Origin of the sequence: [Clostridium] aerotolerans DSM 5434 (assembly GCF_000687555.1) — a bacterium.
GTDB lineage: Bacteria > Bacillota > Clostridia > Lachnospirales > Lachnospiraceae > Lacrimispora > Lacrimispora aerotolerans.
Genome location: NZ_JHWJ01000006.1, coordinates 1 through 57,671, shown reverse-complemented (window position 1 = coordinate 57,671; position 57,671 = coordinate 1). Strand labels below are relative to the sequence as shown.

The 57,671-nt window shown below is 38.1% G+C and carries 56 protein-coding genes and 1 pseudogene (1 of these 57 running past the window's edge); 13 read left to right on the top strand and 44 right to left on the bottom strand.

The genetic code is table 11. The features are described 5' to 3' along the window. On the bottom strand, positions 1-531 hold the 5' portion of the coding sequence (locus T546_RS23270; protein ID WP_051629726.1) for an N-acetyltransferase. The gene continues 429 nt to the left of window position 1, outside the view; the window shows 531 of its 960 coding nt (coding positions 1-531); it begins with the start codon at positions 529-531; the stop codon falls past the left edge of the window. Between the two features lie 227 nt (positions 532-758). On the opposite strand from T546_RS23270, the gene T546_RS0110145 reads away from it, so the two are divergent. After that, positions 759-1,592, top strand: a complete 834-nt coding sequence (locus tag T546_RS0110145) for a Cof-type HAD-IIB family hydrolase (RefSeq protein ID WP_026891513.1) — start codon at positions 759-761, stop codon at positions 1,590-1,592. Between the two features lie 190 nt (positions 1,593-1,782). Here the strand turns inward: T546_RS0110145 and T546_RS0110140 are convergent, their stop codons facing one another. Together T546_RS0110140 and T546_RS0110135 are read right to left on the bottom strand one after the other, a co-directional pair. After that, positions 1,783-2,814 (bottom strand): epoxyqueuosine reductase, encoded by a 1,032-nt coding sequence (locus T546_RS0110140; RefSeq protein WP_026891512.1) that lies wholly within the window; start codon positions 2,812-2,814, stop codon positions 1,783-1,785. Between the two features lie 74 nt (positions 2,815-2,888). Then, positions 2,889-3,470, bottom strand: coding sequence for a LysE family transporter (locus T546_RS0110135; RefSeq protein ID WP_026891511.1), 582 nt, complete (start codon positions 3,468-3,470; stop codon positions 2,889-2,891). Between the two features lie 185 nt (positions 3,471-3,655). Here T546_RS0110135 and T546_RS0110130 point away from each other — a divergent pair, with 185 nt between their 5' ends. Next, on the top strand, positions 3,656-4,537 hold the full coding sequence (locus tag T546_RS0110130) for a LysR family transcriptional regulator (RefSeq protein WP_026891510.1): 882 nt from the start codon (positions 3,656-3,658) through the stop codon (positions 4,535-4,537). Between the two features lie 157 nt (positions 4,538-4,694). On the opposite strand, the gene T546_RS0110125 is transcribed toward T546_RS0110130, so the two are convergent. From T546_RS0110125 to T546_RS0110075, 11 genes are all read right to left on the bottom strand, one after another. Continuing rightward, on the bottom strand, positions 4,695-6,476 hold the full coding sequence (locus T546_RS0110125; protein WP_026891509.1) for an ABC transporter ATP-binding protein: 1,782 nt from the start codon (positions 6,474-6,476) through the stop codon (positions 4,695-4,697). Positions 6,477-6,568: 92 nt separating this feature from the next. Next, positions 6,569-6,766, bottom strand: coding sequence for an Apre_1838 family putative sactipeptide bacteriocin (locus T546_RS26340; RefSeq protein WP_084326305.1), 198 nt, complete (start codon positions 6,764-6,766; stop codon positions 6,569-6,571). A gap of 62 nt (positions 6,767-6,828) precedes the next feature. Further along, on the bottom strand, positions 6,829-8,382 hold the full coding sequence (locus T546_RS0110115; RefSeq protein ID WP_207641314.1) for a radical SAM protein: 1,554 nt from the start codon (positions 8,380-8,382) through the stop codon (positions 6,829-6,831). Between the two features lie 261 nt (positions 8,383-8,643). Next, positions 8,644-9,495 carry a sensor histidine kinase gene (locus tag T546_RS0110110; protein WP_242842219.1) on the bottom strand — a complete coding sequence of 284 codons (852 nt, stop codon included), beginning with the start codon at positions 9,493-9,495 and terminating at the stop codon, positions 8,644-8,646. Between the two features lie 208 nt (positions 9,496-9,703). Further along, positions 9,704-10,396 carry a response regulator transcription factor gene (locus tag T546_RS0110105; RefSeq protein ID WP_026891506.1) on the bottom strand — a complete coding sequence of 231 codons (693 nt, stop codon included), beginning with the start codon at positions 10,394-10,396 and terminating at the stop codon, positions 9,704-9,706. Positions 10,397-10,604: 208 nt separating this feature from the next. After that, positions 10,605-11,849, bottom strand: coding sequence for an ABC transporter permease subunit (locus T546_RS0110100; RefSeq protein WP_026891505.1), 1,245 nt, complete (start codon positions 11,847-11,849; stop codon positions 10,605-10,607). A gap of 3 nt (positions 11,850-11,852) precedes the next feature. Beyond that, entirely contained in the window at positions 11,853-12,740 is an 888-nt protein-coding gene (locus T546_RS0110095) for an ABC transporter ATP-binding protein (RefSeq protein ID WP_026891504.1), read from the bottom strand. A gap of 118 nt (positions 12,741-12,858) precedes the next feature. Beyond that, on the bottom strand, positions 12,859-13,935 hold the full coding sequence (locus T546_RS0110090) for a sensor histidine kinase (protein WP_026891503.1): 1,077 nt from the start codon (positions 13,933-13,935) through the stop codon (positions 12,859-12,861). 24 nt (positions 13,936-13,959) lie between these two features. Then, positions 13,960-14,475 carry a VanZ family protein gene (locus tag T546_RS0110085; protein ID WP_026891502.1) on the bottom strand — a complete coding sequence of 172 codons (516 nt, stop codon included), beginning with the start codon at positions 14,473-14,475 and terminating at the stop codon, positions 13,960-13,962. A 34-nt stretch (positions 14,476-14,509) separates the two neighbouring features. Further along, a complete protein-coding gene (vanR, locus tag T546_RS0110080; RefSeq protein WP_026891501.1) occupies positions 14,510-15,205 on the bottom strand; it encodes a VanR-ABDEGLN family response regulator transcription factor in 696 nt (231 codons plus the stop codon). 318 nt (positions 15,206-15,523) lie between these two features. Then, on the bottom strand, positions 15,524-16,564 hold the full coding sequence (locus T546_RS0110075) for a methyltransferase (protein WP_034598859.1): 1,041 nt from the start codon (positions 16,562-16,564) through the stop codon (positions 15,524-15,526). A gap of 631 nt (positions 16,565-17,195) precedes the next feature. On the opposite strand from T546_RS0110075, the gene T546_RS24595 reads away from it, so the two are divergent. Further along, on the top strand, positions 17,196-17,921 hold the full coding sequence (locus T546_RS24595; protein ID WP_051629725.1) for a hypothetical protein: 726 nt from the start codon (positions 17,196-17,198) through the stop codon (positions 17,919-17,921). 141 nt (positions 17,922-18,062) lie between these two features. On the opposite strand, the gene T546_RS0110065 is transcribed toward T546_RS24595, so the two are convergent. The 3 genes from T546_RS0110065 to T546_RS0110050 form a co-directional block, all read right to left on the bottom strand. Then, a complete protein-coding gene (locus tag T546_RS0110065) occupies positions 18,063-18,410 on the bottom strand; it encodes a cupin domain-containing protein (RefSeq protein WP_026891499.1) in 348 nt (115 codons plus the stop codon). A 379-nt stretch (positions 18,411-18,789) separates the two neighbouring features. Next, the gene (locus T546_RS25700; protein WP_207641313.1) at positions 18,790-19,488 is read right to left on the bottom strand and encodes a nuclear transport factor 2 family protein; all 699 of its coding nucleotides are present in this window, start codon (positions 19,486-19,488) and stop codon (positions 18,790-18,792) included. A 15-nt stretch (positions 19,489-19,503) separates the two neighbouring features. Then, positions 19,504-20,307 (bottom strand): SDR family oxidoreductase, encoded by an 804-nt coding sequence (locus T546_RS0110050; RefSeq protein WP_026891498.1) that lies wholly within the window; start codon positions 20,305-20,307, stop codon positions 19,504-19,506. 457 nt (positions 20,308-20,764) lie between these two features. Between T546_RS0110050 and T546_RS24590 the strand changes: the two genes are divergently transcribed. Continuing rightward, positions 20,765-21,925: a DJ-1/PfpI family protein gene (locus T546_RS24590; protein WP_051629723.1), complete on the top strand. Its 1,161-nt coding sequence runs from the start codon at positions 20,765-20,767 to the stop codon at positions 21,923-21,925. A gap of 68 nt (positions 21,926-21,993) precedes the next feature. After that, positions 21,994-22,905 (top strand): AraC family transcriptional regulator, encoded by a 912-nt coding sequence (locus T546_RS0110040; RefSeq protein ID WP_026891497.1) that lies wholly within the window; start codon positions 21,994-21,996, stop codon positions 22,903-22,905. A 261-nt stretch (positions 22,906-23,166) separates the two neighbouring features. On the opposite strand, the gene T546_RS0110035 is transcribed toward T546_RS0110040, so the two are convergent. The 10 genes from T546_RS0110035 to T546_RS25010 form a co-directional block, all read right to left on the bottom strand. Further along, positions 23,167-24,075, bottom strand: a complete 909-nt coding sequence (locus T546_RS0110035; protein WP_026891496.1) for a helix-turn-helix transcriptional regulator — start codon at positions 24,073-24,075, stop codon at positions 23,167-23,169. An 86-nt stretch (positions 24,076-24,161) separates the two neighbouring features. Next, positions 24,162-26,402, bottom strand: coding sequence for a right-handed parallel beta-helix repeat-containing protein (locus tag T546_RS0110030; protein WP_026891495.1), 2,241 nt, complete (start codon positions 26,400-26,402; stop codon positions 24,162-24,164). A 227-nt stretch (positions 26,403-26,629) separates the two neighbouring features. Next, positions 26,630-27,043 carry a metal-dependent transcriptional regulator gene (locus T546_RS0110025; RefSeq protein ID WP_026891494.1) on the bottom strand — a complete coding sequence of 138 codons (414 nt, stop codon included), beginning with the start codon at positions 27,041-27,043 and terminating at the stop codon, positions 26,630-26,632. 362 nt (positions 27,044-27,405) lie between these two features. Continuing rightward, a complete protein-coding gene (locus tag T546_RS0110020; protein ID WP_026891493.1) occupies positions 27,406-27,879 on the bottom strand; it encodes a MarR family winged helix-turn-helix transcriptional regulator in 474 nt (157 codons plus the stop codon). A gap of 118 nt (positions 27,880-27,997) precedes the next feature. Further along, positions 27,998-28,978 carry a VanZ family protein gene (locus T546_RS0110015; protein ID WP_034598858.1) on the bottom strand — a complete coding sequence of 327 codons (981 nt, stop codon included), beginning with the start codon at positions 28,976-28,978 and terminating at the stop codon, positions 27,998-28,000. A 131-nt stretch (positions 28,979-29,109) separates the two neighbouring features. Further along, positions 29,110-29,850, bottom strand: coding sequence for a peroxide stress protein YaaA (gene yaaA, locus T546_RS0110010; protein WP_026891491.1), 741 nt, complete (start codon positions 29,848-29,850; stop codon positions 29,110-29,112). A gap of 3 nt (positions 29,851-29,853) precedes the next feature. Further along, positions 29,854-30,306 (bottom strand): thioredoxin-dependent thiol peroxidase, encoded by a 453-nt coding sequence (gene bcp, locus T546_RS0110005; RefSeq protein WP_026891490.1) that lies wholly within the window; start codon positions 30,304-30,306, stop codon positions 29,854-29,856. 40 nt (positions 30,307-30,346) lie between these two features. Beyond that, a complete protein-coding gene (locus tag T546_RS0110000; protein WP_026891489.1) occupies positions 30,347-30,757 on the bottom strand; it encodes a peptide deformylase in 411 nt (136 codons plus the stop codon). A gap of 581 nt (positions 30,758-31,338) precedes the next feature. Continuing rightward, positions 31,339-32,265, bottom strand: coding sequence for an acetylxylan esterase (locus T546_RS0109995; protein WP_026891488.1), 927 nt, complete (start codon positions 32,263-32,265; stop codon positions 31,339-31,341). A 63-nt stretch (positions 32,266-32,328) separates the two neighbouring features. Then, entirely contained in the window at positions 32,329-33,012 is a 684-nt protein-coding gene (locus tag T546_RS25010) for a helix-turn-helix domain-containing protein (protein WP_084326298.1), read from the bottom strand. A 226-nt stretch (positions 33,013-33,238) separates the two neighbouring features. Between T546_RS25010 and T546_RS0109985 the strand changes: the two genes are divergently transcribed. Next, positions 33,239-34,117, top strand: a complete 879-nt coding sequence (locus T546_RS0109985) for a DMT family transporter (RefSeq protein WP_026891487.1) — start codon at positions 33,239-33,241, stop codon at positions 34,115-34,117. A 188-nt stretch (positions 34,118-34,305) separates the two neighbouring features. Here T546_RS0109985 and T546_RS23245 read toward each other — a convergent pair whose 3' ends face one another. Then, positions 34,306-36,264, bottom strand: coding sequence for a glycoside hydrolase family 9 protein (locus T546_RS23245; protein WP_084326295.1), 1,959 nt, complete (start codon positions 36,262-36,264; stop codon positions 34,306-34,308). A gap of 497 nt (positions 36,265-36,761) precedes the next feature. Then, entirely contained in the window at positions 36,762-37,322 is a 561-nt protein-coding gene (locus T546_RS0109975) for a TetR/AcrR family transcriptional regulator (RefSeq protein WP_242842218.1), read from the bottom strand. A gap of 160 nt (positions 37,323-37,482) precedes the next feature. On the opposite strand from T546_RS0109975, the gene T546_RS23240 reads away from it, so the two are divergent. Together T546_RS23240 and T546_RS25915 are read left to right on the top strand one after the other, a co-directional pair. Beyond that, complete coding sequence (locus T546_RS23240) at positions 37,483-38,178, top strand: carotenoid biosynthesis protein (RefSeq protein WP_242842217.1); 696 nt, start codon at positions 37,483-37,485, stop codon at positions 38,176-38,178. Positions 38,179-38,181: 3 nt separating this feature from the next. Then, positions 38,182-38,475: a hypothetical protein gene (locus T546_RS25915; protein ID WP_242842216.1), complete on the top strand. Its 294-nt coding sequence runs from the start codon at positions 38,182-38,184 to the stop codon at positions 38,473-38,475. 192 nt (positions 38,476-38,667) lie between these two features. Here the strand turns inward: T546_RS25915 and T546_RS0109965 are convergent, their stop codons facing one another. The 3 genes from T546_RS0109965 to T546_RS0109955 all read right to left on the bottom strand — a co-directional run bounded on the left by T546_RS0109965 (position 38,668) and on the right by T546_RS0109955 (position 40,575). Further along, the gene (locus T546_RS0109965) at positions 38,668-39,219 is read right to left on the bottom strand and encodes a cysteine hydrolase family protein (protein ID WP_026891485.1); all 552 of its coding nucleotides are present in this window, start codon (positions 39,217-39,219) and stop codon (positions 38,668-38,670) included. 76 nt (positions 39,220-39,295) lie between these two features. Then, positions 39,296-39,679: a winged helix-turn-helix transcriptional regulator gene (locus T546_RS0109960; RefSeq protein WP_026891484.1), complete on the bottom strand. Its 384-nt coding sequence runs from the start codon at positions 39,677-39,679 to the stop codon at positions 39,296-39,298. After that, complete coding sequence (locus T546_RS0109955) at positions 39,676-40,575, bottom strand: LysR family transcriptional regulator (protein WP_278246302.1); 900 nt, start codon at positions 40,573-40,575, stop codon at positions 39,676-39,678. Before T546_RS0109955 ends, T546_RS0109960 begins: the two co-directional genes overlap by 4 nt. Positions 40,576-40,730: 155 nt before the next feature. Between T546_RS0109955 and T546_RS0109950 the strand changes: the two genes are divergently transcribed. Beyond that, positions 40,731-41,561: a 4Fe-4S binding protein gene (locus T546_RS0109950; RefSeq protein ID WP_026891482.1), complete on the top strand. Its 831-nt coding sequence runs from the start codon at positions 40,731-40,733 to the stop codon at positions 41,559-41,561. Positions 41,562-41,789: 228 nt separating this feature from the next. On the opposite strand, the gene T546_RS0109945 is transcribed toward T546_RS0109950, so the two are convergent. The 8 genes from T546_RS0109945 to T546_RS0109905 form a co-directional block, all read right to left on the bottom strand. Next, positions 41,790-42,971: an efflux RND transporter periplasmic adaptor subunit gene (locus T546_RS0109945; protein ID WP_026891481.1), complete on the bottom strand. Its 1,182-nt coding sequence runs from the start codon at positions 42,969-42,971 to the stop codon at positions 41,790-41,792. A 22-nt stretch (positions 42,972-42,993) separates the two neighbouring features. Continuing rightward, positions 42,994-43,674: an efflux RND transporter periplasmic adaptor subunit gene (locus tag T546_RS0109940; protein ID WP_051629720.1), complete on the bottom strand. Its 681-nt coding sequence runs from the start codon at positions 43,672-43,674 to the stop codon at positions 42,994-42,996. 14 nt (positions 43,675-43,688) lie between these two features. Next, positions 43,689-45,530 carry an ABC transporter ATP-binding protein gene (locus T546_RS0109935; RefSeq protein WP_026891479.1) on the bottom strand — a complete coding sequence of 614 codons (1,842 nt, stop codon included), beginning with the start codon at positions 45,528-45,530 and terminating at the stop codon, positions 43,689-43,691. Further along, positions 45,527-47,257 (bottom strand): ABC transporter ATP-binding protein, encoded by a 1,731-nt coding sequence (locus T546_RS0109930; protein WP_034598857.1) that lies wholly within the window; start codon positions 47,255-47,257, stop codon positions 45,527-45,529. Before T546_RS0109930 ends, T546_RS0109935 begins: the two co-directional genes overlap by 4 nt. A gap of 24 nt (positions 47,258-47,281) precedes the next feature. Continuing rightward, on the bottom strand, positions 47,282-47,776 hold the full coding sequence (locus tag T546_RS0109925) for a MarR family winged helix-turn-helix transcriptional regulator (RefSeq protein ID WP_026891477.1): 495 nt from the start codon (positions 47,774-47,776) through the stop codon (positions 47,282-47,284). A 1,247-nt stretch (positions 47,777-49,023) separates the two neighbouring features. After that, positions 49,024-49,794, bottom strand: a complete 771-nt coding sequence (locus tag T546_RS0109915) for an EFR1 family ferrodoxin (RefSeq protein WP_026891476.1) — start codon at positions 49,792-49,794, stop codon at positions 49,024-49,026. Beyond that, a complete protein-coding gene (locus T546_RS0109910; RefSeq protein ID WP_026891475.1) occupies positions 49,791-50,981 on the bottom strand; it encodes an aldo/keto reductase in 1,191 nt (396 codons plus the stop codon). Before T546_RS0109910 ends, T546_RS0109915 begins: the two co-directional genes overlap by 4 nt. 1 nt (position 50,982) lies before the next feature. Beyond that, the gene (locus T546_RS0109905; RefSeq protein WP_051629767.1) at positions 50,983-51,318 is read right to left on the bottom strand and encodes an ArsR/SmtB family transcription factor; all 336 of its coding nucleotides are present in this window, start codon (positions 51,316-51,318) and stop codon (positions 50,983-50,985) included. Between the two features lie 276 nt (positions 51,319-51,594). Between T546_RS0109905 and T546_RS0109900 the strand changes: the two genes are divergently transcribed. Both T546_RS0109900 and T546_RS26520 read left to right on the top strand, forming a co-directional pair. Continuing rightward, complete coding sequence (locus T546_RS0109900) at positions 51,595-51,867, top strand: IS110 family transposase (protein WP_026891473.1); 273 nt, start codon at positions 51,595-51,597, stop codon at positions 51,865-51,867. Positions 51,868-52,351: 484 nt separating this feature from the next. After that, positions 52,352-52,495 (top strand): annotated as a pseudogene (locus T546_RS26520) (IS91 family transposase); the annotation flags it as partial. A gap of 29 nt (positions 52,496-52,524) precedes the next feature. On the opposite strand, the gene T546_RS0109895 reads toward T546_RS26520, so the two are convergent. After that, complete coding sequence (locus T546_RS0109895) at positions 52,525-53,388, bottom strand: M15 family metallopeptidase (RefSeq protein ID WP_051629719.1); 864 nt, start codon at positions 53,386-53,388, stop codon at positions 52,525-52,527. A gap of 21 nt (positions 53,389-53,409) precedes the next feature. Beyond that, positions 53,410-53,976, bottom strand: coding sequence for a TetR/AcrR family transcriptional regulator (locus T546_RS0109890; protein ID WP_026891471.1), 567 nt, complete (start codon positions 53,974-53,976; stop codon positions 53,410-53,412). A 158-nt stretch (positions 53,977-54,134) separates the two neighbouring features. On the opposite strand from T546_RS0109890, the gene T546_RS0109885 reads away from it, so the two are divergent. Then, the gene (locus T546_RS0109885; RefSeq protein WP_026891470.1) at positions 54,135-55,067 is read left to right on the top strand and encodes a ketopantoate reductase family protein; all 933 of its coding nucleotides are present in this window, start codon (positions 54,135-54,137) and stop codon (positions 55,065-55,067) included. Positions 55,068-55,319: 252 nt separating this feature from the next. On the opposite strand, the gene T546_RS23235 is transcribed toward T546_RS0109885, so the two are convergent. Together T546_RS23235 and T546_RS0109875 are read right to left on the bottom strand one after the other, a co-directional pair. Continuing rightward, positions 55,320-55,856 (bottom strand): MerR family transcriptional regulator, encoded by a 537-nt coding sequence (locus tag T546_RS23235; RefSeq protein WP_034598855.1) that lies wholly within the window; start codon positions 55,854-55,856, stop codon positions 55,320-55,322. Positions 55,857-55,928: 72 nt separating this feature from the next. Beyond that, entirely contained in the window at positions 55,929-57,149 is a 1,221-nt protein-coding gene (locus T546_RS0109875) for an MFS transporter (protein WP_026891469.1), read from the bottom strand. Positions 57,150-57,405: 256 nt separating this feature from the next. On the opposite strand from T546_RS0109875, the gene T546_RS0109870 reads away from it, so the two are divergent. Beyond that, positions 57,406-57,671 (top strand): transposase (locus T546_RS0109870; RefSeq protein WP_026891657.1); only part of this gene is annotated, 266 nt, incomplete at its 3' end.

Sequence of the window (57,671 nt, the reverse complement as noted above, 5' to 3'; positions counted from 1 at the left end):
TGCAGGAGTTTCGTTTCCATCCGCGAATCGATACCCCTCTGTCAGCTTAACAGGATACGGATCCGTATCAAATGTACGAATGCGGATCCGTTCTCCCCACTCTTCTTTTTTAAAGCCTTCTTCTAAAATAAGATCTGACAGAGTAGAATTCCACTCCGGAATCAAGACACGAACAAAACGCTTAATTTTATTCTTATCTTCCACACATGACATGGTTGTTTTCGCAAAATGAATCATGTCTTTTAGAAGTTCTTTATCCTGGGCAAACGTTTTCTCTCTGAATAGAAAAAAGACGGTTCCATCATCATTGCCCTCATTCATTGCACAGGCAACGATGGTCTTATCAAGAAAATACACACCAACGGTTCGCTCCCACACATTTGAATAACGCAAAAAAGATGGATGCAATCCATTGGTAAATTCCAGTCGGCTTAAACCAAAAGTGGGATTCTCCCATTGATATGAATTTAAAATTAACTCCTCGATATCATCAAAATATTCTTTCTTATAAAAGGCAAACCTGTATTTCATTATCATATCCCCCTTTAAACAAATTCCAATACAAAATGTTACTTATTCCCTTCACACATTGTATCATATATCACTGCCTTTCTTATAAAATAATTTGTGATATTAAATCAAGTACGATCAAAATTATATAGGATACCACTTGCCATTTCTCATGAAATCGGTTATTTTAAACCCATGTGGAGTATTTTCAGGAGATGCTATACTAATTAAGATAAAGGAGATTAATAATGGGAAAAATAATATTCATAGATGTAGACGGAACATTGGTTGATTACGAAAACAATCTACCTCAATCAGCTGTAGAAGCAATCCGAAGAGCCAGAGAAAATGGTCATAAAGTTTATATAAGCACGGGCCGCAGCAAGGCAGAAGTATATCAGAACATCTGGGATATTGGCCTGGATGGAATGATCGGCGGAAATGGAAGCTATGTGGAAGATCATGGTCATGTCATAATGCATCAGATGATTACCAAGGAACAATGCAAGAATATTGTGGACTGGTTACATCTTCGGGGACTTGAATTTTATTTAGAGAGTAATAATGGACTTTTTGCAAGTGAAGCATTTGAAACCAGAGCAGAGGTGACGATTCAGGAATATTCCAAAAGAAAAGGCAAGGAAGGCGCAAATTGTTTGACCGTTCGCGATGTCTTTCCTGATATGATTTTCGGCGGAGAACTTTATCGCAGTGATGTTAATAAAATCAGCTATGTTCTGAACTCCTATCAAGACTTTCTGGATACGAAAAAACATTTTCCTGACTTGGAATCTGGCATATGGGGCGGGAAAGGGGAAGAAGCACTTTTCGGAGATCTATGCACAAAAGGGATCAATAAAGCCAATGCAATTAAACATTTACTAACTTATTTACAGGCTGATCTTTCAAATACCATAGCTTTTGGTGATGCAAAAATTGATATACCAATGCTACAATGCTGTGCTTATGGCGTTGCAATGGGCAACGGAGGAAATGAAATTAAAGAAATGGCTGATTATATTACGGATGATGTAGATCAGGATGGACTGTATAAAGCATTTATCAAGTTGAAATTGATTTAAGACACCAAAGAATCACTCCGGACTGTCAGGAGAAAATACAAATTACCATTACGTAGTTCTTTGAATCTATTCCGCAGAAAAGCATGCTCTATATAAAGGACCCGCTGCAACAAAAAGCACCTCAAATGTGGACTGAAACTACAGCAGACATTTGAGGTGCTAATTTGAGACGGATTGTAATAAATCTTTTTTACGAAATTTCTCTTTTCAGACATATAGCAGTTGCCATTTCCCTCACCTTTGGATATTTACTATTGCGTGCCTCTGAAATAGCTGAACTATATGTTTGATCAAAATGATTATTCATGTAATTTAGTGTGTTTACTTGCCATTTCCATAACTCATCAGGAGCAAGGTAAAAGAATTTAGGTTGAATTTTCTCCTTATAGATCTCCTCATCCATGTTTAATATGTTTTCTACCGTTACTACGTCTGATAGTTCTTCTAACTCAGGGAACTTTTCGGTGCCTCCCCATTTCCCATGATTCATGGGACAAACATCCTGGCAAATATCACAGCCGTAAATCCAATCCCCAAACTCAGCAGCCAGAGGCTCATTAGAAAGATCTCTGCCCCCAAATGTTGTTAGAAAAGAAACACATTTTAATGGATTCATGGCATAGGCTTCGCATAGCGATTTGGTCGGACAGGCCTTAATGCAGCGGTCACAGTTTGGAGGGCAAGGTTTCAGCCTCGTCTCTTCGATCAGCTCCATTTCACCGTCCACCAGAAATGCTTCTAAACCAATCCATGAGCCTGATTCTGTATAGAAAAAATTATTACGGCGAATGACGCCTATCCCTGCCTGCATAGCGGCCCAGCGCATCCCAATGATTCCAAATTTTCGGTTGATAGCTGTACGCATACCCAAATCCTGCATATATTGCTCCAGCAGAATGCTGTTTTGAAATTCCGTTGTACCTTCATTTACACGGGTATCCATTAAATAATGTTTTGCAATGTGTCCGTTTAATGATTCTGGTACCTCGTATTTTGAATATGACTTCGCAAGGATCACGACTGACTTTGCCCACGGATACTCCTCTTTAAATTTTAAAAGGCGCTCCTGCCCTTGATAAAAGGGTTGGGACCCTGGTATCTTTTGTGTCCGTTCATGAAACTTTTCTTCGTATCCGGACATCATTTCAACTGGGATGATACCGCATTTTTCATAACCAAGCTCAAGAGCCTTTTCATGTATTAACAGTGCTGTTTTATCCATCTTAGATTCCTATCCTCCCAAATTTTATTTCACCCATATCAAACTTCATTTGCAACCTTCAAAATTTTCAGCTTCTATAAAAATAATGACAAGGCACAATACACCAGTAATAAGGCCATAATGATATTAATACCCTTACGGTATTTGTTAAATATTTTTTCAAACACTGCGCCGAATACAGCCCAGCAAAGGCAACCTGAGGTGCCAATCAAGGCAAGCAGTAAAGCAAACATCTCAATGGTAACCACATCATGATAGTGTGGCAGAACATACGAAGACATTGCAGTGATTCCGTACAATATGATTTTAACATTAACAAATTGGAGGAGTATTCCAGATAAAAAAGTATTTGCCTGCGTGATTCCATTGTTTTTTTTATTCGGCTTATCTCTCCATACGGTCCATGCCAAATAAAGAATATAAGCCGCTCCTATAAAAATCATAGCTGGCTTAATGGAAGGGATATACTCATACAACAACGTAGAAAAAGCAGCACACGCTGACATCACAATAACAAATCCAGTAAAGATACCAGTAAAAAACGAAATAGAACGCCTGAAACCATCCCGTCCAGCATTTGTCATAGACATAATGTTATTTGGCCCAGGCGTATACGCAGTTAAAAATGTGTAAGAAAAAAAGGCTGATAAATTCATAGTATGTACCCTCCAGAGATGTAATTTAACTGTATGCATACAGCATGGGAATCCCATTAATTCATAAATGCCTGATTGCATTTGTCTCTTCATAGTGTTATGATATCATTAAATTATCATTCATTCAAATCGATATATTCATATTTATAGTTCAATATTTTTGAACTATTAGTGAGGTGACTACTTTGGACTTTAAATATCTTTATACCTTTAAAACAATTGTTGAAGAAGGCAGTTTCATTAAAGCCGCAGCAAAACTAAATTATACCCAATCTACTATTACATTTCAGATGGGACAGATGGAGCAGGAATTATCAACAAAATTGTTTGAAAAAATTGGCAGGCGCATGATGTTGACAAAAGCCGGAAAACAGCTCGTACCATATGTAAATGATGTTCTCACATCCGTCAATAAAATGCGTTACTTTGAAAATGATCTTGCAGAATGCCAGGGAGATTTGCAGATAGGTATTGCAGAAACCCAGTTATGCTATAAAATGCCGCCAATTCTCAAGGAATTTCATCAGCAGGCTCCCAATGCCCGTTTATTTCTTCGATCCATGAATTGCTACGATATTCGTGATGAGCTTATCAATGGAACTCTGGATATTGGGGTATTTTATGAAAATGTGAGTGGATATGGATCCAATTTAATTACTATCCCAATGGGAACCTTTCCGATCATATTAGTGGCTTCCCCTGAAACAAAGAAGCGCTTTCCGGATTTTATAACACCCGATCAGCAAATTCCAATTTCATTTATAATTAATGAGCCTAATAGCATTTTCAGGCAACTTTTTGAACGGTATATACGTGAAAAATCCATTCTTTTAGATCACACAATTGAATTATGGAGTATCCCTACGATTAAAAATCTGGTTAAGAGCTCTGTCGGCATCTCGTTTCTGCCCAAATTTTCCGTACAGGAGGAACTTGACCGCGGGGAACTGGTGGAGATACCCACAGATTTATCTAATGTACAGGTTACTGCTGTCTGCGGTTATCATAAAAACAAATGGATCAGTCCACTGATGCAGGCTTTTATAGATCTTTGTACGGCAAAATAGGAATGCAGATTATTTATCTGCATTCCTGTTCTCGCTGTTACTCTGGTCGATTCGGTCAACAAATGATACTTCAAAAATCAATTGATAATTATCAGTGTTATGGTCATCTTAAAAATTTGTGAGGCGAATATTAATATAAAATAATTCTTTCACAAATTTATTCATTAATATCTTTTAGCTCTTCACAATACATATCTCTATAAACGGCGCATTCTTGCATTAATCTTTCATGATTACCAATTCCAACGATTTCACCACCTTCTATTACAACTATCTTAGTGGCGTTTTTTGCTATTTTTACTCTATGTGTGATATATATACCAATTTTATCTTTGCTAATTTCAAAAAAGCTTTTAAATATTTTCATTTCAGCCATTGCATCCAGAGCTGAGCTCGGTTCATCTAGTAAAATGACATCTGCTTTCCTGTAATAAGCTCTAGCTAAAGCTATCTTTTGCCATTGCCCTCCCGAAAGCTGACTTCCATTATCAAACCAATTTCCTAATGTTTTAGCCAGATCATAGTAACCATTGCTTTTTAAGAAATTAACATTTGCTTTATCCAATGCTATATGTATTTCTTCCCTATTAGCCTGATGATTGATATCTCCAATCACGATATTCTCTTCTAATGACCCCTCAAATTTTAAGAAATCTTGAAATAATACTGAGGTTCTTTTTCTATACGATTCAACATTACATTCATTTATATCCTGGCCATTGACAAAAAATTTCCCTCTTGAGGTTTTATAAAGCCCACATATGATTTTAAAAAGTGTACTCTTGCCTGATCCATTTTTACCAACAATGGCGATTTGCTCTCCAATATCGAGTCTTAACGTAACATTCCTTAAGACGTCTCTAAATTCCGGATAATCATATCCGACTCCAGATAGCTCCAGTGAAGAAATTCTTTCTACGTTTAATTTCGTATCGCTGTCTAACTCTTCCTCTCCGTCAGAATCATCCAAGAACTCTTCCAGTAATCTGATATACAGATTTGAATTATATATAGTATAAATTCCTGAGGCTACAGCATTTGTAGATCCCTGGACCATGTTAATTGCATTTAAAAATGACATAGCTGTACCAATCATGATAGAGCCAATGTAAGCGGCATGAATTGCCATAATCATCGTTACCAGACTGAACACGTCTTGAATCAGTGCAATTGATATATTTAGGATCGTTTTAAATTTCTCAATTTGATTTGATTGGGAGATAAAGATATTACTCAGCTCTATATACTTATTTATAAAGTGATTTTTTAACCCATAAGATTTTATCTCTTTAAAGGCGGTGTCATGAGTTAGAAGATAGGAGTAGTACCAGGATTCTCTTTCCTTATCACTTCTTTTATATTTCATAATAAATTCTTTATTACCTATAAAAATCTCACCCATAAACATTGATATGGAGATAATCAGCAAGATAATTTCCACCCACACATTCCAGCTGATTATTATGACAGAAGCTAATACAGCAGATACCCCATTAGAAAATATACTCATGATAGCTTGTAACGTTTGATAAGGCTTCGTCGCGATATCTTGCTCCAGACGTGCTATCGTGTCATACGTTTCTGTTCTTTCAAGCGTTTCTAAGGATAATTTTGAACACTTCTCAATAATAATTTTATTGATGCCATATTGTAATATGTTATTAAGCTTACTTAATACATATCCATTTATATTTTGCAATATAGTTCCAATACCAGATATTGCAAAATATATGATTATTAATTGCAACAAAATACTGAATGGTCTTTTCAGTAATTGTATCTCATTAATAATTCTTTGACTTAATAAAAGTGTAGCAATAGGAAACACTCCATTTATGATAGAAAGCAGGACTGAAAAAGCAAAAATTTTTTTATTTATCTTACATAGCAACCGGATCGTGTATATAAATAATTTTATATTGCTTTTAAATTTATTCATTATAATCCTCAGATAATGTATATTGATTTAGTTAGAAAGAGGTAGCATCTGAGAGATATTCTCAGATGCTACTTTCTTTAACGGCAAGTTAATTATGATGAGGAACGCACGGTAGTAACAGATTTTACTCTATTTCCTGTACGATATTCGCCACTGCCACTACAGCCACAACCACAGTGAACGCAGCCATCATCATTGCCTCTGTATCCAGCGTAACCGCTAGAGCATGTACATGCCTGAGGCTGAATACCACTTCCTGGGTTTCTCCCAATTGGATTGATGAATTTCATAGTTAAATCTCCTTTCCATCTTTTTCTAAATACATTTATGTAAAACAAACGTATTTGACTAACTAACGAAACCCCTTCTCGTTATACTCCATGAGTTCTTCAGGATTTTCCTCCAGCGCTATATGATAACGAACAAGATTGTTTTCCAAATACAACCTTTCGTTTCTACAGGAATTGTGCCTATATGAGAAATGCGGGCCTTTTTGATCATAGCAATTCACATAACACATGGTGCAAAGATTAACCGCCCAACAGTCTTTGCAGTATTCTTTCGCATTATCTATAAAATCATCAACATACAATTTCTGAATACCCTCTAAATCAAACCCAGTATCAACATTTCCAATGTCCGGAATATTTCCCACCTTTTCACAGAGAAGAAATTTACCGTCTACCGTTACATATATTCTTCTTTGTCCTGGAACACAACAACCGTTCATTCCATAAGCCTTAACTGGATACTCTGATAATAGACGTTTATGTATAATGAGCATTCCTTTATCCATAACACCATCTGAGAAAAGCCCCTTTTTTTCGTTGCTATCTTTCATTTCTCTCCGGTAATTCAAGTCCCATTCATTTAAGGGATCGTATGATCCATCTGTAAATTCACGCTCCTGAATGCTTTGTGGAATAAAATACTCACTATCTTTAGGACCATGATCCACAGACGCTGTTAAGACCATAATACCTTTAGGAATCCAATCTTCATGCTCTAAAAACTGTTGTATTTTATTATAGTTTTCATCATAATCCGGGCCAGAGACCACCATATTAAATGATATCTTTGATTGCTTTCCCAACCTGTTTTGTGTATTTAATAAAATCTTAGCACCTGCAACTGTTTTACGAAAGCTTCCCGTTCCCTCTACAGTGATTCGATTCGCATCATGAAGATCTTCAGGACCATCTAAGCTGACAATAATATCAAAGTCATTTTGTAATAGATACTCCGCAATTTCATCAGTTACCAAAGCTGCATTGGTAGTCATTGCAAACGTAATCTCTTTAAAATTTCTTCTTGCATATTCAACGGCTTGTTTAATCAATCCGAAATTTAATAAAGGTTCTCCACCATAAAAACCAATATGGACCTGCTCTGCATCTTTCGAATGATTAATTAATAAGTCTATTGCTTTTTTAGCAGTATCCCAAGACATATTTCGATGCCCAAATTCCCGATACTCTTTATGTGAAGGATTATAAATACAGTACTTACATCGCAAATTACATTTTTCAGTCACCTCTAGTGTGACATTTTCCACTCCACTTTCTAATGTTTCCTTTAAGTGAGTTACTGCTGAACCGGTTAATGTCTTTAGAACTGGTGCGGATAATATATGCTCTGCCTTCACTGCTTCTTTAATTTCATGAATCGCGCTTTCTATTTCGTCCTCATTCAGGTCAAGCTCTTTTAAATCTTCGTAGCTATCGCTTTGCATGAAACATTTTAAAACTTTATATACATTTTCTTTCAAGCATGCAACCTTACCTGTTCCGGTATCCAGAAAATAATAATTTCTCTCCGTCTTAAAAACTTTTCCCAGTCTTCCCGGTCTACCACTGGAACAAAGTTCATCATAAAGATCTTTCATACTATTGTTAACAGCGACCATATCAATTCTCCTTCCATTGTTAATCTCTTCTTAGATGAAAGTTACTCAAAGAAAAAATCTTTCTTGTCTGGTATTATGATATCAAACAAAAAAGATTTCTATTTTAAGATTCTATATTAAAAGTCATGAGAATTGATTAAGAAATTAATGGATTATGTTACAAAACTCATGGATCAATGAAGTATTTATTGTATAATAATTACAATCTTTTTATACAAACACAGACGATTTGCTAATTTATTTATAATATATAATCATTCACTAAATTGGTATTGTAATTATAAATGTAATTGTTTCATCTTCACTCTGTGCAACAATATCACCACAATGCAACTGTATAATTTCTTTTGCTATTGACAAACCCAGACCAGCTCCGTTAGAGACAGATGTTCTTGATTTGTCCAGCCTGTTAAACTTTTCGAAAATACGGGATAGTTCCACTTCTGATAAAGTTTCACCCTCATTTTTAAATACGATAACAAGCGTATCGTTTTTGATTTCTGCCGATATAAATATCTCAGTCCATGAATAACTATAACTTATTGCATTTTTCAATAAATTGCTAAATGCTCTAGACATTTTCTCGGGATCTATACTGCAATACAAATTTTCGTTTATCTCTAATTTTAGAGTATTACCATTTTCCACGAGCATTGGATAGAACTCATCTGTCAGTTGTATAAACAAATAATATAAATCTACTTCTTGTTTATTAATTTCAATTTTTTGAGTATTATATTGAGTGATCTCGAAAAACTCATTTACCATTTGCTCTAGATGCATAGCCTTATCAAGTAATATTTCTACGTATTCTTGTCTTTTACTTACTGATAAATCCGGCATATCTCTGATCAGACTTAAATACCCAATAATAGAGGTTAATGGTGTTCGGATATCATGAGCAATATATGCAACTAATTCACTTTTTTTGCTCTCGGCAACCTTCATTGACTGATCTGCCATTAAAACCGACATCTTAATCTGATTCATTTGTATTTCTATTTCCTTTAATGGTTGAGATAATTTAATTACACAATCATCTTTTTTAAATAAAATCTCTGCAGCATTAATTATTTCATTTAGATATCTCCAAGGCTTATACCAATAATACATAAATATACTGATAAAACCTATAAATATATACAGGAACTGAATTAATTCAACTCGAAGAGCTAACCATTGAACTATCGATGTTTGGACTTTGCTTGCATAATAATCGAAAATAACTCTTAAAATCCAACCAACTACAAAATAAAGAAATAGACTAACAAAAAGATGGCACACCAGCTTTTTACTGCATTTAATACGCTTTTGATTTTCCCTACACAATTTTATAGCCGACCCCCCATACCGTTTTAATGTATTTGGGGTTCCCCGCCTTGTCCCCTAACTTTTCACGCAGATGACGCACGTGAACAGAAATGGTGTTATTTTTTGTATAATAATCATCATGCCAAATCAGTCTAAAAAGCTCATCGGAGCTAACTACTTCCCCTTTATGTTCCAACAGCAATCGTAATATATCATATTCACTTGGCGTCAGGCTAAGCTGTTTTCCCTTTAAACTGCACTCTCTTGTTTTTATGTTGAGCTCTAGTCCTAGGTATGATAAAACGCCAGAATAATCTTCTGCATCTGTCTGATTATATTTTTTATATCTTCTAAGCTGTGCTTTCACTCTTGCAATCATTTCCAATGGCAGAAAAGGTTTTGTAATATAGTCGTCTGCACCTAATGTTAACCCATTAATTTTACTGACTTCATCATTTTTGGCAGTCAGCATTATAATTGGATATCGATATACTTCTCTGATTTTTTTGCATAAAAAGAAGCCATCCTTTCCTGGCAGCATAATATCCAAAAGCACAAGATCAAATTCCACTGTATCAATAATTTTTAAAGCAGCTTCAGCCGTAAAGCATTTGTAAACCTCAAAATCCTCATTCTCCAAGTATAATTCAATGAATTCAACTATGCTTTTTTCATCTTCGACAACTAAAATCTTATTAGACATAATTAATTCCCCCCTATTACAAACCACAACATTTTATCTAACATTATAGCATGTAACTTTAATAAAGTAACTTAAACTTTTTCATACAAGAAAGTTATATTTTTCTAAATTTTATATCTATCTGCAAAAAAATACCCTTATAATAAATCACAGTTACCTACTCTGTGACTTATTATAAGGGCATGAAAGTTTAAAATAAATTAATTCATCAATCAACCTGATGGTTGCAATATGTGCGTACAGCAAGAAAAAGAAATAATGGTATTTCGATTAATGCCGCCGCCATTATAACATAAGGGGACCAAATGCTTATGGAACCAATATGCAGATAATTAAAGTTAGTCAGCTGATAAAGCAAGCTATTTTGCATACCGACTCCTCCTGACGGCAATATAAAACCAAGCCAACCGGATCCAGCTGAATACATAAACATCGGGAGCAGACATATTACAATTGCACTCAAAATAACGGAAATAGAATCCTTGAATCTTGCTGATAGAAATAATGTAAAACTAATGGTTGCCAACAAGGAAACAAGACCTCCAATTGCCAAAACAGCTTGAAGCTGGCCTAAATTAAGTGCAGGAAGGCTAATGACAGAAAACAACATCTGCATAGATGTTTTCATACTTTCTGGTCCGAATGCCATGTTAGAGATTAATAAGTGCAGTAAAATACATAGGATAAATGCGATTGAAAAAACTGTCACTGCAGCAAATACCTTCACCACTCCCAATCTGCTGCGCCCGTGCTTGGTACAGCGTAAAATGCTGTCGGATCCGGTTTGATATTCATTGGAGAACGTAGGTGTGACCGCTGCTGTACATAGAATAACAAGAAGGAAAATATAAAGCATAATATAATCAAAAGCATCTCTTGAATACCCAGCATAAAACTGAAATGGTTTTGTTACCTGGGCAAATTTTTTCAGGGCCTGCTCCTGTGCAATTGGATTATCCTTATGCTCCATCTTCATGATATCCTTTAAGTGCTGTTCTACTTGTTCATAATAATTGTCTGTTTTGTCCGGGTCTATGTCCATTAGACTTGCTGCCTGACCAGTCTTTGGATTTGAGAACGCTTCCGGCAGTCTTCCTAAAAGCGATTCCACGGGAAAAACCTTTTTCATATAAAGGTCCTTTGGAAACTCACCGCTGTATAGGCTGTTCTCTCCATACTGTGAAACTGTATTTTGATAGATTATTAAAGCCTCCTTAATTTTTTCCGGGGTGACTTCTCCGTTATTGGTTTGACGCAACGATTTTTTATAGGTAATTGCAGACAGACCATTTAATTCGGCTACTTTGTTGCCGCTATCGTCATATTGATTGATATCCTCAAAGATTACAGGAAGCCAGGCCATTACCATAGACATTAGTAGTGCAATGGCTAATAAAATAATTACACGGCGTGACTTAAGCACACGTTTTATTTCCAGGCAATAAATGCGCATAGATTATATCCCCCTCTCACTGATTTCCTCTTGCGGAAATAACCATAAATATAAATCTTCCAAACGCGGAGACGCCAGTACGGAGTTACTGGTCTTGCCCTCATCTGATAGATAACGGATTGACACCTGGTTGTTACCTTCACTTCGCTGGTTAATAATCCGTAGCTGCATTTCATACAAGGTTATCTTTTCGGCAGGTACAACACAAGTCCAGACCTTTCCTTTCACCTGCTTTACCAATTCATCCGTTGTACCTACATCAACAATTTTACCTGCCTTCATAATTGCATTTTTCGTAGAGATATACTCAATATCGGATACGATATGGGTTGAAATTAAAACGATTCTTCCGTGGGAAAATTCCGAAACAAGATTTCGAAAACGAACCCGCTCACCGGGATCAAGTCCTGCTGTCGGTTCATCCATAATCAGTATTTTAGGATCATTCAGCATCGCCTGTGCAATTCCCACCCGCCGTTTCATTCCACCGGATAACTTTATGATTTTCTTGTCTCTTACATCAGTCAAGGTCAGTGTATGCAGCAGATTGTCAATCTTATTTCTTGTTTCCCTTACAGGTACGCCCTTTAACGCAGCTACATACTCCAAATAATCCTTTACTGTAAAATCTTGAAAAAATCCAAAATCCTGGGGTAAAAAGCCAAATAAATTTCTGTATTCTTCTCCCATTGCATGAATATCCTTGCCATCAAAAAGAATTTTCCCGCTGGTTGGCTTCAAAATATCTGCAATCATCCGCATTAGTGTAGTCTTCCCGGCTCCGTTGGCTCCAAGCAGTCCCCAAACTCCTGGTGTAAGACTTAAGCTAACATCATCAACTGCCGTTTTATCCTTAAACTGTTTACTAAGGTTTGTAATTGTCAGTTCCATGTCTTTTCTCCTCAATTTTTATTTCGATTAAAACGCCAAACGTCCTTGTTCTGTTTTATTTTACAGAACAAGGACGTCTGATACTTTAAGATGAAGAGGATAATTTCCTAAGAAAATCCTAACAACCCATTGATTTTTCACTAAAATGAGCAGGTAATGATACGGTAAAGGTAACCATATTATCTTCACTATCCGCGGTAATTTTCCCACCATGTAAACGAACAATTTCCTCTGCAATGGATAAACCAAGTCCCGCACCGCCAGTATCTGATTTACGGGCATCATCCAAACGGTTAAATTTTTCAAAGATTGCAGACAGCTGATCATGGGGAATTGTATTCCCATGGTTAGTAAAAGTGATAATAACCTTATCCTGCTGCTGTTCTGCCGTAATGAGAATTTCTGAATCCGGGCTGCTGTATGCAGCGGCATTTTTGAGGATATTATTAAACACACGGGCCAATTTTTCAGAGTCACCGTAAACCGTCAGCGTTTCTTCTGCGTGGAGAATGGCGAAATTTCCTTTAGCCGATAAGACAGGATAAAACTCGTCAATCAATTGAACAAGCATATAATATAAATCCACATTTGCTTTCTCCAGCTTGATCTGCTGTGTATTATACCGTGCTATTTCAAAGAATTCGTTAATTAGCTTTTCAAGCCTGGTGGCTTTCTTCAATGTAATCCCAACATATTTCGCTTTTTGTTCTACCGGCATGTCAGGTGCTTCATAAAGCAAGCTCAAATAACCGATTATAGAGGTAAGCGGCGTACGAATATCATGGGCCAGGTACATCACCAATTCATTCTTTTTATTTTCTGCCTCTTTCACAGCCTGCTGGCTGAGAAGAACAGCCATTTTAATTTGATTCATCTGCTTTTCCACATCTTTAAGGGGTTCAGACAATTCAATTGTGCTGTCATCTAGTTGATAAACGGTTTTAGTGGCATTGACAACCTCCTCAAAATATAACCATGGTTTTTTCCAGTAATGATAGAATAGACAGCAAAATCCAACGATCAGATACAGAAAATAGACAACTTCAATCCTTAGCTGCAACCACTGAAAAAAAGAATTGGAAAATTTTCCGAATCCATAATCTAATAATACCGTCAGTATATAGCCAGTCAACGTATAAAGGATTAAGGTAACGAAAAGCTTGCCCCGCATTTTCTTTTCTATATTATTTTTCATTGCTATACCTCTATTTATATATTGTTAATTGGCAAGCATCAGGAAAGCCATTAAGACAAAGAAAAGAACCGTAACGATTACTGCAATCACTAAAATTATGATATCTGCTCTCTTCTTATCTTTTAACATCTTAAGCAAAAGTGAGTACAAGATAATACCGACAACTCCACCGGAAGCATTGGTTATGATATCCGTAATATCCGTCCCGCCAATTGCAAGAACATACTGCATTACTTCCAAAGCAAAGCTTGTACCCAAAAGGATAAGAATCTTACTTCGAAGCTTCATCTCAAAGGCCAGCATAGACAAGAAAATTCCGAATGGGATAAAAATCAATACATTATCCCTGACTTCTTTTATATGAAATCGTTCGCCCACAGCAGTAGAATAATAAAATGGTATCAAATTAATACTTCTTCTATGATCCATATCACTCAATGAAAATTGCAGCTTAAACAGTATGATCCAAACCAATAGTACCAAGTATAGTATAAATAATACTGAAGCAATGGTTCTTAATCCTATTCCCTTTTTCTCCATAGCAAAGTATTCCTTTCCTCATAACATGTAGAATCTAAATTTTATACCCTACTCCCCATATTGTCTTGATGTATTTGGGTTCCTCTGCAGTATCCCCTATCTTTTCCCGTAAATGCCGGATATGAACGGTAATGGTATTATTGCTTTTACTGTAATACTCATCTTGCCATATCTCATGGAACAGCTTTTCCGCGCTTACAACCGTTCCCTTGTTCTGGAGTAGGATACAGAGTATGGAGAATTCCGTTGGTGTAAGCGAAATAGGTTTTTCATTAATGAGGCATTCATGTGTTTTCGTGTTAATTTCCAGACCTGAATAACATAAAATTGGACTTGCATCCAATTCTTCTTTCCCGGGATTGTATTTTTTGTAACGGCGTAGCTGCGCTTTCACTCTGGCAATTAATTCGAGAGGGCGAAATGGTTTCGTTACATAATCATCGGCCCCTAAAGTTAGTCCTGTTATTTTATCTGTTTCCTCATCTTTCGCAGTCAGCATAATAACCGGAAAAGTATGATGTTCGCGAATTTTGCGGCAAAGCTCAAATCCGTTTATATCCGGCATCATAATATCCAAAATAGCAAGATCAAGCTCCGTACCTTCTATGCAGGCAAGTGCTTCCTTCGATGAATAATACTTAAATACGGTATAGTTTTCGTTCTGTAAATAGACTTCTATTAAATCTGCAATATCCTGTTCGTCATCTACTACAAGAATGATATCATTCATAACTGGTGTCCTCCTTTCAGGCATATTAAGGTACTTTATTATTGTATCAAAGGATGCCTTTCTATTTATAAATTCTTGCATGAGGAATTACTAAGATTTTCATAAGATTCTAACCTTAATATCTTATTTTCATTCTATCGTCCACATATTTCACGTTCCAATGCGTTGCACTTTTAATCCATTCTGGAAAGAACCTGTTAAGTGTTTACCTGAAACAAGCTTTATAGTCGTTTAAAAATCCAGGCAGCCCGGTCACAATGTCATGTGACCGGGCTGCCTTAATAAGCCGGAACTTATACTGCTCATTCCTTATGTAATTTATGGCTTACGTCCAATGAGAACCCCATTACTTGCCGGGGAAGAAAGCTCCACTCTTCTTATGTCTGCAAATCCAACTTCTGTTAACCACTCCGTATATTCGAGCCATGTATAATTTTGCCCTTCCTTTGTTTCAATCAGCATATTTAAGGACATAAGTGCAGCAAATACAGGACCTGTCTTATCATCATTAACCATTAATTCACTTATAATGACCTCTCCACCGGAAGGCAGAGCGTCATAGCATTTCTTTAGAATATCCAGGTTCTCAGCGGGTGACCAATCATGTAGAATCATAGAAAGCAAGATAACATCCGACCCTTTAGGCAACTCATCCGTGAAGAAACTTCCAGGGTAGGTCTTGATCCGCGCAGATAAGTCTGCTTCCATAATTTTCTCGGCCGTAATACTAAGGGTAGAAGGCAGATCAAACACAGCTGCATTCATCGTTGGATACCTTTTCGCCACCTCTATGCAATATGCTCCCGAACCTCCTCCCACGTCCATCAATTGCTTATATTTGGAAAAGTCAACTTTTTCGGCCAGTTCTTTCCCACTTTGAACACTCCAGCTATGCATAGCTTCCGTAAAAACTCTCTGTTCCTGAGAATACCCCTCTATATCTTCAAACAGCCCTACAGATCCTCCTTTTCCTGCTTGTCTCTCATTCTTTTTCACCGCCTCTGTCAGTCTGCTCCAGGGCATATATTCTCGTAGATCCATCATTGTAACGACCCCACCAAAATAATACGGCTTACCTTTTACTAAATACTCTTCCGATAAAGCTGAATTATAATAAAGGGAATCTTTCTTAACCAGTAATCCCAGGGAAGCGCATCCTATGAGCAGCATCTCGGCAGGACGATACGCTATTCTCAGCTTTTTTGATAGTCCATTAATATCTATTCCTTCTTCTGAAATCAGGTTGAAAATTTCCAGTTCCACAGCGGTTGCCAAGGTTTTAGATGCCCAGAAACCCGAGGCAATTTCCATTAGGTACAGTGTTGCCTTTTCTTTTTCCTCACTCACAAATTTACTCATTTTATTACCCCCATTAATATTATTACTTTATATAATTTCAAAGCCAAAATTTTATGGCTTCAGGTTCTTTTTCCTTTTCATTTGCATGGAAATGCCAGATGCGCTCATTGCTTATTTATCGTATTATAAGCCAAATATAAGCGTTAGACCTTCTGCACTTCAGCGGTATCTTAATTCCAGGTGCTGCATATAATCTTGCTAATCTTACTAAAAAAGAAGACATTTTATTCTTATATAAACCGTTTTTAATTATAGTGAGCATAGCTAAAATTTAACATTTTCAGTCTATATACTAACAGCTTAAAAATAGTTAATTGACAAAAATATAACATATTTATATTACAATATTAACACTTTATGCTATTAATGTAAATATTTTTTTTATAAACATACTATTTTCGCTTATATCAGTCATATTTCTGTTCTTAACTGCATTTAATAATTGTCATATTTCATCACTCTTCTCAATGATTAATCATGTGATTTTAATCGGCTGAAATACACAATTTAAATAATTTAGTATTCAACTTCCCGAGCTGTTCTTTATTGATAATTGTATTCTTTTTATATCTACCAAATCTTTTAAAAATGTGTTATAATATTACTAAATATTTACTAAAGGAGAAAATGCATGAAAAAGTTTTTGGTTGTATTAATGACAACTACCTTTGCTCTAAGCAGCACAATCATTTCACTCGCAGGGGAATGGAAACAAACAGGACACGGTTGGTGGTATGATAACGGTAACGGAAGTTATACTATCAATAATTGGCAAAAAGTAGATAACAAATGGTTTCATTTTAATCAAGACGGTTATATGAGTACTGGTTGGGTTTCTATAAGTGGAAAATGGTATTATTGTAATGCAAATGGGGAAATGGCTCATGACACATGGGTCGATGGAAAATACTATGTAGGTTCAGATGGAGCAATGTATGTAAATACCACAACTCCTGACGGAAAAAAGGTTGATCAAACCGGATTAATTATGAATAATAATAGCACTACATCCGAATACAGTGAATTCATTGGTACATTTAGTGATGGTTCATATGATGAAACAGGAAAATTTGAATGGTTTGAAGAACTTACAATTACAAAAATTGAAAACGGTAAGATATATGGAATCTATAATCCTCTTTCCAATTTTTATACTTTAAATGGTGACTTTAGTAATGGCGTAGCTATCACAAATAATATATTTACAATAACTGTCGATTTAATAGACCACACTAATAATGATAGTAAAAGTACCTATACTGCTACCTTTGAATTAGGGAAAAGAGATGGAAAGCCTGTTTTACTTCCTGATGACAACAACAGCGGTAGTTTGGTAATCTATAATAAGGTAAGATAATTTAATACAACAAATAACTAAGGCCAGATGAAAAGGATACTCTTTTCATCTGGCCTTTCATAAAGTAAAGTTATACATGAAGCCGATAAAGAGTCGGCTTTTTTTACGTATAGGTCATTCTAATTATTGCAGGGGGTATCACTAAACATTAGCATCTGTCGCAAAAGCTTCTGAGCCCATTGGAGAAATAGTGACATAAAGGCGCAGCACGTCGTCACCCATATTTATGACCTGCAAGCTTTCCTGCCCATCAACCTGCATTAATTCCCCCACCTGTAAAGAGGTCTCTTTGCCGTCCGTAACAACCTTGGCATTGCCCTCCATGACCTGTAGGAAAAGAGTTGATTCCATATGGGTGTGTCCTGGTAATATTTCTCCTTTTGCAATGTTTAAAACAAAAGCTATAACATCATTGCTTTTGAAAAGCATTCGTTTTGCAATTTTTCCTTCTGGCTCATGAAAATAATCTTTAAAAATATACTTATTCATAAATAAGTCCTCCTTTGCCTTCCATTAAAAACATTATTAGACTGACTTTTGTCATTGATATTGATACAAATCCTAGTGTTATCACTTTTCACTTTAATAATGCCTGTGTATTATAAAATAATGAAAATAAATGTTTTACGTTTGCATTTTGTATGTTCATTATATCATAATTCCTTATACAATCAAATTATTTCATTTCTAAATTACCAGTTTTAGATTTTCTTATAGACTTGTATCAGTAATAAATCCATTTAAGTTTCTTGTTTAGCCATTCTCTAAAAGAATTTATATCATCTATTTTGACAAAGGGAGTGAATTTTCAAAGCTTTAAGGAAATATGATATTATAGTACGAAGATGGTAGAATTTCTACAGCTACCTTATTCTCCTGCCACTATAATATTTAAATTTTTAATTTTGTCCTCATTTAGAGTGAAATGGAAATCCAATGGAACAGGACTGCCATCAAAATCACCAGAAATAATGGCAGTCACAACTGTTTCACCATTTTTCTCTATAGAATTAGTGATTTCAGTCATAACCTTTGCAGACCTGTTTGCTTCAAGAATATGTCCACTGACCGATTTGGGTCCATGGTATGCTTTCCCCTCATCGATCATCATGACCTCCTCCTCAAAACAGCCTGAAAGAAGACTCTCATCAAGAATATCTGAAGCATAATAAAAGGCTGCTACCGGCTGCGGCAATGGAATTGCTCTGCTGTTAGAGGAGATAACATTGCAAAGCCGTGTAATTTTATCCCCGTCCATGGAAAAATGAAAATCAAGAAACAATGGATCTGGCAGACCAGCCTTATTATAATCACCATCACATTTTGCAGTTACAACAATTTCTCCAGTAACGGAAACTGCATTGATAACCTCAAGCCTTAGATGTACACCAAAATATTCCCGTTCACACCACTCTTTAATGGCTGGCTTCCCATGATATACCTTTCCCGCATCCATTACGACAGCATGCTCCGCAAATATGGAAAGAAAGGCCTCAGGGTCGTCCGAGTTAGTTGCCTGAAAATGCATTTCAACAGCTTTAGGTAATTGATTTTTATAGTTTGTCATATTTATTCTTCTCCTTTATATGGTACGGACAATTCCGCCATCAATAGTATGCTCCGCGCCCACTATGTAGGAAGCGCGGTCTGAAACAAGAAATGCAACCAGTTCTGCTATTTCCTCCGGACGTGCGGTGCGCCCGATTGGGATACCTCCCAATGAATCCATTAGAATCTTCCTCGCATCCTTATAATCGCATCCACGTTCCTGTGCCATTCGTTCTATGAGTCGTTCAGCTGCCTTCGTTTCCGTGAATCCGGGGGCAACGCTGTTAACTCGAATTCCTTTTGGCGCAAGTTCTGTCGCAAGCGCCTTGCTGTAATTTCCAAGAGCCGCCTTAGCCGCTGAGTACGCCATAGTATTTTCACCTGGAAACCGACGCTGTATGGACGTGATATGCAGAATGACGCCATTGCCTTGTTTTAACATCGGCGGAAGTAATCCACGATCCAAGCGAACCGCAGCAAATAAATTGGTATCAAAGGTACGCTGCCAATCCTCATCTGATTGCAGCAAAACACCGCCGGTGGGTGTTGAAGAACCACCTACATTATTTACCAGAATATCCACACCGCCAAATTGTTCCAGTACATATTCCACTATTTTCGCAGTGCCCTCAGGTGTGCTGATATCGGCTTGTATAAATAATTTTGACTCTTTTAATTCATCCGGAGTGGTTCGCGCTGTCGTTATCACTGTAGCCCCAGCTTTTGCAAGGCGCTTTACAATTGCCTCTCCCATTCCCCCCTTCGTACCGCCTGTTACAAGAACACGCTTTCCCTTAAGCTCCTTGGAATCCATCGTTGTATGGTCTGACTGTTCCATCAATAGACCTCCTTATTCTGATTGAAAGATTGCTTACACTTTTCCATTATATAAAATATAACCTGACAACATCGTGTCAGGTTATATTTTATATTTTAAAGTTATTTTATTTCGTTCATTCAGATGCGTATCACGTATATGATGTGATCTTACCACTTCTGCATCGGCGCCAAAGGAAAGGATATAGCGAATCAACATTTGTTCCATCGTATAACATCTTTTTCCATAGATCTGGAACAGGATTTTTCTTTCCGACGATTACTTCTTTCCCTATAAATCTAACTGCATTATATTTTACTGCTTTTATTCCATTCACTTTTTTCAAATGTTGTAAAAATGTAAATATTTCAATTGTTTCTGCAACCGCCTGTTAATACGCCGAAAAGCACTGATGATCCGCTATTACAGAACAAATACACATTTGATAAACTATGGATATTAGAAGGAGGTAATTGAGATGAAGAGAGTATTCATAAAAGTGATTTGTTTTGCAGTGACTTTATTTATGGTAATAGGAGCTCTTGTATGTGGGCCAATCAGAACCGTTAGCGCAATGGAAACATCTCCAAAGAAGAAAGTTCTTATGGTGATTGCACCTAAGGATTTTGAAGATTGTGAAGTGGTTGAACCTACGGCTATTTTAAAGGCTAACGGAGCAGAGGTAACAGTAGCAAGTACAACAATGGATCCAGCGATTGGTATTAATGGATTTAGGATAACACCAGACATCAAAATTAGTGATGCTAACGCTGATGACTACGATGCCATCGTTTTACCAGGAGGAACAGGCGCTATCAGTCATATATGGGATAACGAAGAATTGAGAACACTGCTTCAGCAATTTAATTCTCAAAACAAAATAGTAGCAGCTATGTGTGCAGCTCCCCCTGCTCTCGCTAAGGCAGGAATTTTAAAGGATAAAACAGTTACCATGTTCCCTTGGGACGATGGAATAAAGGAGCTTACCACAAGAGGTGCCATATATGTGAATGAAGAGACTGTTACTGACGGAAATATCGTAACAGGCAAGAATCCAGCTGCATCGAAAAGTTTTGGTCTTGCTATCTGTAATGCTTTGAACATTAGAAAGTTTTCTAAAAACATACTTATCGTTGTAGCTCCAAAAGATTTTGAGGATGTAGAGTTCTACACTCCTAAAACGCTGCTTGAGATAAATGGAGCTAATGTGACGGTAGCAAGCACTACCTCAACAGCGTTTGGGTTAAATGGATCTGCTTGTACCACTGATATTTTAATCTCCGATGCAAAATCAAAGGATTATGATGGAATCGTTATCGTTGGCGGTACAGGAGTAATTAATAGTCTGTGGAATGATACAGATCTCAGAAGCCTATTAAAGGATGCAGATAAAGAAAACAAAATGATAGCAGCAATATGTGCGGCACCACCAATTCTGGCAAGAGCCGGTCTTCTTAAAAACAAAAAAGCAACCATGTTCCCCTGGAGCGATGGCATTAAGGAATTAACCAACCATGATGCTAAATACGTTGATCAAGAGGTTGTTGTATCCGGTAATATTGTAACAGGAAGAAATCCAGATGCTTCTGTGGCTTTCGGATTAAAGCTGTGTGAAGAGTTAAAAATACTTGGTCATTGAGATAGAATTCTATATTTTTTTCCTGAGCAGTGATATAATTAAAAATATCATTGCTCAGGAGGTGCCGTATGAGTACGTATTTTACATTAGGAAGGGACTTTTATCCAGGCTTTCAGTTTCCAATCTGTCATACAAGTGAAAATTGCTTCTCAGATGGCGCAATTAAGCGAGATTATTATAAAATGATTTTTGTTATCTCAGGTACTGGATTACTTACTCTTAATAATCATACGCAAATCCTTGTAGCTCCATCGGCCCTCTGTCTGAATGAAACAGATACATTTTCTTTGGAATCAGAAGTATCACTTCAGTGTAACGTTATCATCTTTCATCCACAAATCATCAATCAACATTTCGATTTTCCTGTACTTAAAGCAACTAATAATCAGCTATCTGTTAATGAAATACAAGACCTATACTGGTTAAATCCGTTTTTAAGAAAAACAAATGAATTTACAGGTCTGTTGCATCTTGGTCCCAGCAATACGCAAAGGATCCGTAACATTATAGAGAATATTAAAAATGCCTTAGACATTCAAATGGATAAAGATTGGCCCTGTCGAAGCAGAACCTATTTAATTGAAATGCTTTTTTTATTGTCAAGACTGCTAATTATTGATGAGACCATTGAAAGCGTGGAACTTGATAAAGACCCTGGTGAAATCAAAGAGATCATTCTGTATTTGTACACAAATTATATGAATAAAATAACCATACAGGAGCTTACGGATAAATTCCATATCAATAGAACTTCCTTAACAGAACGTTTTCGTGAAATCACAGGTTATCCAGTAATGGATTATCTTATTAGACTAAGACTGTATTTAGCGTCGAAAATGCTCAAAGAAACTCTATTACCTATTTCTGAGATTATTGAGAGAGTGGGCTTTTCTGATATAACACATTTTGGACGGATGTTCAAAAAAAACTTCGGCTACTCTCCTTCTGAATTCAGAGCTATCTATTGCACCATGCTGTAACATATAAATTACAATATTTTACGCCCCGCTTTTATTATTTAAGCAGACTCCCATAACCATGTGTTTATAATAATCGTATTTTTAATAAATGTATTTGCCATATTCTTATGGTATCGAGCACGCTGTTTACTATGCATAAATTTGTTGATTAGTAAGCAGAGACTAACCACAGTTCACAAAAAATCACGTTTTTGCTTTTTTAAGAACATCTCCTATCTATATCCCTAAATATAACCTGACAACATCGCGTCAGGTTATATTTTATATTTTATATTTCAAGATAATTTTATTTAACTCATTTTCAATCGTATCACGTATGTGTTGTGGACTTACCACTTCGGCGTCGGCACCAAAAGATAGGATATAGCGTATCAGCCATTCATTTTCAGGCAGATGGGTAATGATTGTGAAGGAGCCATCCTTATTTTTAGTTATATCTTTCTCTTCAAATTCATCATATACCCGGTAGGCACCATCAGCAGATATTTTTAAGCATATTTCAATCCATTTTGAGTCTTCCTGTGTTTGACTGCCACTTGGTAATGATTCCGGCATTTTTTCGATGAAAACTTCCTGTGTCATTTGGACGTCTGACATTCTTACAATTTTAAACATTCTTATTGCATTTCGAGTCAGGCAGAAGGCTTGCAAATACCAGGCATTTATTTTAAAAATCAGTTTCATTGGTTCAACTCTGCGTACCGTTTTTTCACCCGAAGAGCCAAAATAATTGAATTCAATCATTCTATGGCTTAAAATTGCATCCTTTATAAGCTTAAATTGACTTATCCCTTTATCATCACTGCCCCAGGGGCTTAAATCCACCTCGATCCAACTGGTTCTATTCTTATTAAAAAGATTGCTTAATTTAGCAAGAACTTTATCCGCCTCCGGGGCTTGTGTTATTGACAGGCTTTGTAGCGCATATAATATCTCATTTTGCTCTTGTTCCGATAGAACTGATTTATCCAGAACGTAATTATCCAGCAGGGAAATTCCGCCACCCTTTCCTTGAAGGGCATAAATCGGGATTCCTGCCGAAGACAGCGTATCGATATCCCGGTAAATGGTTCTGACTGATACCTCAAAATATTCTGCCAGTTCACTGGCAGTCGTAAACTTTTTGTTCAGCAAAAGATATATAATTTCAAAAAGTCTGTTTATCTGCATGATTTATTCTCCAATCTTATTCTATTATAGAATAAGAACATGACAACAGTGTGTCAAGTGGTTGAATGCAGTTTTAGTATTATATTTTAATCTTCTACTACCCCAAAATCATCCACATAGACATATGCTGAACCAGGCTTCTTGCACGCATACACCGTTGCACTGGTGGCACCTGCTACGGTTTTAAAAGGAATGCTTACCATTGTCCAGGTCGTACTGGCAGATGAAGCAGATACATCTGTTCCACCAAAACCATTAACACCAATCTGAATCTGCTCCCCTGGGTCTGCCTTAACCCAGGCAGTACATATATAGCTGGTATCAGGATTTAGCCCGGTAAGTACCTGCTTGATACCATCTTCTCCGGTACCCAGTCTAACACTCTTAGAGCAGCTCCTTGATGAAGATACACTTGCAGCAGTACGTGAATACGTTGTTATCCAGGGTGAGACTACCCCTTTCTCAAAATCAGATTGCCTCACGTTATTATTATAAAGTATGCTGACATTCTCAAAAATCGGGTTTGGTGGTGAAGCAAAATTATGCCCGGCAGTCCAATCCGTTCCGCCATACTCATATGCTCCAATATCCGGTGCCGTGCCAACATAACCATCCGTGATTCCAGGTATTACAGCTCCTGCATTTATAGCCGGAGAAGCAGCCTGCAGCCTGAAATTATGTGCTGTGGGATTCACAAACAAAGGATTGGTTCCTGAGGTAATATTATTTTTCTCTATATGAGTACCAGGCAATGTAAAGGCCGTTGTAAATATATTATTAAAAATTCTGTCACCATACATATCTGTTTGAAAATCACTTCCCCAGTATCCTATATTTCCGTTACCGTAAGCGGTGTTATTATAGATCAGGTTAAAATTACTGGGTGTATTCAGCCTTATCCCAGAGTAGTTTCCCCATACAACATTGTGGTGTACGATATACCCCTTGCTGCCGTTATCCAGATAGATGCCAGTGCCGGAATAATTCTTTGCCAGATTATCATGTATGAAATTATGATCAATCACTGTCCCATTCCCATCCCAGCCAAACTCATAGACGATTCCGCAGTCGTTTGTCAGCTTTCCTGCATTGTATAGATCATTATACTGTATACGACTATTTTGGGTAGGCATAAATATAAGATGGCGCCCAGCGTTATATACCGTATTATGACTGATTAGGTGGTTTGCCCCCAGCAGATAGATCGCCGGCATATCTGCTGCAGAATAATCTGCTTCGTGCATAAGATTATTAATTACCTTATTTCCGGTTCCCTGTATACTGATCAAATTACCGGAACTGTAGGTCAAAGTACTATTTCTAAGCTCATTATTGGTGCCAGACATAAATATCCCTGTACGGTATTGGTTTGTAACATCGGAATCATGACTGATGTATTCCGCAGTCATATCAGAGACTTTACAGTAATTAGAAGCAGACATATTAATACTGGAAGCAAAGATATTAATTCCGGTAATATTTATGTAAGAACAGGAACTTAAATCAAACGCATAAGTCCGCTTTTTTGCTTCCACAGTCAGAGAGTTCGGATTAACTCCACCAGGTGCCCATAAATAAAGCCTGCTGGTACCACTGTCATAATACCATTCTCCTGAGCTGTCAAGATCTTTAAGATCTCCGATCATGTAATAGCTGTTACCAGCTTTAGCTCCAATATCCATTTTATCAAAGGTAATAGAGCCGGAGCTTGAGCTTGTGATAGTACTTTTAAAGGATTTGTAGCCTGTTCCCGGAACACACCAAACCGTTTTACCGACCCAGTATCCTGCTGCCTGAATTAAATCTCCATCCTTGATGGTCGTGGCGGAACCAGAATCAACTGCTGCAAGTGTTGAATTTAAGGGATCGAGCGTTGCAGAATTTGGCCATCTGGCTTCAAATTGCATTTGCTTATTAACAAATATCTGATTTTGGGTACCAAGAGAATCAGCCATGGTCGCATAATAGATGGATCCGGAGTGCTTTACCCAGCCAGTGACTGGATCGGCACCGGATACTGTTACTGGCTCTCCTGTATAAGCCTTAAAGGCTATGGGATTTGCAGAAGTTCCGGAAGTAGAAAGTGTTACCGTTTCCCGGTATGTACCACCTCGTATGATACAGGTATCTCCGGCTTTCATGACATCTGCTGCCTTTTGTATGGTTTTCCATGGATTTGATAATGTACCGGTTCCCGTTTTGTCATTTCCCGTCGTAGAAACATAATATACGGAAGCCGCCTTTGCAGTTACCCCATACCAATTAAAAACAAATAGATGAATCAACAGAATTACAACTAAATACATGCCACCTTTTTTCTTATTCACAATTTTTCCTCCGTAATGAACTCTATTTTCAAATACGGCTTCTGCGCATGGATTTAAGTTCACTGCCAGATAGGTTCTGATTTTAAAATCAATACGTAGATATAAGCCTCAATCATTTAATCGGCTTACATCAGTTTACAAATTAATGGGAATAAGAATCATTACAAATTGGAATAATTATATTTAAATATTAAGTTTTTTGTAACTAATAGCAAATCTGTAATTCTTCAAAGAGCATCTCCTTGCTCTAACCCTATATATTTCTTTATAGCAAAAATGGCATCATTGCTGATAATATGTTCCATTTTGCAGGCGTCTGCGCTTGCTATCAATTCATCCATATGACAGCAGGTAATTAAAAATTGTCTTATAATCTGATACTTAGTTGTAATAATCTCTCCTCGTTTACGGCCTTCCTCCGTGAGCTCTATTTCACCACCCAAAGGCTTGATAACCAGTCCTTCTTTTTGCAATTCATTCACAGCACTATGAACGCTAGGCTTCGTGACTCCTAAATATACCGCAATGTCAATGGAGCGTACTAATTTATTTTTTTTAGAAAGCTTATATATAGCCTTTAAATATTCCTCCCTTGAAGGACTAAGTTTTTTCTCCAAATGATGACTCTTATTTTGTTTCACATCTACCCCTCCATTTTGAATTTCAACACAATGAGTATAGTTGCTATACTCTTTGGCAAAATTAAAGTTTTTGACTATTAATACTTTTTATTCTCATTATCCTCTGTTTGATCGATGAACGGATCGATTTCTGGAAATTTAGTAAAATCATATGGATAAAATGGAACACGGAAGCATTGGAAAAAAGAACTAAAAAATGATTGGAATATTCTTTGGTCAGCTTTTAATTTTTGTTGATACTCCCGTTCCCTGGCCTCACTACTATCAAAGACTTGATGTTTTATTATTTTCTTTTTAATGTTAGTTCCTCCTAACTGCTATGCGCAAAATGTGTATAGTTGCCATACACTTATGCAAAATTTTTATTTAATCATATTTTCATCAAAGTTTTCAATCCTGTTTATTAAGGCTGACAAAAAATTTGACAAAAATTGTATTTCTGACTCAGTCGCATTTTCCAGCTCATCTTCCACCATGCTGTCTATAATATCATGGTAATGCATGTGAATTTTATGGGCTTTTTCTCCTTTTTCCGTTAGACTCAGTAGATACCTGGATAAATTCAGTTCATCAACTTCCTTTTTTACCAGAGCCTTTCTCTCCAGCTTTTTGAGAATTTCGGAAACAGCTCCCTTTGTTACACCCAGGATATCCGCCAGCCCTCCTACATGAATGCAGGAATGTTCGGCTATTGCCTTTATTACATGAATTTCAGAGTGAAAAATCGGAACATCCGTTCCGTAATATCGCGTCTTTTTATCTAGTTCCATTAAGGCAAACGCCAAGTCTAATGATTCATTTGCAATTTTATGATTGTTATTTTTACTTTTTTCCATACCAACAGTATATGGTTGCTATACACTTTTGTCAAGTCACTATTTTACTATATTTTGCAAATGAAAATAAATTATTATTAACGGAAAAAGCGATTAGTTGATTTCATCGTAATGGTAATTACTCCCACCAATGCTTTATTTCTGCGATACCAACGTCCCATACTTTAGCGTTTCCGTTAACAATAATTTTAAAATCTTCTATATCTGTATCAATAAACGTCTTCACTCTCCACACATTTTTATCTTCGTCTTTATCACTAAATTGAATCAGTTCTTCTCCATTAACCATAATCATAACCGACCCTTTATATTCTTCTCCGTCGGGAATACCACAATTGGCATAGAACCACAAACTTTTCTTATTCAGATTAAATTGATACTCCTTGCTAATCCCATCCTTACTGCTAAACAAATTTAGTGCAGGCTCTATTTTTTCACCTTGCACCGTGAAAGTTGAAATACTTTCAGATTCCGGTGCGGTTGAGCTTATTTCGTTTATTGCTTCAACAGGTCCTATTCTTTCATTCACATGCACAACATAATCAACTGCTTCAGAAACAGTCATAATCCCAATAAATAGTATAAAAATAGAGATGGTCGAAGCAATTAGCTTTTTAAAGGTGATCTCTGAGGAAAACCCTGCTTTATAAGCAACAAATCCTATGATCGCCCCCAATGTATTGGATATAATATCCATAACATCAAACGTCCCCAGGAAAGTCAAAGACTGCAGCACCTCCAAGAAGGCGATCACTAATATAAATAATGGGATGAACTTTCTAAAGCGGATTCGATACAGCAACGGAAATATAATTCCAAAAGGGATAAAAGCAGCAATGTTTCCAAAATCGTATAACCATGACATCGTTAGTTTCGGAAACCTTAGGGGAATCCCTTCTGGGACAAATATAAAAGTATATTGATTATAACTGCTTTTCGGATCCAATCTATTAAACCCAAAGAACATGAAGTACAAAATTAAAACTGCATATACTATGGTTCCTGCAAGAATAAATCTGCGTAATCTGGTATTAATAACCTCAGAATTATTCGATAACAACTTATTGCCATTCGGTAGTTCTTTTTGTTTGCGTTCCATTCTTAATACCTCCATTCACAGATTATCATAATTTTTTCCCTCTTGAATCTAAATAAACGTATCTATGATTATCTTTGAATATAAGGCAATAAGCGATACCTCTTTACTGATTCTCATGGAAATCTCTCATCTCACATCAAAAATACGTATTTTGAATCGCTGGAAAGCTCCTTAGAGTAAGTGAATCCCAGTTCCTTAAAATCCTTGAGACCATTTAAATCAGAAATATTATTCTCTGCCATGAACCGTACCATACCACCGCGAGCCATCTTCGAAATTGTTCCCTTTTGCTTTACTTTCCCCTCCACCAGCTCACCAAACTCAATCGTAATAAACCGATCCTTAGGTGTGATATATTTCTCGATGCATTGTGAGTATTCCCTGGAAGCCAAGTTAAGGATAATCCTGTCATCGTCCATTAGGCTATGATACAACCGGTCTCCCCAGAAATCATATAAATCTTTACAATCATTCACGGAAAGCTTTGCCTGCATTTCCAGTCTATATGGCGTTACCCCATCAAAGGGCCTCAGTACTCCATAGAAGCCTGACAGTATCCGCAAATGATCTGATAAGTACGAAAGCGCTCTGGTTGTAAGCACCTTCGGAGCCATATGCTGATACTGCAAGCCCTCATATGCTATTACTGCTGGTGTCAGTCTATGAATTAAAGTCATATCTTTGTAGCGCTTATGGTTTAATTCTGCTAATTTATCATTGCATCTCCACAATTTTTTCCCCTCTGATAAGGACATGGACTTCATCTCATGCATCAATATTTTAGCATCATTAATAAATCCGGGCATTCCGGTAATCTCAATGGAATCCGTATCCTCATTCATCTTCTTTGCCGGAGAAATTATTATCTTCATATCCTATAACTGCTCCAGCATTTGTGCCGGATTCTCCTCTGCCTTCACTTTATCAAAGGCTTTTACAATTACCCCATCTTCATCGATGAGATATGTGGTTCGAACCACTCCCATGCTGACCTTACCATAATTCATCTTTTCCTGCCAGACATCATATGCCTTAATACAGGTAAGCTCCGTATCAGAAAGCAATGTAAATGGCAGCCCATACTTTTCCTCAAATTTTTTATGAGATGCCACGCTGTCCTTGCTCACCCCAAGAACCACAGCTCCCTTTTCTTTAAACTGCGGATACAGCTCTCCAAAGTTGCAAGCCTGCTTGGTACAGCCCGGAGTATTGTCCTTTGGATAGAAATATAAAATAACCTTCTTTCCCTTGTACTCCTCTAACGTATGCATCAATCCATTCTGATCCGGCAATGAAAATGCTGGTGCTTTTGTTCCTATTTCTATCATAATCTGACCTCCTGATTCCTATTTTAAGTATTAAATCCTTCTATATCACTATGCCATCGCAGTGGTCGACTTCATGCTGTATGATCTGTGCAATCCATCCGGAAAACTTTTGGCACTGTCTATTGAAATTCATATCCTGAAACTCCACTTCGATATCCTTATATCTGGTGGTCTTGCGAACTCCAGTTAAAGAAAGACAGCCTTCTTCCGTCTCGTACGCACCAGACTTCTTTACAATCACTGGATTAATCATAGCAATATTTGCAAAACCCATATTCACTGCTATAATCCTCTTCTTGACACCAATCATATTAGCCGCCATTCCTACACAGCCTGCTTCATTCGCTTTTAAAGTATCAAGCAAATCCTGAACCACCTGCTTGTCCTCTTCCGTTGCCGGTTCCGACTTCTGATTCAGGAAAATGACATCCTTCATTACTGATCTAATCATTAAAAACCTTCTTTCATTTGTTCAAGATTGCTGCATTTCAGAGCATTCTTCTACCAAGGCAATCACGTATTTACCATACGGTACAATTACGCTAATGTTTATCTTTTATTACTGTATTATTACTTAATTGTTTTAATCAGTCAAGTTGGCATAACCTTTCTGCTACAACCAACATTCTCCTGGGATAAATAGATATTATTTGAACTACACCGTGATTCATTTTTACATATAAATTATAACACATTCACAGAATAAAAAACACTTTAACAAAATGAATTTCGTTGCTTTACACTTGCCCCGGCTTATCCATTAACTAAAATATGTCTGTCATAAATTTCATTTTTATCCGCTTTACTCTTCATTTAGCGCAGGGGTTAGAACAAACTCATTTTTGTCATATTCAATTCTAGTGGCACATCTTTATAAAACTTCGCTACGCTCGGTTCTTCTATGATAGAATGCACTACAGTCCCCTTATACCAGAAAATTGCCTAGAATGTATTTACGTATTTACTATTAATCAACAACTCCTATCTCAAACTTAACACGATGCTATCCCATACATTTCTTGTGCATAACCGTCAAGCATACATACGTACCCAAGATAATAAAAGCATTACAAATTCTCTTGAACATCTGTGCTCTAAGTTATTAAAGTAATTATAAGAACAAGTACCAGTATATATTTCAGATAAAGATTTTATAGCTTCAGCAGGACAGATATTATCTTTTCCACCTGCAGTTAGTAATACAGGACAATTTAATCTTTTAACATGAGAAATAGTGTCTACAAACCCCAAAGCTTGCCAGCCACCATCTATATGATCAATTGAACAAAGTGGTTCGTAGTTATATGTAATAGCTCCCACACTCTTTGCCATAGGCAAATTAGTAAGAAAAGGTACATCTGCCGCTACACATCTTACTCCCTTGTCTTTAAAAATCGAACCTAATAACAAAGAGCAACCTCCGCCTTGACTTGTTCCAAAAAATGAAATCCTATTTTCTATTACTTCATTTTGCTCCATTGCCCACTTAATTGCTAAAATACAGTTTACAAGCCATTCTTTATATCCTTTTTCGGCATGGCTTATTATCGTGTCAGCCAATACAGGCCAAGTATTATCCCGTTGTTTGCTTTCATTTGGTCCATTTGGCGTAGTATATCCTAGTGGTGAAATGTGAAGAACATTATATCCTTGTGACACAAGTTCTGGATGAGTACTGATTTCTGCACTATATCCAGGAGTATGGATTAGTAATGGTGCTGGTCCATACATTACTGGTTGCCAGTACCCATAAAATTCCTCCATACCTTCAGGCTTGAATTTCACATATCTAAACTCATTTTTTACGTGTCTGATCCCAAAACTGAAGGAAAATCCATTGTCAGAAAGAACTTCAACATCACATTTTATTGAGTTAGCCATTTTCCATATAGATTCTACCCATTTATCTACATCTTCAGGTATTGGATAATATTTAAATTCATCGAATTCTGAATACATTGTTTACCTCCTTATTTACTTACCATTTTAATTTTTATCTTTCATTTCCTTTGCAATAATATTTCATCTATCATTTTGGGATTCATAATCTCTTAGAATTTGAAGCGCTTTCCTGTTAAGAGCACCATATAAAACAGCAGCTTCAACTTGAGGATAGATATATTCTGCATACGGCAGCATAATCCTGATTAATCTATAATCAAGATCTCCTTCAAGGATTTTTTGAAATATTATAGAAATTGAATTTCCGTCAAGAAACGGAATTAATCGCTCAAGCAAAGTTTCATTGATTGTTTCATACGTTGCATTTTCCAGCAGTTTGACAACTGTATCGTCATTTATGTATTCCACAAGTGAAACAATGCTTGAAATATCTATTCCATGTTTTGCAAGACCTTTTGCCATTTTGTCAAGCAAACGGGGCTTTAGTAGCGGTGCGATATTTACAATGTCGGATATGCACTCTTTGTCCAATTCACTGCATAAATCTTGCCCTTTCACAGCACCTTCAAGAATGACGGCTTCCTTTTCAGTTGGATGGCCAGAACTAATAAGTTCATCAAGAGTGATGCCGAAAACATCTGCAACCTCAATTAAAATGGATATATCGGGGAAACTGTCTCCGCACTCATATTTTGATATTGCCTGACGGGTCACGTTAAGCTGTTCAGCAAGTTCAGATTGGGTCATGTCTGCTTTCTTACGAAGCCTTGAAATATATGCACCAAATTTTTTTATATCAAACATAAGAGTTACCTCCTTATATTCAGAATATCGCAGACTCAAAGGCAAATCAAGCAAAGGATAGTTGCCTGTCTGTGTTGCATAGCTTAAGCCCATACATGTTTTCCCAGGTTGCAAGTGAATCCTATTCTATATTAGATATCGCAACTGTATTGACCAGGATTTTGAAATGAATTATAATAAAACAGTTTAAATATCAATAATTAATAGAAAAAAGGCTGGTAAAAGTATGAATACAGGAAAACAAAAAAAGCTGCCCTGGATATTGTTGTTCTTTGGAATTGCATGCATATCCATATCGGCATTCTTTGTAAAGAAGGCTCATGTCAATGGCATATCTGTTTCATTTTATAGGGTATTTTTCGCCACGTTATTCATATTCCCCTTCTATATCCGGGTAAAGACCAAGGATATGAATTTAATAGGAATCTGCTTTTCTTTACTGGGCGGCATGTTTTTCGCTTTTGAACTGGTATTCTGGAATACGGCTGTAATTTTATCCAATACGACATTTCCTACATTGATTGTAAATCTTTCTTCGGTATGGGTCGGGATAGGGGCAATGTTGCTTTTCCGGGAAAAATTGAACCGTTTCCATTGGGCGGGCAATGGAATTGCGATTCTTGGGGTTGCTATAATCATCGGATTCAACAATATCATACATATGAAAATTGATACCGGCTTTGTGTTTTCTATTATTGCAAGTATATTTCTTGCACTGTATCTTTTATCGGTAAAAGAAGTCAGACAGAACAACAGCACGATTCAGGTCGTATTTTTCACTTTCTTAGGGTGTACCATTACATTACTGATCTGCTGCATTTTTACGGGAAGCCCGTTATATGGTTTCTCCCTGTCATCCTGGGCCTATTTATTATGCTTGGGCCTGATCACACAGGTTGGTGGATACTTTTCAATCAATTATGCTCTCGGTTATATTGATTCGTCCACAGTTTCAATACTTACATTGCTTCAACCGATACTTACCGCTGTATTTGCCGTAATTGTACTGAATGAATCGTTCACGATTTACCATATCATCGGCGGGGCTCTAGTGCTGATAGGTCTTTTGGCTGCGTTACTGTTTAAAGATAAAGTCATCACATGAAATCAATATCAAAAACAGTCAATATGTGGTAGGGAATGGATTCAGCATCCGCCTATCACAAAATGAGTATTAAAAAATCCCCAAACCACTGTTATCTGGTTTGGGGATTTAATGAATACAATGAAAGAACGCCAAGAATGTCTATCAACAACTATGTCTATTTCGCATGCCCAATTTTTATGGTAGAACTATACGGTACCACCAGGTTCATTGCCAAATACTTTTACTCCTGCATCATATACCGGAATATAAGCAGTTTTTACAGTATTTCCGGAGGTGACTCCAGAAAGATCCTTATAGGAGAAATCATTGGCATTGTTCCAGGTTACTGAGCCTGGCGCTGCAATCCGAAACTGTACTTCTTTTTTGTAAGCAGACTGACCGCCGGGATAAATCTTGGTTCCGGTAAAATCTGCACTGACATAGTAGATATTAGCTGCTTCATTCCATGGCAATAATTTGGATACCACAGCTCCGTTATTGTAATTGGTCGTTACCGTAAAATCAGAAGCTCTATATCCCAACTTTGTCGCTTCTGAAATATCGATGAAGTATTTAAAGGACAGCTTATCTCCCATTTTAGCAGGCCAACCAGAACGGTTGTTTAGTAGTGCCTTGATCTCTATAAAATTATTGCCAGAGGCATTGATTCCGGCTTCAACAAAGAACTCATCATTGGTTACCGGCTCGATTGCTTTAAAATCAGCAATGGGCGTTCCACCGTACTTGCCATATAATTTAGCAAGGGCCCCTACAAATCCTGCATTGTAATCGCAGGCAATTTCATTATTTACATAATTACCGATATCATCGGTGTAGCTGTCATCTCTTCCTGGACCACCAACTAAAGCACCGTAGATTGTATGTCTGTGATAAGTAGGAACTGACTGACTGTCAGCCCAAGAGCTATGAGCAGTTCTGTGGTGAGGTCTCTTCGGAGGATTCTCACCGAAGCCAACCACAAAACTATGTCCTGCGCTGCCCAGTGCATAATCCACCTGCTGCTTGGCGAAGGTATTATAAGTAGTTACCTTGGAAGCGGTACAGCCGGACCAGTCTGCATAAACACTTGCTAAGAAAGCTGTGGTAGTTGCATAACGCAAAGCTCCCCAGGAATCCAGCCAGGCAAGGCCTTTTGGTGTATAGGAGATACGATCTCCGTTATAACCGGTGCTCCAATAATCCAAATGCATTTCTGTTGCTGTCTTATAGATTGCTTTATTTGTTATTCTGGCAAGAAGGATTGCTGTACCATTATGTACATCATCCCAGTTATGAGCCCATTTGTAAGCTATCGTATTGGACTGTCCTTGCGTTCCCCAGTTTCCCACATAGGATTCTGCTTTGTTTAAATAAGTGGTTTCTCCTGTTGCAAGATACAGCCAGGTACCTGCCCAGCTAAGTTCATCATAAAAACCGCTGAAGGAGGTGTAAAAACCATTGGCTGCAGTATAACCTGCATCACTCTTTGTGTTATCTGCAAAAGCAAACAGCTCCTTGGCATGGCGGATGCATTCTGCGGCATAAGTAGGATTGCTCTCTGCAAATATAGCACCTGCGGCTGCTAAAGCTGCTGCTGACCCAGCCGCTACGGAAGAACCGGGCCTTGATAAATCCACCTTAAAGGAAGGACGTACCATCTGCATCACCTCTGCAGGTCCCCACCAGTTATGATCAATATTGCCGTCACCTACCTGATAGTAGAATACATTGGCAGATGGATGACATTTTATCAGATAGTCGGTTGCCCACTTGATTTCCTCCAGCAAATAATCAAGCTGACCGCTCTGTTTTAAGGCAGCCCTTGATTCATAAACACTCCATGCCAACATAGCAGCCGTGTACGCCAACGGCAGGTTAAATTTGGGGTGATCACCTGCATCGTACCAACCGCCGGTCAGATCGATTCCGGCGTCTGCTCCGTCTGTCAGACCGGAATCCCCTCTCCAGTTATTCCGGATGGTTTTCGGAAGCTTTCCTGAGCGCTGGAACTCATAAAACATGATTGCTTTTTGTAAAGCTTCTCCGTAATTATAATTCGACTGCGCTTTTGCAATATTTGCTGATTCGAGCCCTGTTAAGTCTGGATTTTCACCCATATTTTCATGTTCCTTAGTAAAAGTTTTTCTTGAAGAATTAACATTCATTTTTATTTCCTCCTTTAGATTTTAACATTTAGTTAGGATATAACTGAATCAATATGCTGCCGGCGTTTTATATTCGTTTCAGTTATATAATATAAAGGAAATAAAAAGTTATTTTGTAAACTAATTTATAGATATTGTTAAATACATTATTTTTTCATTATATTAATCAATCAAAAATGAGGTGATATAGTAATTTTCCCAATAACTCCTTCTTGAATTAATTCAACCTTATTAAAATCATTTTTATATTTTATGAGATAGTAGATTATCTCTCTGTAACAATTTGGCCATTCGATGGATGAAAAACGATATTGTACACGTCTGATAAGTATCTCCTTGCAGACGCCTTGCCAAGGATTTTGATCTTTCGGACATGTATAGATAGCGATAAGACACTTACTAGAATTGATAGACATTTCATATGTCTAAGAAATCGCTCTTTTGCTCTTTCGATATTGTAAAATTTACAGGTTATTATCATTAGATGGTTCATTCATTCAATATTTCGGTATTGCTTGTGTCGCTTTATCAATAAAAGCAGCAATTTTACTGGGACTTTCCTTCATACCACTATTGACCCACTTTTCTATTACTGCTATACTGCCATATGCTGTAAATGTATACCAATTATCGATTGACTTTTGATCGATATGCTTTGCTTCATTTTTCCATTTTTCAATATTAAAATCGTGACTGATATAAAGAATACGTTCTAATAAATCCTTATTCCCATTTTCTGAAAATAGTACTTCGCATATATTCCTATTTGCTTTTATATACTTGCAAATTTCATATGATAGATTTCCAGGGGCTTCAAGGTTCATAGTACGTCCTACAACCTGCCTAATTTCTTCATATAACTCATCTTCAATAATTGATAAAAGTTCAAACTGATTCGCATAATGTGAATAAAAAGTATTGCGATTTATATTTGCTTTCTTGCATATATCGGTTACTGTAACTTTGCTGATAGAACGTTCTCTCATTAGTTCCAGTAAGCTGTTTTTTATAACCATCTTTGTATATCTCACTCGTTGGTCTGCTTTTTCGTATGCCATATAATCCTCCTTAAATAAATCAGTAAACGAACAATACTTTTGTGTTTTGTAAGATATCGAACGTAACGTTATCGAACTGCCTGTTGATTAAGTAACACTGTGTAATTATAATATATTTGAGCGGTTCAACTCAATAAAAATTTAAAATGGAGGTAATGCAATGGGAAATATAACGCTGGTTCCTGTATGGATAATACAAGATGTTTTAGTTTTAATTATTGCCACTTTAATGGTTTTTTATATAATTGATAACGAAGAGCGTCCTAAGATTGTATTAATGCAATTCGTATGCTTTGTCTTTTTTTACGCTTCGGTCTTTGAAAATGTTGCTGTATTTATGGGATCTATAGGGAAAGAAGGTTTTTACTCATATGGGAAAAGTATCCTAATGATATTCAATGTACCAATAACTGTTCCAATTATCGAGTTTCTTATCGTTTATTCAACGTTACGTGTTTTGAAGACGATTAATATACCGTCATGGACTAAACCATTCATTGCTGGACTTAGTGCTATGATTTTTGACTTTTCACTGGATCCAGTCGCAGTAAAACAGATTTTTCAAACTTCGGAAGGTATCATTGGCAGGTGGAGTTATTACCCGATTCCTGGTGAACCTTTAATATATGGGGAACCCGTCATGAATTTTACAGGATGGATTTATATAGCCGGATACTGGACTGCCTTTATTTTAATCGGTGAATGGTGGCATAAAAAGAAAGGTTACAGTAAGCTAATTGGTTATATATATCCAGTTCTGGCTTCCATTCTTTCTCTAGTTTGTTTGGTTTCACCTATATCCAATTTCTTTAATTTTATGGGACCATTTTTCAACAGAACTTCTAATATGCAATGAGTTATGCTGGTCTCTTTAACTGCAATTTCAGTGGTAATTTTAGCATTAGCCTTCTTCAAGTGCTGGGATCGTAAGGTTATTAGCTCTTTGAATTTCAAAAAAGATTTTCCTATCATGTTTACTTTCCTGGGTTTTCCTTTGGCTAATACCTTATTTTGTATTTTTGGTGGGTACATGGAGATATTATGGCTTGTTGTACTGGCACAGGTGTTATTATTGTTAGGCTGGAGTGGAATTTATATTTTAAGTAAAAAAGCTATTCAAAACGAAATTAAGGGTTCCCAACAAGTTAAATAAATAATTACTATAAAGTATCATGATTCAAGGATTTAGATAGGAAAAGGCTACTGGAAACGCTCCAGCAGCCTTTTCTTGTGTTAACAAACTTCCATGACTCAATAATTTCCCACTTTATTTTCGATATATCTAAACGCAGACTTCACAATACAAAGAGAGGTATAAAAAGAGGCCGCCTTAAGCTGATGGGGCTTACATATGCTCTTTAATCCACGCATCCGCATTTTGAACCTTAGCGAACGTTCCATTCAGCGCTGCCATATATGCATACTGAACCTGTTCTGCTGAAACGGTGATTCCTCGCCATACCAAATCTCTCGTCGCAACTGCATCTTCGATTAGTTCAACAGAGTATCCGTAATTAACGGCGGATCGGACAGTTGTATCAATACACATATGCGTCATCATACCGCACACAACCAAAGTGTCAATCCCCTTTTCCTCCAGTTTATCCTTCAGGCTCGTTCCCAAAAAACTATCAGGTCTATGCTTAATTATGATTTCTTCTCCGCCCACAGGATTGCAATCTTTATAAAAATCAGCACCAGTAGTGTCTGGTATAAAAAATACAGCACCTGGATTTATACTTATGTGGCGCACATGGTAGATCGGCCAATTTTGTTCTCTAAAAAAACCAAGAATTTTATTCGTCTGCATTACTGCTTGCTCTGGATGAACCAATTCATACTTTCCACCCCTAAAATAATCATTTTGAATATCTATCAAAATCAAACCAACTTTCATAGCAACTACCTCTCTTCTCATAATTATTTCGTTCTTCAATGAAAGTTTAAGCCTAATAAAATGAAAAGTAAATTACTTACTTTTTGGTAGGTATCGAATTGGGACAGACAATTCCTTTTTGCTCAAGTAGTTCAACCTGTCCATGTTCTATCATATAAGTTACTCCTATATCCTGCATAATGAGAACAGCTTCTAATAGCTTTGTCCCTCTAGCCGTTAGAGAGTATTCCACGTGAAGAGGATACACTTCATTACTTGTTTTATTAATAATTCCAAACTCCTGTAACTCTTTCAATTGCTGAATCAGCATTTTCTCTGAAATACCCTGGATTCCATTTTTTAATTCTGAAAATGTCTTCGTTCCATGTCTAAGTTGAAATATCAAAATTGTTTTCCACTTCCCTTTCACAAAATCATGAACAATTTCCAGCGGGCAAGTATAATTTTCTCGAATTTTCATTCATATTCCCTCTCTTCCTGGTGTAATATCTCTCTCACCTGATCCATAAAACAAAGAATCACAGGTGATATCCACTTATCTTTGTGATAAGCAATCTGGGTATAGACCGGAAACTCGTACCCAATTATCGGAATCTCAATCAGAAGCTTCTCCTCTAGCTCAAGTTCTGTCGTAGCTCGTGGTAAGATGGCAATTCCTAAGCCACTCATAACAAGCTGTTTGATTGCAGAGACGTTATTAATTCCAATTACACTCCTAAGCTTAACATCTCTTTCCTTTAACAGCGTTTCAATCAATTCCCGGTACGTGCAATTTTCTCTCGTAATAATAAGGTCCTGGTCATTAAAATCTTCGATACTTAAACAATCCATGGCTGCAAAGGGGTGACTGATCGGTACCACTGCCACAACGGATTCTTTTACCAGTTTTTCCACGATCAGATCTGGATAGGACACTTCTTTCCCAAGAAAGAATGCCACATCTACTTCATTTTTTTGCATCCCATCACGTATCTCTTTTACAGAACCAAATTTTAATTCGATTCTCGTCTCTTTATGCTGTTTTATAAACGCTTTTAATATCTCAGGCAGCTTTGCTACGCTAAAGGATTCGTTGGCCCCAATGGTAATCTTTCCTTGCACGGACTCCATCTGAGCAAAAGAAGACAAGGCATCATCGGAAAGACGTATGATGCTCTCTGCATAAGAAAGAAGGCGTTTTCCTTCTTCCGTCAATTTAATCTTATGACCCAGACGTTCAAAAAGTTTAACTTGCAGTTCGTCTTCCAACAGTTTTATATGTGTTGTTACCGTTGGCTGGGCATATCCTAACTCTTCCGAAGCATTGCTGAAATTCTCTGTCTTTGCCACCATGGCAAATGTCTTTAGCTGTTTGATTTCGATGACTATTCTCCTTTAACCAGTATTATATTTTATAATCATTTCTATTATAATTATCAATTTTTATAATAACACAGTTTTATGTTATAATAAAGTCCAGCTTTTGTAAAGTGCAAATCAGGATTTGTATCATAGGCGGGAGGAGTGGTAACATGAAGAAAGACGAATTAATAAAAGAAGCACAAGATTTTTTAATCCATTCAGCAGATAATCTAATTGGACCAGAGGTTGCTTTATCAAAACAAATAGAGGGCATAAGTATCTTTGACCCTCCAATTCTGGGATTTGGAGATTCCGAAGATACCTATTTTCATTTGTATCAAGACCCTGATATTATAGGACCTGATTTTCTGCTTCCGACTCAGTGGCTCCCGCAGGCTCAAACAGTAATCTCCTTTTTTCTTCCCTACTCAAAAGAAGTTCGCGAAAGTAACCGAATTGACCCTTCCGTTCCGTCTCACGGCTGGCTACACGGGCGGATCGAGGGGCAGCATATGGTAGAACAGCTCTGCCTTCACTTACAAAATAAGATTTCAGAGGCCGGGTATGACAGTGTGATTCCCGCCCTTGATTCCAGATTTCAGACATTTAAAAATCCCCCTGCCTCCAGCCTTTTGTATTCCAGCAATTGGTCGGAGCGACATGCTGCGTTTGTCTGTGGTCTTGGTACCTTTGGGCTTTCTAAAGGTCTGATTACAAAAAAGGGCATGGCAGGACGCTTTGGAAGTCTAATTACTACCATGCACTTTCCCCGTGATTCAAGGCAATACCATAACATATATGAATACTGCTCCATGTGCGGTGCCTGTGCAAAAAGATGTCCAGCCCAAGCAATATCACTGGAACATGGAAAAGATCACACCTTATGCTCTGACTTTTCCAATCAGACCCTTGCAATCTATAAACCAAGATATGGCTGTGGGAAATGCCAGGTAGCAGTTCCTTGCGAAGCTTCTATCCCTAAAATAAAAGCACTCCAATAAGAATATCCTTTTGCCTCTATCTTCTTATGATAGAATCTTCCATAATATTGACACCCTTCCAAGCAAGTATCCAGTGGATACTTACAGACAATTTTCAACCGGATTCAGTCAGGGTGAAAATCCTTTATACAACAAAAAAACGCAGTTTCCGCCGGTAAATACCGGCAGTGACTGCGTTCATTAATCCCTTTCATATATTTTATAAAATTTCACTTCCCCTTTTTCTAGTTAACCCTGCTGTTTCACAGTCAATATGCTGATTTTTTCTCCATCTGACAATGGTTTACTGCTTTGCAACACAACCAGGTCACCAGTTGAAAGTCCTTTTGTCACTTCAATATAAGCATTCTTTTTCTTTCCCAGTGTGACGGGTGCTTTCACAACGCTGCTCTCAGATACCCGATAAACATATACCCCTGAATCATCGGACTGAACGGACTTCGCCGGAATATAGACTGAATTTCCCCCCTTATTGCCGACAAGTCTGATATCCGCCATGAGTCCGATTGCGTTGTTTGTACTTTCCTCTCCCAAAGAGACTGTCACAAGAAACATTCCGGTACTGGAATCACTGACTGCAGAAATATCGCTGACACTGCCCTTTAAATTTTCCCCAAGCGTCTGAAGATTTACTTCTACTTCTGTTCCGATATTAATCTGGTCTATATCCATGTCAGCCACCTTGATCTCCACTTTTTTACCGCTGTCATCGATAACAGTGGCCGCTTTAATCTGGGGAGAAACCGTCTGACCTGCTTCCACACTTATTTTAGTCACCAGACCTTTTATAGGTGATGCTACCATACAGTCATCGTATTTTTTCTGGGCAATATTAAGAGCTGCCATAGCACTTTCAAGCTGAGCCTTTGTCACCTCACAGCTTGTGGTCTGACTGTTCTGGGCTGCCTGAAGCTGAACCTGGGCCACATCCATCTGGGCCTTAGCTGCCTCGTAATCTGCCTGGGATATATCACCGCTTGCATAAAGTACTTTAATCCGGTTAAAATTGTCACTTGCCGTGTTGAAGCTGATCTGGGCAGGCTTTACCACTGTGTTTAACTGATTTGCCTTTAGTGCGCTGTCATAAGAAGCCTGGGCTGCCTGGCGGCCTGCTTTCGCCTGCTCTAGCTGCAGACTGGCATCCTGATTGTCGATCTGAAATAAGGGAGCACCTGCTTCTACATGATCGCCTTCTTTGGCTAAAATCTGGGTCACCTTACCGCTTGCAACGGGAATAATATCAACGCTGCTTAATGCCTCTACCGTTCCCTGCCATACCATGGCAGATAAATCTTTTCCTTCTTTCGCTGCAGCAACCGTTACTTCTGTTTGTTTTCCAGCTCCCGCACAGCCTGTAAGAGCCGACGAAAGTATTGCTGTTACCATTAAAACTGCTGCTATCTTCTTCATCTGTTTTCTCCTTCTCAGACTATTATTTTAAATGAACTTTCACAGAAGCATTCATTCCAAAAACAAGAGGAAGATTCTGCTGATTTTCAATTGCTACCTTAATCGGTATCAGCTGTGTTACCTTAGTATAGTCGCCACTGGTGGTAAAACTGGTTCCTCCTGAAAAATAGGTCTGGGTCGCTGGATCAATCTCAATTACCTGTCCCTTAAACAGTTTTCCTGGATAGGCATCCAGTTTAATATCCACTTTCTGTCCCAGCTTTATTTTCATAATATCTGTCTCTTCCACGTTTACCCCGATATAAAGATCGGATGTATCCGCCACAACTGCCAGTTCTGAACCCATGGCAACTGCCTGATTGGCAGCTCCCTCATTTTTTACTACGGTTCCGGTTATTGGAGATGTAATATAAGGAAGGGTTTCCTGACGTCCAAGCACCTGGTCCTGTTCCACCAGATCTCCATTTTCTACCTCCCAGGATAAAAGCTTTCCATTTGCTACGGCTTTTACCGAATACAGCTTTGCTGTTACTCTGGCATTGTCCGTTTTAAAATAGTTTGTGCTCACATAATAGAAATACCCTGCGGCGGCAGCTCCCAAAAAAATAACTGCCAGTAAAAGGGGAAGGAGTACTTTTTTCAGTTTTCCCGTTCCCTTGCTGATCTCCTGATCTTCAATATTGATGTGTTCGTTTTCCTGCATATCATTATCCTCCGCTATGATTGTTCTGCAAACTGGCTGTGATAGAGATCGGAATAGAATCCTTTCTTTTCAAGCAATGTTTCGTGATTTCCCTGTTCAATGATATCGCCATCCTTCATGACCAGAATCATATCCGCGTCCCGGATGGTGGAAAGACGATGGGCGATGACAAAGCTGGTTCTGTTTTTCATTAATTTATCCATGGCTCTCTGAATAAAGACCTCGGTCCGTGTATCAATAGAACTGGTTGCTTCATCAAGAATCAGGATTTTGGGATCTGCCAGAATGGTTCTTGCAATTGTTAACAGCTGTTTCTGTCCCTGGGATAAGTTACTGGATTCTTCATTAATCACCATATGATAACCTCCCGGCAGAGTTCGTATAAATTCATCACAATGAGCCGCTTTTGCCGCCGCTATCACTTCTTCATCTGTCTTATCAAAATTACCGTAGCGGATGTTATCCATAACCGTGGCGTTATAAAGCCAGGTATCCTGAAGCACCATGCCGAACATAGCACGTAAATCCCTTCTTGTAAATGTAAGACTGTCATGCCCATCAATCAGGATCTGTCCGGAATTAAGCTCATAAAAACGCATCAGAAGCTTTACTATGGTAGTTTTTCCAGCTCCTGTAGGACCTACAATCGCAACCGTCTGCCCTGCCTCCACATTGGATGAAAAATGATTGATAATCATGGTATCCGGCTGATAACCAAAACAGACATTTTTAAATTCCACATTTCCATAAACCTCAGATAATACAATGGGACTTTCTGTCTCCCTGACTTCATCCTCTTCGTCTAAGAATTCAAATACACGCTCTGCCGCTGCAGCTGTTGACTGCAGAGTATTGGAAACGTTGGCGATCTGGGAGATTGGCTGCATGAATGATCTCATGTACTGGATAAATGCCTGAACGTCACCGATCTCAATCGCCTTTTTCACCGTTAAATATCCTCCTAACAGACAAACACATACAAATCCGAGATTGCCCACGAAAGACATAATTGGCATCATCATCCCTGATAAAAACTGGGATTTCCACGCAGATCCATATAGTTTATCGTTGATCAGCCGGAATTTTTCAATGGCCTCTTTCTCACCGTTAAAAATCTGGACGACGTTGTGACCTGAATATATTTCTTCAATGTGACCGTTTAAGTTCCCCAGGCTTTTCTGCTGCTGGGTAAAATATTTCTGTGACTTTTTCACTACCGTGCCGATTAAGCCCATGGAAACAAGGAGGACGAAAACTGCCACCAGAGTCATTCGTATGCTGATGGAAAGCATCATAGCAATAATACCGATTAAGGTGGTCACCGATGTAATCATCTGGGTCAGACTCTGATTTAATGTCTGGCTTACCGTATCCACATCGTTGGTAATTCTAGAAAGTATCTCCCCGTGAGTTCTGGTATCATAATAATTTAACGGAAGGCGGTTCATCTTCTCCGATATGTTTTTTCTCAGTTCGTAGGTGATCTTCATACTGACCCCTGACATAATGTAACTTTGCAGATAGGAAAAGACAGCCGATACAAGATACAAAACAACTAAAAGCAGAAGCCGGTTTCTGATATAGCGAAAATCCGTAAGCAATCCAGTTCCCATGGCCCATGCCATAAGGCCTTCAAAAAGCTTGGTAGTGGCTTTTCCTAATACCTTTGGTCCTACAATGGAAAATACAGAGGAACAGCATGCAAACAAGATTACAACAATAACAGAAATTTTGTAATGTTTTAAATACCCGGCAAGATGGAGCATGGTGCCTTTAAAGTTCTTTGCTTTTTCAGTCTTCTGGCCAAGTCCGCCGCCCCGCCCTATAGGTCCGCCTGAGGATTTTTCTTCACTCATTTCAGTTCCTCCTCACTCAGCTGTGACAGCGCGATTTCCCGGTATATTTCGCAGGTTTTCATCAGTTCCTGATGAGTCCCTCTTCCGGCAATTTTGCCCTGATCCAAAACTATAATCTGATCCGCATTCATGATGGTGCTGATTCGCTGGGCTACCAGAATGGTAACGCTGTCTTTTGTTTTGTCTTTCAGCGCAGCACGAAGCTTCGCATCTGTCTTAAAATCCAGAGCGGAGAAGCTATCATCAAATACATTGACCGGTGCTTTTTTAACCAGTGCCCTTGCAATGGAAAGACGCTGCTTCTGACCGCCCGATACGTTCTGACCGCCCTGGGAAATCTCTGTTAAATAGCCCTCCGGCTTGGAATCGATGAATTCTTCCGCCTGAGCCGTTTTGGCGGCTTCCTCCACTACTTCTTTGCCGGCCTCTCTGTCACCATATTTTAAATTGCTCTCAATTGTGCCGGAAAATAAGATTCCCTTCTGGGGCACAAAGCCAATCATATCTCTCAGCTTCTTTAACGGCCATTTTCTGATATCAATGCCATCAATTAAGATTTCACCCTCTGTCACATCGTAAAAGCGGGGCAGCAAATTGACCAGTGTGCTTTTTCCGCTTCCGGTTGCGCCGATAAAAGCAGTTGTTTGTCCCGGGAGTGCCGTAAACGTAATATCATGAAGAACCGCTTCGTCGGCATCGGGGTAGCAAAAGGACACTCCCCGGTATTCCACGGTTCCTTTCGGGGACTCTGAAATGACAGCAGCTTTTAAAGGCTCCTTGATGGTTGACTCCGTTGTCAGGATCTCAACCACTCTCTTTATGGATACAATGGCTCTTGGAATCATGATAAACATCATTGCCATCATTAAAAAAGCCATAATAATCTGCATGGCATACTGCATATATGCCATCATATCTCCTACTTCCATTTTAAAGCCGGATACTGCTTTTGATCCCACCCAGACGATTAATAAGTTGGTCAGATTCATGATAAGCATCATGGCAGGCATCATACCAGAGGTAACCCTGTTGACAAATAAATTTGTTTCTGTCAGTCTTGCATTTACCTTATCAAACCGCTTTTCCTCAAATCTCTGAGTATTAAATGCACGAATGACCAGAGTTCCGTCAAGGCTTTCCCTGACTACAAGATTTAACCGGTCGATTAACTTCTGCACATACTGGAATCTGGGCATAACCACCATCATCATAGAAAAAATCATTACTAACAGCAATCCCACGGATAAGGCTATAATCCACGACATGGATTTATCCTTTTCCAGGGCATGAATGACCCCGCCGACTCCAAGAATGGGCGCATAAAACACGATTCGGACCAGCATAACAATCAGCTGCTGGATCTGGGTAATATCATTCGTGGTTCTGGTTATTAATGAGGAAGTGGAATACTTTTCCATCTCCGCACTGGAAAAACTCTCAATTCTCGTAAATACATCCTGCCGCAGATTACGGCAGATTCCCGCTGCCATTCTCGCACCGATCAGTCCCACAATTACGGTGCAGAACGCGCTTAAAAAGGCAATTCCCATCATTTGAAATCCGGCTTTGACTATGTAAATCGTGTCTCCCGTAGTGATACCCTTGTTTACGATATCAGACATATAATCAGGAAGCGATAAATCACAGGCAGCCTGCCCGAACAGCAGAAGCATGGCCGCTGCTAAAGATATCAAATGGGGTTTGAAATATCGGAAAAATACTTTCAAGTCAGTTCCCTCTTTTCTGTCTCATCAATCTGTCGATTCGTCTATTTCTTCCGTCATATCATTCACTGCATTTTCCATCTGATCAATAAATCGGTTCCACAATTTGATCAGCTGTTCCATTTCTTCCATTCCCATGCCATCCACGACTCTTCCCAACATCAGGTTCACCTTTTCCAGACACAGCTTCCTTACTAAATATCCTTTTTCCGTAAGCATGACACAAATATTTCTTCTGTTGTCAGGATCAATCTCCCTGGATATCAGTCCCCGCTTTTCCAGAGAATTCAAAGTCCGTGATGCGGAAGATAAGACAATATCCATTTTTTTAGCCAGTGCCGATACATAGATACCTTTGTGTTCCTTATCTCCGTTTGCTGCTTCATAAATCTGCTGAATCGCAAACAGCTCAAGACGGGTCAGCCCCTGAGACAGCAGGATTTTATCGACCTTTCTCCCTTTGCCCATCATAACTGCAAGGTGGGTTTTTACCTTTTTTATGTATTTCTCTTTTTCATCCATCAAAAATTTTCTTCCCCTTTTAATTACTTAACATCGTTAACATTTATCAACGTTCATGATTTTACTCTTCTCCAGTTCCTATGTCAATAAATATTTTTTTCTTTTTTCGGTTTTTAGCGTCAGTAATAAATAAGTGTTTATGACACTTCAACTCCGCCACCTCTCTTTAGAAGTCCATTCTCTCCTTGACTGCCTCTTTCAACAAAGCAAAGGCTTATATTTACCATAAAGATAAAAATGGATTCTACGTTTATGCCAAAACTTATAGTGGAGCTCAGACAAAACTATATCGTAAATCTTCCGGAAGGAATGACTGCAAAAATTTGTTTGAAACATGACAGACTTTGATTTACTAAACATGCATTATTTCCTTATAGAGGATGGCAACCTTGATGATGACAAATTTGAAGAAGGCTTTTATATCTCTAATGACATCGTCAGATGTACTTTCCTATAACATAAGAAAAAAGGAGTACCATTCTTATAGTACCCCTTGCATCTAAAAGCATATGTAGCTTCTTAGTCTTGCAGGGAATCTTTCGTATCCTGCTGTGTCTGTGTATCTTTAATATTGCCGTAAAAATTATTTGTATCATTGTTAATTGTTGCTGGGCTGAATTAGTTACATTCTGCTGAATCAGAACTCCAGAAGCATTGACATGGTTTTAAATGACCTTGTTTTTCCTGGCTCAACTCTTACCTCCAATCACGATATGGCCGTTCGCCTCGCAAACAAAAATCAATTCATGATGTTGCAATGTCCTTGTTTCTCCGCACTTTACTTTTCTAGGTTCCTTTAATTTTTGCCCTTTACAGTAATGTATTTGACATAATATATCTGATACCATACCTTCCTCCAAAATCTCGAGAATGTTCAAATACTCGTAGTTTATTATAGAAGTAGCTAACTCTATTAAATAATGGGGTTTAAATCAAATTCACAATAATAAAAAAATATATAAGCATGTAAAATTTTCAAAGACACAATTTTTCATACTTATATATTTCCATTTATACTCTTTAAGCCACAACATCTTGTAATCACTGCCTACTTTTTCTTTTCTGAACCACATTTCGTCATCAGAATTATCGCTTCCACGTGCCTTGAGTGAGTAAAAAAGATGTCGCCCCTCTCTGGTACCTCCTTGGCGGGAATGTATATTCCTTCTAATGGACTGCCGGGTTTCATCTGCGATGGAAAGACGAATTCGGCGACTATTTTTAAATTAGGATTAATGTACGGATAGTTATTTTCTGTTATTCGCAGCAATCATCTCTTTCAAGGAAACATCAGGGTTGCGCCATCTTACTGCATTCTTTTCATGCCTCAAATGGATCGCATTTTTAGGGCAAAGGTGGACACAACCCAGGCAGCCTTCACATTGATCTGCAAATATCACTTTATCATGAACGGTAATATTTCCGGCAGGGCAGACCTTTGAACAGGTACCGCACTGATTGCAATTTTGATTGACTTCATAACGCTGCCCCTGCTTGCCGTTCACTAAGAGATTTTCACCACGTTTTATCATTGCAGTCATGAACCTCCAACCGATTCCGACCGTAGCATCAAGTGTTTTCCGGTTTTGAATATCTGCTATGATCCGTGCAAGATTTTCGTCAACGTGTTTCTCCGGCAGCTTAGCAACCTGGTCATTTATATTAAAGCCCGGCAGATAATTGTCAACCATCAGCAGACTTTCGGCATAGTCAAACTTGTAACCATGCTGCTCGGCGAGTCTCTGAACATTCATCATACACGCGCCGGGAAGATTGCCGTAGGTACCTATAGCGAACATATAGGCTCCTTGAAACTTTGCTGTTTCAAGGAACTTTTTCACCATTTTCGGCAGTCCAAAACCGTAAATCGGGAAGACCACACCGATTACATCGTCTGCAAAAGCTAAGTCTGGTTTGCCAACGACTTGCGGAATAGAAATGAGTTTCGTGTTACCGATACCGATTTTCTTTGCAACAGCTAGGCAATTCCCTGTGGATGTAAAATAGAAAATAGTCATTGTTTTCCTCCTGTCATCTGTCCTGCAATTTTCAGTGCTGCACCGAACCAAAACGGTTCTAATCTCTTCTTTACGTTGCCTAGTTCTAATGGTATGTTGATATGCTGCGGACATTTTTTCACGCAAGCACCGCAGTTTGCGCAGTTTGTAACCCGCATACCGCCCGATGAATGAAGGGCATCCGTGCTTGTGAGATACTGTGTCATCCCCGTGACAAAGCCGTTTGCATAGCTTGCATTGTATGCCGCAAAGCATCCCGGGATATTCACGTTTTTGGGGCAGGGCATACAGTAGTTGCAACCCGTACAAGGCACTTTGTAGCTCTCCTCGAACACCGCTTTAACTTTGCGAAATACTGCAAGCTCGCTGTCCGCAAGCGAGTCGACAATCGCATTTTCGGCGGTGCTGATATTATCATCAAGCTGCTCGGAAGCATTCATTCCCGACAGCACTACCGTCACCTCCGGCTGATTCCACAGCCACTTCATAGCCCAGGCGGCAGGTGTAAGGTCAGGATTTGCCTCGCCGAACAGCTTCACAGCCTTTTTCGGGACACCACTTGCAAGCCGACCGCCCAACAAAGGCTCCATAATAATCACAGGCAGGCCTTTTTCATGAGCCTTTTGCAGTCCAAGTCGGCCCGCCTGATAGGTCTCGTTCATATAGTTATACTGGATCTGGCAAAACTCCCAAGGGTACACGTCAAGCAGCTCCATAAACGCCGCTTGTGTGCCGTGAAATGAAAACCCAACGTGACGAATTTGTCCGCTTGTCTTCTTTTCAGCGAGCCATTTCTCCAAGCCGACTGCCGACACAGCGTTCCAAGCCGCCATATCGGGTAGATTATGAATCAGATAATAGTCGATATAGTCCGTTTTCAGTCGTCTGAGCTGTTCGTTGAACAAACGGTCGAAGTCTTCATAGGTTTTGCATTTGCCATGAGGCAATTTTGTCGCAAGAAAAATCTTCTCGCGCACATTATTTTTATACAAAATTTCTCCGAGCGTGTCCTCGCTCCCACCGTAAACATAGGCGGTGTCGAAATAATTTACTCCTCTTTCAATTGCATCAAGCACCAGCTTTTCGCTTTTGGCAAAGTCAATGCTGATTCCGCGAGGGAATCGCATACAGCCAAAGCCCAACACAGACAGTTTATTACCCGATTTCGGGTCAACACGGTATTGCATATTATTCTTCCTCGCATTCACAAATTTTACGGAGTTCCTCAATATGGTTCACAAGAGTTACAAGTTCACTCCAAGCCCCGCCGAGTTCTAGATAATAAAAGTTCATCGTGGCTTGTCGGCGCAGCCCGATCACTTCAGTATCAAGCAGAATTTTAAGGTGATGCGACACGGCAGGGCGGGATAAGTGCGTCCTTTCGGTTATCTCCCCCACGCGCAAACCCTCTTTGCAGTCAGCGCTGGCGAGTACAGTGATTATTATCTGCCGCGTTTCGTCGCCAATTGCACTCAGCAGCTTGCGACAAGCAGCAAATTGGTTTAGCATTGCTTTGTCATCCATAATATTACCTTGTATAATGAACACATAGGGATTTTCACTATACTTTTCCTTTCTGGATTATTTTCTGTATAATCTTATTTAGACGCTGTGGATTAGTTATATTACCTACGGCAGCTTCCCTATATAGCTGACTGTTTTCTCAGGAGGCTCTAACCACAGCTCTATGTTTATTTGTTAATTAGTTAGATAACGCTCGACGTTTTATATATAGCAAGGATACATTCAACATAGAGTTTGCGAAAACACAGCTTACATTATTTTAAAGGAGTTCTTATTATGATTTTTGTTGGTATCGATGTTGCCAAATACAAACATGACTGCTGTATTATCGATTCTGATGGTGTAATTCACACCGACTCATTACGTATTGCAAATTCTAAGGATGGTTTTGATTCTCTCTATTCTTCCATCCTTTCCATTCTTGGTTCTAAGAACCTGGAGCACGTAAAAATAGGACTTGAATCCACAGGTCATTACAGCACAAATATCACAAACTATCTGTTTTCTAAAGATTTTCAGGTTCATATCCTAAATCAGTCTCGTCAATAAGTTTAATCGTTCCTTTGTTTAGACCATTGTATCTCCATTAAGTCTGTTTATCAAGATTCGATATGATTGAGAAAGAAAATCGAGACGAAAGAAAACAAGTACCCCGACAGGTTTACGATTTAATTCTGTTCATTGTATTAGTTTGCTTTCAGATGTAGAAAGCTTAATTATAGAACAATACAGAACCAAAAAAAGACAATAACGAAAAAACCTCCTCTCGTAGAATGGTAATTACGACAGGAGGTCCTTTTTTGCTTTGGGATAAAAATATCCACATTTCACTTAGATGTCTTATATTCCTCAAGTATCTCAATACTTATGGCTATTGCTAATGTGCTTAACCCTCATTATTTCTAACGCTTTAAATACGTTTAAGTAAGCAAACAACTTCTGTATGTGTTGAGGCTGTGATTCGGATTCTTACAAGGCGTAATTTGGTTTTGACAAATACTATTGTTTCTGCCGAGCTTTTTACCTTCTCCCCCCTACCACTGTTATAAAATACATTGGTTGTTATCTGGGCAAATCAGTCATAGCTGCTTCAAGGATTGATTCTTACGACGGTGATTCCCTATCTTTCCAAGACAACCGCCATGATGGCGAAAAACTCGTTATTGAAGCTTTTCCTTTATGCTAGACACCACACTCTGCAAGACCTTATAGATTCATTTGAGTTATATCACTTTCTTTAACTCCGGAATATATCGCGTTGCTGTTATTTATAAACGCCCAATAACAATCTCCATATGACCAGTGCCACCATTCTGTTGGATAATTTGTGAATCCTGCCTTCTCCATATTATCAATTAGTATTTTGCGGTTTGCTTTTGCAGTATCACTAATATTTTCAGAATAAAGATAGGTCAAATTCTCTGGTTCAATAGGAATATCGTTAAATTCCGTCCCCATGTCTACCTCTGTTCCGTTTTCTAATAATGTTATATCAATTGCTCCACCCGTAGGATGACCTGCGACTTCAATCGGTGCAACATATTGGCAAGTTAATTTATAAATTTCATCTTCGCTCTTTAATGGATATTCTGATTTATAATTATCATAAGCTTCCCTAAACGACTTTTTTTGACGTGAAAGAGGTCTGTATGCCTCTTTTACTAAAAACTGATAACCACTTGGTAAACCGTCTGCAGCTTTCTTTAACTTATTAACTATTTCTTCCCGGGCAAAGCAAAATAAATCAGATTTACTTGATATCTGATTTCGAGATTCATCAATTAACACATTTTTGTGTATGTTTCTTAGCGTTATTATTTTCTCTTTATTATCTTTGATTGTTACTTTTGCGATTCTTTCATCGTAAGCGCTTAAGCGCTTACAATTAACCAATTCAAAAAATGAAGCTGTCGCAAGATTTGCAACAACTTCATCTCGAGTTAATTCACCTTCATTAAAAACATTTTTATTGTGGCGAAAGATAGTAGACTTATCTCTCCGAAACAATTCGGCCATTTGTTCTGAACAGTAAGGATCGATTGCTTTTGATTCTAATGACTTGATAATCATTGGGGTACCCGTATATACTGATTAAGTGCTTTCATAAGTTGATACAAGATGCTTGGTATATGGTTCCAGCATAAGCATAAGCTGCTTCGTAATCTCCTGTACATTGCAAGGCATGGAATTATTGATCCACCATTCCAATACTCCAATGAACCCGGAGGCCAAAAAATGAGACGCGACACCATTGGAGAATGCTTTATTTTCTGACTTTCCACCCATAACCTCGGTTACTGTTTGCTCAATTAATGAATATAAGCGGCTACGGAAAAATCCAAATTTCTCATTATTAAGAAGCAACTTGTAAATCGTGAAATTTTCCTCTATATATTCAAATATACTTTGCAATGCATTTATACTTAGAGTGGTATCCGTACTATTGGCACAGTAATTTAGCAGCAGCTCAACATATTTTTCAATACACTTGTCCAGTAAGTCGAATTTATCCACGTAGTGCAGATAAACAGTCCCACGGTTTATATCTGCGCGTTCTGCTATATCATTAATGGTTATTTTCTCAAATCCTTTTTCGGCCAACAAGTCGATGAAGGTATCCATAACCAACTGCCTTGTTTTTTTTATTCTTCTATCCACAGGGTTCTCCTCCCTATAATCAACAAATTAGCGTAATGTGTTGAATTATCAACAGTTGGAACAATTGTAACGATTGAAATTCTCACTACAAATCACTATACTCAGAATATCAAACAGATGTTGAAAAGTCAACACATGATTATTATGGAGGGATTTTTATGAAAATACTTTTCTTTGGGCGCGGTGTCATTGGAACACAATATGCCTGGGCGTTAGAAAATGCTGGCCACACCGTTGAGTTCTATGTTCGTGAAGGCAGGAAGGCACAATACGGTTCTTATGTAAATCTAGAACTATGGGATGCAAGACAACGAAAAAAAGACCGGATGGTAAAAGAAAAATGGCCCATTGTTATGCACGAAGAGATAAAGGAAAATCACGACTATGACCTCATCTTTATGAGCGTCAACCCCGAACAGATATCCAATGCGGTGAAGTACCTGGCACCGCGAACTGGAAATGCAACAGTCCTTTTTTTCAGCAACATCTGGCAAGACCCTCGATTGGCTGTTTCGCCGATTCCGCCCAGTCAGATTGTTTATGGCTTCCCCGGTGCAGGCGGTGGATTTGAAGGAAACACTCTGTACGGAGGGCTTTACAAGACGGTTCAGTTTGGAACATTAGAATCCAAGCCTACCATAAGGGATTTAGAGGTTCGCAAGCTTTTTGCCCAGGCAGGCTTTCAGGTGATGGTACAAAAAGATGTAAAAAGCTGGCTCTGGAATCACTTTGCATTAAACGCTGCAATGGAAACCGAAGTATTAAAAAGCGGCAGCTTTAAGGAGGTAGTTTCTTCACGCGAAGCACTGGAGGGATTAGGCCTGAACATGAAAGAAATGATTCCTGTTTTAAAAGCAAGGGGCTCAAAACTTGATATTATGACAAAAGTGTTGGGCGGTCTGCCGCCGAGAGTTGTTGGATTTCTTATGAGTCACGTTGTTTTTTCTCCAAAAAGCATATCCTATTCCCTTGTTGCGCATAACCACTTTAAAGTTGGCTATACCGTACAGGAAGTTATTACAGATGCCAGAAAGTACGGAATAAAAACACCACGGCTTAGCGAAGTAGAAAGCCTGATTACGAAACAGTAATTAGATCCTAGATCTACCAAAAGCTATGTGGTTCTTGCATTCCCATTTGGTAGGGGAATGCAAGAACTATTAATGTCTATTATGGTTCTCCTGTGCTTTTATTTGTGACTCGCAATAGCTGCTGTCTTATAAGCTGGATCTGCAACAAACATTTTCATTCCTATTATATCTGTTCACCAATTTCCCAGTATGCCTGAACCATAGCGGAATTAACTACGGTTGCAGCCTTTGTATGTGCTGAGATTAAAGTATTTACTTTTTGTCCAAGTTTCTGTAATGCTCTCTTTGTTGGTGTATTTCATCATCATCAAATCCAAGTAGCTCCAGAAGATTTTGATGTTGCAAGGGCGAATGCTTTTCAAATTGAGAATGCCATTCCTCCGCCGTTTCTCTTTTTATGCCTGCCGAATTTAATATTGTCAGCCATATGCTTTCATCAAGATTCCTTAAATTTTTATACAAAATACTATTTTCTAATAATTTTATAATTATATTCTGTTGCCTTTTTACTATTTCTATTTCTTTATTCAGTTCTCCCAGCCTCTTCAAAAGCAGTGCGGTAACCTCCAAATTTGCTGCATTTAAAAGATTTGCGATTTCAGCCAACGGAACTCCAGCTTCCCTAAAAAGCATAATTTTACTTAGTCGCTCTGTATCTGCATCACTATACAACCGGTACCCTGCCTTATTCCTTGCAGATGGTTTGAGAAGGTTTATTGAGTCATAATATAATAACGTACTCCTGGAAATTCCGAATTTGGCTGCAATTTTGCTTATAGATAATTCCATAAATACCTCATCTTTTCTTTATTTAAGAATATCCTGAAACTTTTACCAGGTTAACAGTCGGTTATCTAATCCTTAAACTGAAGCTACAGTACTCTGTCTATTAAGCCTTAATAAAACAAGACCCAGAATTATGATTAATATTCCGCAAAATATCAACAATTGTCCATATTGAAACCAATCTAACAATACTCCAAATATGAGCATTGCAAGCGGATAGGTGAAATTAGCCACTGAGCCTATTATGCCGAAGACCCCTCCTGCCATTTCATTCTCAACATTTTTCTGCAGAATCGCGCGATAGCAAGTGCTAATGCCAACAACCGCAGAACTCATTAAAAAGAATATGAAAAAGTATGGAAAAATATCATGGATACCCGAATTGCTGAGAATGCCGAATGCCATATAGATCAGACCGATAAAGCAAATGCCTCCGTACATGAATTTCCTTTCCTTATTATTTATGCTTATCAAACTTAGTAAAAAACCTGTTAAAATAACACCTATCCCATAAAAGGATTCAATGTATCCTAGGTTTTGTGCCCCGTTTCCCTTCAAGGTTATGGCAAACACTGGCATTATTACCTGGACTGAACCCACAAAAAAGTGCAAAATGGCAACTACTGACACAATTGAAATTATACTCCTTTTATAGAAAACATATATAAAACTATCAAAAATATTTTCTTTGATCTTTTTCTTAAAATGAGCTTCTCTCAATACAGGTTTAATGGCAAGCATGGATGCAAGAATGGAAGCTATAAAAAAAGATAGGGCATTAAATGAAAAGACAAAACCATATCCCCACCATGCTGCACAAATGCCCCCCAGCAAAGGCCCTGCGACAAGTGCAATGCCACCTAAAAACTGGCTTTTAGCATTAGCTTCGGTCAGCTCTTCCTTATTCACAATCTGTGGAATTACTGCCTGGACTGTAGGATCAAAGAATGCAGAGCATATGGAAAGTATTACTTCTGCAACTATGATTATATAAAGATTCAATACTCCTATATAATATGATGCGGCTACCGCAGTTACAACAAGTCCCCTGATAATATCGGTACTGACAAGAAGTGTTTTTCTGCTATAAAGGTCAATAATACCCGCCGAAAGAAAACCTGCCACGATTGCGGGAGCCATGGAGGAAAACAGCACAAGACCCATCATCGAAGGTGAGTTTGTGGTCTGAAGAACCCAGTAAGCAAGTGCAAGCGCATAGAATTTATCACCTATTTGCGATATGAGCTGTCCGCATAATAAAAGATAAAGATTTTTATTGATATTAATAATTTTCATATTGACCTCCTAATTATTATCGTAAAGAATCTTGCATTTACAACTATAAACCATGAAGTAATAGACAGGTCAATAATAAATATAAAATTAGTTTAACCATGGTACCGAACTAATCCGAATAATAAAAAAGGGCTATCTAACACCGAAGTCCTCTATACATCTAGATTTTTCCAATGTGGATGGGGAGAATCCCAAAGTTTGTGTAAACCTTCAAACTGATGTAAAATAAAATTACTCAGTTTGGAGGTTTTATTTTATGGCAAAAAGAAGAAGGGACGAGTCTCCCGAAAGACAGGCACTACGTGAAATGATGAATGGATATCTGAAAGAAAATCCAGTTAAGAATGGTACAGATGTCAATGGTCTCATGAGAGAAATGATGTCTGTCATCCTGGAAGGTAGTCTGGATGGTGAAATGGAGGAGGAACTTGGTTACTCCAAGTACGATTTCCGTAACAAAGAAACAGATAATAGCAGGAATGGTTATAATTCAAAAACATTACATACTAGTTACGGAGACAT

Excerpts from the sequence above, each read along its gene's own strand:
- T546_RS0110145 (WP_026891513.1), top strand. The coding sequence starts at position 759 with ATGGGAAAAATAATATTCATAGATGTAGACGGAACATTGGTTGATTAC.
- T546_RS0110140 (WP_026891512.1), bottom strand. The coding sequence starts at position 2,814 with ATGGATAAAACAGCACTGTTAATACATGAAAAGGCTCTTGAGCTTGGT.
- T546_RS0110135 (WP_026891511.1), bottom strand. The coding sequence starts at position 3,470 with ATGAATTTATCAGCCTTTTTTTCTTACACATTTTTAACTGCGTATACG.
- T546_RS0110125 (WP_026891509.1), bottom strand. The coding sequence starts at position 6,476 with ATGAATAAATTTAAAAGCAATATAAAATTATTTATATACACGATCCGG.
- T546_RS26340 (WP_084326305.1), bottom strand. The coding sequence starts at position 6,766 with ATGAAATTCATCAATCCAATTGGGAGAAACCCAGGAAGTGGTATTCAG.
- T546_RS0110115 (WP_207641314.1), bottom strand. The coding sequence starts at position 8,382 with ATGGTCGCTGTTAACAATAGTATGAAAGATCTTTATGATGAACTTTGT.
- T546_RS0110110 (WP_242842219.1), bottom strand. The coding sequence starts at position 9,495 with ATGTATTATTGGTATAAGCCTTGGAGATATCTAAATGAAATAATTAAT.
- T546_RS0110105 (WP_026891506.1), bottom strand. The coding sequence starts at position 10,396 with ATGTCTAATAAGATTTTAGTTGTCGAAGATGAAAAAAGCATAGTTGAA.
- T546_RS0110100 (WP_026891505.1), bottom strand. The coding sequence starts at position 11,849 with ATGCGCATTTATTGCCTGGAAATAAAACGTGTGCTTAAGTCACGCCGT.
- T546_RS0110095 (WP_026891504.1), bottom strand. The coding sequence starts at position 12,740 with ATGGAACTGACAATTACAAACCTTAGTAAACAGTTTAAGGATAAAACG.
- T546_RS0110090 (WP_026891503.1), bottom strand. The coding sequence starts at position 13,935 with ATGAAAAATAATATAGAAAAGAAAATGCGGGGCAAGCTTTTCGTTACC.
- T546_RS0110085 (WP_026891502.1), bottom strand. The coding sequence starts at position 14,475 with ATGGAGAAAAAGGGAATAGGATTAAGAACCATTGCTTCAGTATTATTT.
- vanR (WP_026891501.1), bottom strand. The coding sequence starts at position 15,205 with ATGAATGATATCATTCTTGTAGTAGATGACGAACAGGATATTGCAGAT.
- T546_RS0110075 (WP_034598859.1), bottom strand. The coding sequence starts at position 16,564 with ATGAGTAAATTTGTGAGTGAGGAAAAAGAAAAGGCAACACTGTACCTA.
- T546_RS24595 (WP_051629725.1), top strand. The coding sequence starts at position 17,196 with ATGAAAAAGTTTTTGGTTGTATTAATGACAACTACCTTTGCTCTAAGC.
- T546_RS0110065 (WP_026891499.1), bottom strand. The coding sequence starts at position 18,410 with ATGAATAAGTATATTTTTAAAGATTATTTTCATGAGCCAGAAGGAAAA.
- T546_RS25700 (WP_207641313.1), bottom strand. The coding sequence starts at position 19,488 with ATGACAAACTATAAAAATCAATTACCTAAAGCTGTTGAAATGCATTTT.
- T546_RS0110050 (WP_026891498.1), bottom strand. The coding sequence starts at position 20,307 with ATGGAACAGTCAGACCATACAACGATGGATTCCAAGGAGCTTAAGGGA.
- T546_RS24590 (WP_051629723.1), top strand. The coding sequence starts at position 20,765 with ATGAAGAGAGTATTCATAAAAGTGATTTGTTTTGCAGTGACTTTATTT.
- T546_RS0110040 (WP_026891497.1), top strand. The coding sequence starts at position 21,994 with ATGAGTACGTATTTTACATTAGGAAGGGACTTTTATCCAGGCTTTCAG.
- T546_RS0110035 (WP_026891496.1), bottom strand. The coding sequence starts at position 24,075 with ATGCAGATAAACAGACTTTTTGAAATTATATATCTTTTGCTGAACAAA.
- T546_RS0110020 (WP_026891493.1), bottom strand. The coding sequence starts at position 27,879 with ATGGAAAAAAGTAAAAATAACAATCATAAAATTGCAAATGAATCATTA.
- T546_RS0110015 (WP_034598858.1), bottom strand. The coding sequence starts at position 28,978 with ATGGAACGCAAACAAAAAGAACTACCGAATGGCAATAAGTTGTTATCG.
- yaaA (WP_026891491.1), bottom strand. The coding sequence starts at position 29,850 with ATGAAGATAATAATTTCTCCGGCAAAGAAGATGAATGAGGATACGGAT.
- bcp (WP_026891490.1), bottom strand. The coding sequence starts at position 30,306 with ATGATAGAAATAGGAACAAAAGCACCAGCATTTTCATTGCCGGATCAG.
- T546_RS0110000 (WP_026891489.1), bottom strand. The coding sequence starts at position 30,757 with ATGATTAGATCAGTAATGAAGGATGTCATTTTCCTGAATCAGAAGTCG.
- T546_RS0109995 (WP_026891488.1), bottom strand. The coding sequence starts at position 32,265 with ATGTATTCAGAATTCGATGAATTTAAATATTATCCAATACCTGAAGAT.
- T546_RS25010 (WP_084326298.1), bottom strand. The coding sequence starts at position 33,012 with ATGTTTGATATAAAAAAATTTGGTGCATATATTTCAAGGCTTCGTAAG.
- T546_RS0109985 (WP_026891487.1), top strand. The coding sequence starts at position 33,239 with ATGAATACAGGAAAACAAAAAAAGCTGCCCTGGATATTGTTGTTCTTT.
- T546_RS23245 (WP_084326295.1), bottom strand. The coding sequence starts at position 36,264 with ATGAATGTTAATTCTTCAAGAAAAACTTTTACTAAGGAACATGAAAAT.
- T546_RS0109975 (WP_242842218.1), bottom strand. The coding sequence starts at position 37,322 with ATGGCATACGAAAAAGCAGACCAACGAGTGAGATATACAAAGATGGTT.
- T546_RS23240 (WP_242842217.1), top strand. The coding sequence starts at position 37,483 with ATGGGAAATATAACGCTGGTTCCTGTATGGATAATACAAGATGTTTTA.
- T546_RS25915 (WP_242842216.1), top strand. The coding sequence starts at position 38,182 with ATGCTGGTCTCTTTAACTGCAATTTCAGTGGTAATTTTAGCATTAGCC.
- T546_RS0109965 (WP_026891485.1), bottom strand. The coding sequence starts at position 39,219 with ATGAAAGTTGGTTTGATTTTGATAGATATTCAAAATGATTATTTTAGG.
- T546_RS0109960 (WP_026891484.1), bottom strand. The coding sequence starts at position 39,679 with ATGAAAATTCGAGAAAATTATACTTGCCCGCTGGAAATTGTTCATGAT.
- T546_RS0109950 (WP_026891482.1), top strand. The coding sequence starts at position 40,731 with ATGAAGAAAGACGAATTAATAAAAGAAGCACAAGATTTTTTAATCCAT.
- T546_RS0109945 (WP_026891481.1), bottom strand. The coding sequence starts at position 42,971 with ATGAAGAAGATAGCAGCAGTTTTAATGGTAACAGCAATACTTTCGTCG.
- T546_RS0109940 (WP_051629720.1), bottom strand. The coding sequence starts at position 43,674 with ATGCAGGAAAACGAACACATCAATATTGAAGATCAGGAGATCAGCAAG.
- T546_RS0109935 (WP_026891479.1), bottom strand. The coding sequence starts at position 45,530 with ATGAGTGAAGAAAAATCCTCAGGCGGACCTATAGGGCGGGGCGGCGGA.
- T546_RS0109925 (WP_026891477.1), bottom strand. The coding sequence starts at position 47,776 with ATGGATGAAAAAGAGAAATACATAAAAAAGGTAAAAACCCACCTTGCA.
- T546_RS0109915 (WP_026891476.1), bottom strand. The coding sequence starts at position 49,794 with ATGACTATTTTCTATTTTACATCCACAGGGAATTGCCTAGCTGTTGCA.
- T546_RS0109910 (WP_026891475.1), bottom strand. The coding sequence starts at position 50,981 with ATGCAATACCGTGTTGACCCGAAATCGGGTAATAAACTGTCTGTGTTG.
- T546_RS0109905 (WP_051629767.1), bottom strand. The coding sequence starts at position 51,318 with ATGGATGACAAAGCAATGCTAAACCAATTTGCTGCTTGTCGCAAGCTG.
- T546_RS0109900 (WP_026891473.1), top strand. The coding sequence starts at position 51,595 with ATGATTTTTGTTGGTATCGATGTTGCCAAATACAAACATGACTGCTGT.
- T546_RS0109895 (WP_051629719.1), bottom strand. The coding sequence starts at position 53,388 with ATGATTATCAAGTCATTAGAATCAAAAGCAATCGATCCTTACTGTTCA.
- T546_RS0109885 (WP_026891470.1), top strand. The coding sequence starts at position 54,135 with ATGAAAATACTTTTCTTTGGGCGCGGTGTCATTGGAACACAATATGCC.
- T546_RS23235 (WP_034598855.1), bottom strand. The coding sequence starts at position 55,856 with ATGGAATTATCTATAAGCAAAATTGCAGCCAAATTCGGAATTTCCAGG.
- T546_RS0109875 (WP_026891469.1), bottom strand. The coding sequence starts at position 57,149 with ATGAAAATTATTAATATCAATAAAAATCTTTATCTTTTATTATGCGGA.